Source organism: Ferruginibacter sp. (genome assembly GCF_028288465.1).
Classification (GTDB): Bacteria; Bacteroidota; Bacteroidia; order Chitinophagales; family Chitinophagaceae; genus Ferruginibacter.
The window spans coordinates 1-57671 of record NZ_JAQBNR010000039.1 but is presented as its reverse complement, the minus strand read 5'-3'; the positions used below and the strand labels follow the sequence as shown (position 1 = coordinate 57671).

Below are 57671 nucleotides of genomic sequence, written 5' to 3'. Positions count from 1 at the left end.
GCACTCGGTACATTTATTTGGTGTTATATAATAAGTGTCTACACTAACCGGGGAATTGCGTTTATCTGCATCTACCTGCGTACCATCTAACAAAGTAAATAATCCCTTTACAGTGGTACCGTCAGATATAGCCCATTCAACGCCACCTTCATAAATAGCGTTGTTAGGACACTCAGGTTCACAGGCACCACAATTAATACATTCGTCTGTAATTTTAATAGCCATTACTTTTGATTTAGAATTTTGAAATTGCGAATTTTGAATATTGACAATACAAAATAAGATTATCGGGATGAAACTACAAAATCGAATTGCATTATTATCAACGCTTAGGGAATATTTGGTTGATAATGGTGAAGAACTTCAGGCAATCAAACATTCCGCATCTCTATACAACGGCTGGTTTACGATTGAATTCATTGATACTGCAATTAAAAATATCACGGAGCAGTTTTTAAGCGTTGAAAAATTGCAGCCCTGGGCCAATCATTATTTTTTGGACGATGGCATTCATCCGAAAAACGTGGGCATTGTAATGGCTGGTAACATTCCCCTTGTTGGCTTTCATGATTTTTTATGCGTTTTCATCAGTGGCCATAAGCAAACCATTAAACTATCTTCCAAAGACGATGTTTTGATGAAGCATCTGATAGAAAAAATGGTGAGCTGGGATGAAGCTGTAAAAGACCTTGTTGTTTTAGCTCCTTTTTTAAAAGGTTGCGATGCCTACATAGCCACCGGAAGCAATAACAGCGCCCGTTACTTTGATTATTATTTTTCAAAGTATCCTTCCATCATCCGTAAGAACCGGACTTCGGTCGCCATTTTAAGAGGTGATGAAAGTATGGAGACACTTGAAAAATTGTCAGATGACATCCATATCTTTTTTGGATTGGGTTGCAGAAATGTCACAAAAATTTTTGTTCCTGAAGGATATGATTTTGTACCGTTGCTGCAGTCGTTTCACCGGTATAAATATTTTGCAGATCATCATAAATACAGAAATAATTACGATTATAATTTGTCTGTTCAGATTATGAACAACCGTTTTTATATGACCAATGAAACTACATTGCTTGTGGAAAGCGATGCTATTTTTTCACCCATAAGTCAGCTGAACTACGGCTTTTACAAGGATGCAGTGCCAGTAACGGAGGCATTAAAGCAAAACGAAGAAGTGCAATGCATTGCGGGAATAGATATTCCTTTTGGTGCGGTGCAAAGCCCCGGATTATTTGATTATGCAGATGGTGTGGATACAATACAATTTTTATTAACTTTATAGAGCATCTACGAAAGCCTTACTAATTAATTGTTAAAGGTGCCCTGCGGTAAATAACATTTTGTCAGAGCATCGTTACTTTGTACTGCAAGGCACAAAAATTGATTTTAGTAGCTGAGCTTGAAGGGTTTTAAAATAATTAAAATTAAAATTTATACAAATGAAAATTAAACAGGTATTTTTTACAATTGTAATCAGTGCTGTTACTGCATTTGGTGTAATGTGGGGATACAGCAGTTATGTAAAAGCAGGTAATACATTTGCAGGCCAGGAAAAAGGTATTATTCCTGCCAACTACAAATTAGCAAAATTGACCGAGGGCAATACAACACCTCCCGGCGCCGTGGATTTTACACAATCTGCTGCAGCAGCATTACCAACCGTAGTGCACATCAAAACAAAAACCAATGCCAAGCAGGTAAGCAACAATTTACCCAAGTCACAAAACAGAAATCCATTCAGCGATTTATTTGATGACGACATGTTGCAACAATTCTTTGGTAACAGAAATGGTGGTGGCTATGTTCCTGAGCAAAGAGCTTCGGGTTCTGGCGTTATCATCAGCCAGGATGGCTTTATTGTAACCAATAATCACGTGGTTGAAAATGCAGATGAATTAACGGTAACATTGAACAATAAAAGATCTTATACAGCTAAAGTAGTTGGCCGGGATCCTGCATACGACCTGGCAGTTATTAAAATAGATGCTACTGGCTTACCTTTTCTTTTGTATGGTAATTCAGATGATGTGAAAATTGGTCAGTGGGTGCTTGCACTGGGTTATCCTTTAAATTTAGAGACTACTGTTACAGCTGGTATTGTCAGTGCCAAATCAAGAAGCCTAGGTCTAAACAAAGGCACTAAGTTAAATTCTGCAGTAGAATCTTTTATACAAACTGATGCGGCTGTAAACCAGGGTAACAGTGGTGGTGCTTTGATTAATACCGGCGGCGAATTGATTGGTATTAACTCTGCTATAGCCTCTCCCACTGGTTATTACTCCGGTTACTCATACGCCATCCCGGTAAACATTGTAAAAAAAGTGGTAGATGATATCATTAAATATGGCAATGTACAAAGAGGATTTTTAGGTGTTGCCACTGCCAATACCTATGACCTTCCTGAAACTGAAAAGACAAGATTAAACCTTAAATATTCAGGTGATGGATTGGTGATTACAGATGTATCAGCCAACAGCGCCGCGGTTGAAGCAGGTTTAAAGAAAGGGGATATTATCAAAAGTGTAAACGGTATTTCAGTAACACTGCCGTCTGAATTGCAGGAGCTGGTAACCCGTTACAAACCCAGCGACAAAATCAATATCGTTGTATCACGAGATGGAAAAGACATTTCTACCTCTGCCACTTTAAAAAACAATATGGGCACTTTTGCCATCGTTAAAGCAGAAAATACTATGCTTTCAAAATTAGGTGCTGATTTTGTAAACCTTGATCCAAAGAAAGCGAAGGAATACGGTGTGCCAGGTGGTGTGATTGTTAAGAAAATCAATGAAGGTGCATTAAGTGATCAGTCCAGAATGAGAGATGGTTTTATCATTGTAAAAGTGAATGACAAAGAAGTTAAAAATATGGATGAGCTCAGCAAGGCTATCGGATCTTCCAAAAGCGTTACTATCAGCGGATTTTACCCTGGTTCAGATGGTTTATATGACTATCCCATTATGCTGGATAGCGAGTAAGATTTGAGAAGCTGAAATCAGTAAAAAATCCCCTTGCAAAAGGGGATTTTTTTTATGTAGTATATCTACCAGGAATATTTTGGTTGTAGCAATATGCTATGAAGTGATGATCACTTTTTCCATTACGTCACCTCCACGGATATCGTCGATGATATCCACGCCTTCAGTTATTTTACCAAAGCAGGTATGTACGCCATCCAGGTGCTTTACACCATTACGGTTGTGGCAAATGAAAAACTGGGAGCCACCGGTGTTACGTCCACGGTGTGCCATTGACATTACGCCACGGTCATGTATTTGTTTGCTGCCATTTAATTCGCAGTTAATAGAATAGCCGGGGCCACCTGCACCTGTACCATCCGGGCATCCGCCCTGTATCATAAAGTTTGGAATTACCCGGTGAAAAGTCAACCCGTTGTAGAAACCCTGGTTTACCAGTTTTTTAAAATTGGCTGCTGCAATCGGTGCATCATCATCGTAGAGTTCAAATTTTAAAACGCCTTTGGCAGTATGTATCTCGCCGGTTGTTAATTGTACGTCGCTCATTTTTTTTTGTTTTTATTATGCTGCGAAAGTACAAATTAAGGCGCAATCGGAAATATTTTTGAAACCAGGATAAAACTGTTTTGATGAACGTAAATCAAAACACGTCTTTTATAAGCATAGTTTTGCTGTTAAAAGAGCAACTTCCACCAGCAACCTGGCGCAGTAATAATTTTGCTACCGGTGCATTGGGTGATAACACCAATATGGTTTCGCCCTCAAACACTATTTTACCGAGCCCTGCTGCTATAAAAAATTTTACATCGTCACAAACAACCACGCTTCCGGCAGTCACGGTAACATGCAACCTGCTGCAATCAACCGATTTTAGTGCCGCCAGTTCATGCTGGTTGGCTACCAATTGCCGGGCATGCATATCTTTCTCTAAATGGCTCATGGCACGACCGGTTTCATATTTATCCCCTGCACTGCTTTTTTCCTCACTGTTGGCCGCCGCCTGGGCGTTATCCATTGCCATCAAAGCTGCATCAATCCGTTGCTGAATGGATTGCATACAATGCAGCAACATGCGTTTTTTGAAATTGAGTTTATCAGTCAAGAATTAAATTTTGTGTTTTATAAATTGAAATGGTTCTGCTTGCAGTCGGCCTGATGCGTGAGAACTTCCTTCAATTTTGCAGGCTTCTGTTAATTAAAAATTAGCCAGTGTGTTTAATAATAGAACCGCAATTACTTTACCATGAGTGATAATGCAGCTGAATTGTTTATTCCAACTATGATTTGTTCTTTATTGCCACTCTTTACCTTAGCGATACTACGTACATCCCCCTTTATATTTAACCCGCTTTTAAATTGCTGTACATAAGTAAAATTATTTTTTCCGTCACCGTATAACAGTACACCATGGTTGGCCTCATAGCGACCAAATTTTATTCTTGTCCAGGCATTATTACCGGCCAATAATAAATCCTTTTTACCATCATGATTGGCGTCTAACGAAGTGATACCATACACCGGAGCATATTGCGCTTCTATTGGCAGCTGATGTAAAGCAAACCCCTTCTGGCCCTGGTTTTCGAGATAAACAGTTTGCATGTTTTCTGCCGTCAGCTGTATTGCATCTTTCAGTTGTTCCGCAGTAAAAACATCTTTAATTGTAGCTGTTGAATAAGCTTTATATTCTAAAAACTTTTTCTTTAATCCTGGTAATTGGTCGGTAAGATCATCCCTTGAAGCGGCGGGATAAGAAACTCCACCAATATAATAACAAAGCAGCGGATCCACAGAACTATTGTTATCAAAATCTTTATAGTACAATGTCATGGGTTCTTTTTCAGTAACATGAAACTGTGTGTTGGTTCCACAGTTACCAACCACCAGGTCAGCATCGCCGTCTCCATCCATATCTTCAGCATCAATGCGGTTCCACCAGCCCGTGCTTGCAAAATGAATGTACTTAGCAGAGGCATCTGATAATACACCTTTTAAATTGGTAAAAACTTTTACCGGCATCCATTCGCCCACCACCACCAAGTCGGGTTGATGATCATTATTTAGATCCATCCACAACGCATCTGTAACCATACCGGTGTACTGCAACGCAGCGCAGACCTGCTGCGTTGCATCTGTAAAATTACCTTTACCATCATTGAGTAAAATGTAGCTTCTGGGCGAAGTGGGATATTTACCGGGCACAACTCTTCCGCCCACAAACAAATCCTGATCGCCGTCACCATCTATATCAGCCGCTTTCACACACCCTTTACTCGCCAATAGCGCAGGTAATGCATTTTCTTTTTTTGTAAAATTTCCTTTCCCATCATTCAGGTATAGCCTGTCCTGGTAAGCCGGATCGTTTTCATTGTATTCAAATCCACCACTGGCAACATACAAATCCATGTCGCCGTCGTTATCTGCATCAAAAAAGCTTGCAGCCACATCTTCACTGGCAGCGTCTTTAAGAAATGCTGGTGTAGCTTTCAAGGAAAACGTATTGTTTTTATTTTGAAGAAAAAGCTGTGCAGGTTCGTCTTTAGCGCCGCCCATAAAAAAATCGTCCAGTCCGTCGTTATTAACATCTGCAGATACAATGCACGGCCCCTGTCGGCTAAGATAATTTGGCAGCAGGGATTGCACGGTGAAATCGTTGAATGTATTTTCTTTATGATTCACTTCCGGCAATATATTTTGGGAAAGCAACTTTTTTGTGGCAACTGTATCATATGTCCATTTTTCATGCGCATCGGCCATTTTTATTGTTAGCAACTGATTGGTTTTAACAGCAGCCAGTTTTTGAAAATGATCATTGGGCCAGATCACAAGCAATGAATCGATCATTGTATTTTTACCCACACCAAAGTTTAACACCGGGTCGCCTGAAGACTGAAATCCTCTCACCGGCGATTGTTCCTGGTAAAACTCCTGTCCTTTGCAAAATAATTTCACCTTTGCGCCAATACCTCTTGCATTTGCAGCGCCACCATTTAACTGCACCCGCAGGTAATTATTTTTATTAAGTGTTTCGTTGTTGTTTTTGTAGATGCCGGCAAAATCGTTGGTGTTATTTATCACAAGGTCAAGGTCGCCGTCATTGTCCAGATCGGCGTAGGCGGCACCTGCTGAGACACCTTTCTGATCAAACCCCCACTCAGTAGTTTTTTTAAGAAAAGTACCATTGCCCTGGTTTTGAAAAATATAGTTGGGTGTTTCATTGGTTGGCATCTTACGGATATATTCCGGAATCGGATCTACCGAATCTTTATGCATGTTTCTAACAACCCGGTCTACTGAATATTTGAGAAAATCCATCTCAGTATAATCTTTAACATAGCCATTGGTAACAAACAAATCTTTATAGCCATCATTATCATAATCGCCAAAAAGGGCCGACCAGCTCCAGTCTGTATTGGATACACCTGCCAGTTGCCCCACTTCGCTGAACGTACCATCGCCATTGTTTTTCTGCAACATGTTGCGGCTGTACTGGTAATAGAAACCTTGTGTAAACAAATACTGGAACTTGTCAAAATTTTCTGCACCAGCGTGCATCTTGATTGTTTTATTATCTTCCGGAAGCATATCGAGTGTTACTAGGTCCGTCAGTCCATCGTTATTGTAATCAGCCGCATCTGAACCCATTGAATAAAGCGAAATATCATCCATTGCTTTTGTAAGCTGTTCCGAAAACGTTCCATTACGGTTATTCATAAACAAATAATCCGGCTCATTAAAATCGTTGGAAACTGCAATATCCGGCCAGCCATCATTATTAAAGTCTGATATGGCAACCCCTAATCCGAAGGTGAGCACGTTAGAGGTAATACCTGCGGAATCACTTACGTTGGTAAAATGATTGTTATCATTGCGGTATAATTTGCTGGCATAATCTGGATTCTTTTCTTTCCGCAATTCGGGGTTATCCTGTACGCCCGCAGTATATTTTTGAACAGAATGATTGATGATAAAACAATCCAGGTCGCCATCTTTATCATAGTCGAAAAACGAAGCCTGGGTGGAGTAGCCATTGTCCGCGAGGCCGTACTCAGCTGCTTTTTCTGTAAACGAGAGATCGCCGTTGTTGATGAACAACAAATTCTTCCGCAGATCAGGATTTATATCCGCACTCCTGCAAATATAAATATCCAGTTTGCCGTCACCATTTACATCCGCCATGGTAGCGCCTGTACACCATCCCTGCATTTTATCTACACCGCTTTGTTGTGTAATATCTTCAAATTTAAAATTGCCTTTGTTTAAAAACAACCGGTTCCTTACCATGTTACCTGTAAAAAGAATATCTTGGAGACCATCATTATTGATATCCCCGATGGCGACGCCCCCACCATTGTAGAAATAAATATAATTGGCAACATTCAGCGGGCCGTCTTCAAACAGCGTATTCCTGAAATTGATACCCGTAGTCTCTGCATCCAGCCGGGTAAACAAGTGATTTCCATCATCATTGTTGCACCCTGTGACTAACATACCTGAAATAAAAAGCAGTAGAAGTGTAAAGCGCCTTTGCATAAAATAGATTTAGAACATGGACCACATAACATAAAAAAGATTCCACCGAATGTAAAACCTTCGATGGAATCTTTGTATAAAAGTTTCAAATAAATTTAGTTCTTATCCCACCACAGTGGCGTGGTCAGTTTATCGCCGCCAGGGCCAAGTAAAGACGCAGCTGCTTCAACTGCTGTCTTGTTATTTTGCTTTTCTGAAAGCAGGAATGGAATTCTTCTTATCCATTGGGTATTGGGATCAGGAAGATCAGGATTTTCAGAATTAGCAACCGGATATAGAATAAACGTGCGGCTTCTCCGGTAATCTGCCCATGCTTCATTTCCATCAGGATAAATAGCCAGCCATTTCTGAATTGCAATCTGCTTTTTTTGAGTCGCTTGGTCAGCGGCAAATTTTACTGGTGCATCAGAAACTGCCGGCGAGTTAAGGTAATCGTTTGGCGCAATCGGTACATTTGTACTGCTTATGTATGCGCTGATGGCTGCATTGTCTGTAATACCCCATTGTTTCATGGAATTAGTAATACCCGCTTCATATAATTCCTTTGCATTACCATTCATGTTCCAGCCCATTAGTGCCCCTTCTGCACGCAGAAAATAGGCTTCTGCAACAGACATGATGTTTTGTGGTGTCTCTTTAAAGTTGTCGTTTCCTCCAAAATCAGGTGAAGACCATCGTTTGCCAGGCTTTGCATTGTTTGCATACGAATTTTGCGACTCTGTTAACTGCGTTGCTGTAAGCCCGTTTCTAAGACCATCATATTTGCCATTGCCATTTGGATTTGCTTTGCTGGCTCCATCCGGCAGAAAGTAAACAGGAAGGCGGGGATCTTTATATCCATTCAAAACAGATTCCATAGAAGCACTCATACGAAATTCATTCCAGTCAGACATGATGGAAAGACCATTATTATCATCCCCTTTCAAACTTTTTTGTATCAACGCATCATCTGAAGGACTATCCGTAAAAACACCCGAAGCAACAGCGGCTTCAGCTTCAGACTTTGCCCTCGCAGGATCTACTGAAGAAATACGCATTGCCAGCCTCAGTCTTAATGTATTCGCAAATTTTATCCATTTGTTTACATCACCGCCATAGATAAGGTCATAACTTCCATAATGGTTTTCACCAGCATGTGTTTTCAACACAGTCACAGCAGCATCCAGCTTCTTGAAAAAATCATCGTAAATCTTATCCTGAGCATCGTATGGTACTGAGTTGCCTGGCTTGCCGGCCTGGAAATAAGGGATTGGCCCCCAGTAATCGGTTACCCTATGAAACCCCAGCACCCACACAACATCTCCGATAGCAGCTTCGGCAGACCCCGGAGAAGCTAATGCAATGGCCTGTAACTGCGGCACCATATCTGTATAAATTGGGTTAAATGCAGCACCAACCCAATCCATCCTGATGTTAAGCCGATCTGAAGGAAAATAGGTGGCCGTGCAGGCAAAGTATTGCGCATACTGATCTGCAAAAAGGTTTTGTGCAACCTGGTAGTTCCAGATATTAGGCACCGCAGACGCTTCTGCTTTTGAAAAAAGGAAAGGTAGTTCAGCAGACCCCACTGTAGCAACTGTGTTTCTATCCGTGTTGATCTGGTCAAACTTTTTCGTACAGGCTCCCAGCAGAACTACACAACAAAAAAAAGGCGTGTAAATCCGGTTTAAAATTGTTATTCGATTCATATAATAAAATTATTTAGAAGGTTATATTAAAAGGTCAGCTGTAAATTAACACCTAAACTACGCGTAGCTGGTAAGGTACCATATTCAACACCCTGGTAGTTGCTGTTACCAAGACTCATATCAGGATCAAACCACATTTTGCGAGTTCCTATGCCCGGAATGTCCAGCAAAGACTTGCCCCTGTATAACCATAATAAATTTCTTCCTACCAGTGAAAGTTTAGCTGCCTTTATAACTGTTGTGTTTTTTAAAGGAATGCTGTAACCAATTGATAATTCTCTTACTCTTAAATTGGTTGCATCGTATGCAAAAAACTCACCAGCACCGTACCTTTTGCCGGAAGCTATCTGCCAAAAGTCCTGCGCAGTAATGGTCGTTGACACCGGTGAACCAGTTGCATCCACACCTCCAAGACTCCAGCCACCTTCACGTTTCAAGGCTGTGACTTCGGGAATTCCGCTAAATGCAAGGTTCATTTCTGTACCAGATACCATTGTTCCTCCAAAACGTCCATCAATTAAGAAACGCAGCGAGAACCCTTTGTATTCAAACGTATTGGTAAAGCCAACAGTTGCTTTGGGGTTGAAATTGCCTATGTATTCCTGTTCCTGTGTCAATACTGGTTTACCGGTAACTTTATCTACTACACGATTTCCTTTTGCATCTGTAGCCCATTTAAAAGCAAGTAGATCGCCATACGCTTTACCTTCCTGTACCACCGGTGTTGCAGAACGGCCAAAGCCGCCACCCAGGTAGAATATTTTCACCTCATCACTTAATGAAATTACTTTGCTGTGGTTCATCGCAACGTTAAGGGTTACATCCCATTTAAAGTTTTTTGATTGGATGGGAGAACCATTTAGCACCAGTTCAAATCCGGTATTCTGAATATTACCGGCATTGATATATTTGCTTGAGAAACCAGAAGCAACCGGTAATGCGACCTGTAGCAACTGGTTAAACGAATTACTCTTATAATAGGTAGCTGTAAATCCGATCCTGTTGTTCAAAAATCTCGCTTCCATACCAAACTCAAGGTTTTTAACAATCTCTGGTTTCAAACCTGGTAGAGGCAGCGTTGAGCTGATTTGTAAAAATCCGTTTCCCGCACCCTGACCATAATTGTAAACTGATTTTAGTAACCCAAAACGTCCACCATTTCCAACTTCAGCATAGTTTATTGAAGCTTTTAAAAATGACAGCGCCTGCGGTAATACCAGTAAATCTGATAATACTGTTGATACGCCCACAGAAGGATATAAGAATGAGTAAGGTTTTGGCAATCTTGAATCCCAGTCATTTCTCAAACTTAAGTCAAGAAATACGGCATCCTTATAAGACAGGTTAGCCTGGCCAAAAACAGACTGCGTTTGAACCTGTGTGTAGCTGGAATTAACAGCGGGGCTTTTGGCGAAATTGAGACTGTATTTATCAGTAACATTCAAGCCACCGGCTGAAGACACATTCGCATCATATTTACTATCCTGTATAATAGCCCCGACACGATAGTCTACTTTAAATTGATTTGCAATCTTGTTGTTTCCTTCAAGCATTACATCAAACCATTTTTCAGTGGCAACGATGTTATTCTTCTGATAATCGCCACCCGATTTTGCCCATAATATGGTTCCTTCTGCAACGGAATTTTCGCCACGGTCAAACGTTTTGTCCATGTTGGCACGCCCTGCAAGTGTAAGCCAATTGGTAAGCTTAAACCGTGCTGTCAAAAATCCAATTACTCTGTCCCTTGCTTCATTAATAGAAGTATTATTAACGGTCCAGTAAGGGTTCTGATAAATTGAACTCAGTGTTGAAGGAAATGTTGTAGGAGCATAAATGCCGACGTTATTCAGTGTTTGATAATTCATGGCATCTGCGGTAGAAATATTTCTCGCCATGTTATAAATATCAATTACCGGTGCATTTTCTTCACCAGTGCGAGGCCTGTTTTTAATATCCTGGTTTACATAAGTAATTTTTGCATCGGTAGAAAAGCGGCTGCTCACCTGGTTGGTGATGCGTAAATTAACTGTATGACGGATAAGGTCATTTTTTGGGACAATACCTTCAATCTTATTATTTGTATAAGAGAAGTAAGTCTGCATTTTATCTGTACCTCCGGTAACGCCAATGGAATTATTCAGGCTTATACCATTCCTGAAAAAATCACTTACGTTATTTGGCTGGGCAGAATAAGTTCCTGGTACTCCAAGATGATTTACAATTGACTGACCAGTCATTTTTGCACCCCAGCTTTCACCAGAAGTAAGCGTGTCTTTTAAAACGCCACCATTGCCCTGGCCATAAGTATTTTGAAACTTAGGTAAAGCAAATACAGATTCAACCGCAATGCCCGAATTAACCGTTACAGAAATCTTGTCTTTTTTTCCTTTTTTTGTAGTGATAACAATTACGCCATTACCAGCCTGACTGCCGTAAAGTGCAGCTGCAGAAGCTCCCCGCAAAACGGTTACTGATTCTATATCGTCCGGGTTAATACTGGAAGCACCATCAGAACCCTGAATAGAACCGAAATCGCTGGTGGATGTTCCATTGGTATTGTTGCTGATTGGTACACCATCCACAACAATCAGCGCATTATTTGAACCCTGGATGGACCTGTTACCTCTTAACACAATGCGTGCACCGCTGCCTGGTCCGCCAGAACCTTGCGTGATAACTGCGTTGGCGACTTTACCAGAAAGAGAGTTGATAACATTATTGGCATCTCTGGCTTCCGTAAGTTCCGACGCCTTTACAGATTGCGTTGCATACACCAGTGTTTTTTTCTGGCGGGTAATTCCAAGGGCGGTAACTACCACACCTTCCAGTTCCGTCTTGGATTCTGTCAGCACAATGTTTATTTCAGATACATTGGCCGATACGGCTTTTTCAGCTGTAGCAAACCCCACGTTGGATACAACAATGGATACATTTCCGGAGGGAGCAGTGATAGAAAAGTTACCATTGATATCCGTTATAGTACCTTTCTTTTGCCCTTTGACTATAACGGTAGCACCTGGCTGAACCTCGTTTGCCGCTGATGTGACTTTGCCCGAAATGGTTCTTGTCTGAGCTTGCATTGAAGCAGTAAAACCTAACAGTGCAGTAAAAAATAGAAGGAAACCTTTGAATAGTTTAGTCGTCATGCAATATTAGTTTTGGTAATTGAAAAAATATCTGTCCAACTAAAGATGAGAACAATTCTTGGAAAAGCAATAATTTTCGCTTGACGAAAAAAGATATTGTTACTACGCAAACGTTTGCGACAGTAAAACAAACGGTTGCGCAAAATTATTACCTACATTTCAGTAATACTAATATTAAATCCAGGCAGAATTGATACTTTTTAAATGTTAAGTGCTGGCAGGGTAAATATGACAGCACTTTTACGGGGAAACAGACTTTTTAACTGAAAGGTCTGATTAATCAAGCAACAGGCTGTTTTAGCTTTACAAGAGTATGTAAAGCCGGTGTTTGTATGCGAGTTCATCCACCGATGGGTTTTAGATGAATACTCATCTTTTCCACTATCCATTTGCCCAACGCCTTCCCTTGCCTTTGTCCATTTTCAATAGCATCCCTAAAATGAATTCCGCCATACAACCTTGATATGGCAGCCTCCGCAGCTGCTTCGCGGAAAGAAGGGAATGTTCTTGCAGGTATTTCAAATAACTCTTCTGAATTATCGGTGTAGCTGAAATGATCTCCCAAAAAATAACTAAGGATTTCTGCAGCCGCAGTAGAGATTACACTGTGGCCGCTGGTATATTCCGGAAAAGGGGGCGTTTGCAACAACGGTTGCCAGTGCAGATCAATGTATTTATTGATGTAGCTTTCGGGACGTATCCGATTGCTGCGGTATTTTTCATCCCAGCAAATTATAAATGCGTCCACCAGGGCGAGGGAAACCATAGTATGCAGAAGCACTGCATTGTCAAAAGACAATCCCGCTTTTTTTGCCGCAATGCCTGTAATATTCATCCAGTGCCCTCCCGGACTGATTTTTTTAAAGCCGATGGCCATATGGCCTGACGTATTTACTATAAAAGGATTGCAATCCCAAAAAGATGCTACCTGTATTTGCGCAGGTGTTGCCCGGTTAGAAATATCGTATACCTCTTTTGCCAGTTTAAAAAAATTACTGCTGCTGTCTTTGCTAAAAGTAACTGGCGGAGCACATATAAACTGGTTGCACGAATCTATCAGCATTGGACGAATCGTTTTCCAATTGGGTTCTACTGCTTCGATATAGGCAGGCGGCGTAGGATACCAGTAGGCATCACCTTTTACCGGCGTATACCTAAGCCTGGCGCTGAGCTTGCTATAGCCATCGGCCCTCGCATAGGCTACCATGCTGCCGGCTACGAGATTGGCCACAGCAACAGATGCCGTGATGGTGCTTGCTGCAATGTTATTTTTACTAAGGGTTTTCAAATAAGCATCTTCCTGCTCCTGCAGCATAAAGCCCGACGGAAGCATTCTTTTACCTGTTTCCAATACTGCGTAAACTGCTGCGATACGATAGTTATAGGTCTTGTTATTTTCAGTTATTTTTACCGGCGTGTAATCTTTCAGCAAGGTGGAGAGTGACTGGAGCGTTGAATTGTTTTGGCTGACTATTTCGTATGCACTCAATACTGCGTAACTATAAAAACGGCTGGCAGCGGGCGGGTTCACCACATCATGCATCATTACCATAGACATGGAAAATACAACAGGCTGTAAATCCAGGTAAGCAGGTAATGTTTTTTTTATTTGTCCGTTTACCGGGCCATATAATAGTGCCAATCCTAAAAAGATATTTTTCATCATCAGTTCTGTTTATAAAAAATTAGTTCGCTGCCTGCAATTCCCATTACAATATATTGCTCTTTGCCAACCGTTATCGCTTCGGCTGATTTTACATCACCCTTTACAGAAAATCCAGAGACTGGTTGAGGGATATATTCAAAATTCCCTTTACCATCACCTTTTAATAAGCAACCGTAATTGGCATCAATGCTTCCTATTTTTAACCGGTTATCTGCGTGATTGCCCAGTAACAACAAATCAATTTTCCCGTCGTGTGTAAAATCCTTCGCCAATATTTTTGTTACAACCGAAAACTGTGCCTGCAATGGTAACAACGATTTCACGAATTTGCCGCCCCGGTTTAAAAAACACACTGTCCTTTCCTCACTGGCTGTAAGCACGGATGCTTTGGAAAGTTCGTCAGGGGTAAAAATTTCTTTCATACCGGCATCTGCATAACTTTTATAAGATGAAAATTTTCGGCGCATCGGGTAGATCTGTTCATTCAATTCATCCCTGCTTACAAAAGGATAACTTTTGCCCTGCACATAGCAATTGAAAAACGGATCGATGGAACCGTTGCCATCAAAGTCTGCATAATACATTTCGGCAGGTTCTTTTTCAGATATTTTGAAAGGAGAATTTAAACCCAGGTTACCGGCAATAATATCTTCATTGCCGTCGCCATCTACGTCAGCTATATTTAAAGTAAACCAAAAACCATTGGTCGGTTCAGAAAAATATTCACCGGTTTTATCAGCGAAGCCAGAAGTGGTATTGATAAATATTTTTATTGGCACCAGCTCACCACAAAGTACCATATCTTTTCTTCCATCCTTATTAATATCAATCCATTGCGCATCTGTGACCATGCCGATATTTGAAAATGGCATATCTGCAACTGTAAATTTTCCTTTGCCATCATTGATTAACAGGTAACTTTTTGGAGCCAGCGGATATTTGCCCGGTATAATGCGTCCGCCAACAAACAAATCCAGATCACCATCTCCATCGATATCACAAGGCCGTACGCAGGATTTGCTGCTGGCACTTACATCCGGCAAAGCCTCTTCCGATAAACTGTAATTTCCTTTACCATCATTGAGGTACAATTCATCCTGCAGCGAATGCGTATTGGCTTCCCACAGACTATAGCCACCTTTGGCAATATATAAATCAGGAAACCCATCCCCGTTGGCATCAAAAAACACGGCTGCCGCAACAGTACATTCATTTTCATTGCCGCCCGAAAATCCTTCCTGCGCAACAAAATGGCCGTCCCGCTGCTGGATATATATTTTTGCAGCCTGGGTATTATCTCCACTGATAAACATATCTTCAAGCCCATCTTTATTTACATCTGCCCTGGCAATTACAGGCCCCGTTTTTGAATACATAAACAGCATTAACAATTGCCGTTTAAAATCATTTTGATTGCTTAGTTCACTTTTATAATCCAGCAAAGCAGGCATCCTTGTAAAGAGGGGTATAACGGCATTTTCCGGTAACATTTTCGCTGGCTTTGACACAACATTTTGTTGAATAATTATTTTTTGATTAACGGTGAGGTTTGCCGTTAGCTGTGTACTGCCATCCGGCCATATAATTTTTAATGAGTCAATATTTTTTTGTGTACCCAAACCAAAATTAAGTACGGTAGATACGCAGGATAAGTATCCCCTGTTTGGATTGACTTCCTGGTATTGCATGTTGCCATTGGTATATAAATAAACCTTGGCGCCAATTGCATTTGTATTGCCTGCCTTGCCGGATAATTTTACTGCCACATAATTACCGGCATCCTGTTCCCTGCTTTGATTTTTATAGACAGATGCTACTTCATTGATATTGTTTATCACCAAATCAAGATCGCCATCGTTATCAAGGTCGGCGTATACAGCACCACTTGATATGCCAGGTGTACTCAGCCCCCAGTCAATTTGCTTATTACTAAAAGTGAGGTCGTGGTTATTTTTAAAAATGTAATTCGGTAAAGTAGTAGATGGCATTGCTTTTACCAAATCCATCAATAAAGCAGGTTCCCTGTCAACAGCTTTTTTTACTTTATAATCTCCCCAATACCTTAAAAAATCTTTGTTGGTATAATCCCGCAGGTACCCATTGCTTATAAATAAATCTTTGAATCCATCATTGTCAAAATCAGCAAACAGAGGACACCAACTCCAGTCGGTAGCAGATACGCCGGCCAGGCGGCCAATCTCACTGAATGTACCATCGCCATTATTCAACTGCAGCATATTGCGCATATACTGCTTGTATAAATCCTGGCTCTGCATCAATGCGAACGATTCATAATTTTCCTGTAACTGTAGTAATTTCTGGCGCCTGTTATCTTCCGGTAACATATCAAGCGACATAATATCCGGCAGGCCATCGTTGTTAAAATCCGCGATATCCACTCCCATTGAAAATTGAGATAAATGCCGTAACCTCTGCTGCGACTGATCCGTAAAGGTTCCGTCATGGTTATTGATGTATAAATAATCAGGCTCGTTGTAATCGTTGCTAACATAAATATCCTGCCAGCCATCTTTATTTACATCTGCGATGGCAATGCCCAATCCAAACGTCATCGGGTTTTGCCGAATACCGGCTCTTACAGAAACATCTGTAAAATGGTTACCGTTATTCTCATATAATTTATCACCTGCCAGTTCATCAATATCATTTCTGAATTTGGCAAATTCCATATTATCAATTTTTTTAGTGCTGTGGTTCAGCAAAAACATATCCAGGTCGCCATCATTATCATAGTCAAAAAAAGCAGCCTGCGTACTATAACTTTTGTCATCTAATCCATAAGCTTTCGCCTCTTCTGTAAATTTTAAATTTCCTTTATTGATGAAGAGTTGGTTTCTTCTCAGTTCCTCCCCCACTTTGCCAGAATAACATACATAAATATCCATTAACCCGTCTCCGTTTACATCAGCCATCGTAACGCCTGTTTTCCATCCCCCGGCCCGGCCGGGTAATTCGCTACAGGCATCTTTGGTGATGTCTTTAAATTGCATATTACCCAGGTTAAGGTATAATTTATTGGGCTTCATATTGCCTGTAAAAAAAAGATCGGGCAGCCCGTCGTTGTTAATATCACCAACGGCCACACCCCCGCCATTATAAAAATATTCGTATGATAATACATTCAGGCTTTCCGATTCGCTGATATCGTTGCTGAAGTGTATATTGGTTTGGCCGGGAGGCAACAGTTGAAAAAGCTTTTGCTGTGCAATAGCCGGTATAGCAAATAATAATAATAATAAGGTTGCAGTAGTAATATAAAATCTCATACCTAAAGTTATTCTAAAGAAAGATTTATTGCCGGGATGCGCTTAAATTAGTTGATAAAGTTTGCTTAATTTTTATGGCTGCTGTATCGGGGGCTTCAATTGTACAACCACCGGAAAGTCATTTAAATTTTAAGGGCAGAGCTTCCATAAAAAATTAAACCACAAGACCATCAAAATGATGGCCCTGTGGCGTTAATTTGACCTACTAAAACTGTCTTTATTTTGATTAATAAAATACTTATTTATCCCACCAAACACGTCCGGCATAAGTATCACCACCTGACAATCCGGTTACGGCTGACTTGTAGTTTGCAGGATTATTAGAAGCTTCGCTTGTTGGATAAGCTTGTCTTCTTGGAATAGTACCTCCTGTAAAATTACCGGCGTAATTTACCGGTGTTAAAACGGGATAACCAGATCTTCTCCAGTTGCTCCATGCTTCGTCAAAATCAAAGATGGTGCCTGCAAGTACCCAGTATTGGGTGTTGATTTGCTTTAAGGAATTTTCAACAGAAGAAACGTCCAGCGGATTTGCAGCAGCATAAGCTGTTGCAGTGCCGGCAGCGATAGCGCCTTTTGCGTTAATCTGACCGTAAGTCTGGATAGCAGCAGCTAAACCGTTTGCATAGTGAGCAGCAGCTGTTGCGCCTACATTCCATCCCCTTACAGCAGCTTCAGCTAATAAAAATTCTGTCTGTGCATAGGTTAAAACGAAAGTAGGTGCATTCAAATCCAGGTATACAGCAGTGGTGGGACGTGAATACCCGCCAGTAACATTGATATCATCTCCGGTTCCGGTAGCTCCGGGAAAACCAGGTGCATGTGTAATGTCAGTTGCGCCACCATTTTGATCGTAGCCATTAGGCATACCTTGCTGTAAAGCTGGAGTTGAAACGCCTGCAAGACTCTCATTGGCAGCATTGGCTTTACCTGGCATTGGTACCTCTGAAATCACTCCCAATCTTGGATCAGCAGTTGATTTTAAATAATCAACCAGCACTTTACCCCACTTAACTTCAGAATAATCTTCTGCAGTTGTCAGGGAACGCGAGTTGGCGTTGCTAAAACCATGAGAGTTGTCGAATACAACATAAGCATTATCTGCATTGCTTGCAAAAACGCCGCCGGCATACGCTTTTTCAGCATACTTCTGTGCCGTAGCTGGATCCACTTTGGTTAAGCGCATAGCCATGCGCAGCATCAAAGAATAACCAAATTTTTTCCATTGCGCAATGTTGCCTTTGTAGGGAAATACGTCATTTGTTGGAATAGCTTTGGCTGCGTCCAGTGTAGGTAAAACACTGTCCAGTTTAGCAAACATCAGGTTGTAAACATCCTGTTGCTTGTCGTACACTGGTTGAGAAATACCAGACTTTGCGCTAAGTGCCTGTGAGTATGGCACGTCACCGTAAACATCCGTTACAGCTTCAATATTAAGTACTTCGCAGATAACGGAAATGCCACTTACATTACTTAATTCAGGTTTATCTTTGGTTAAGTTCTGTATCTCACGCAGATAGCTGGCAGATCTGTAGCCGGCATCCCAGGTACGTCCCTGGTAGTTTAAGAAACTGCCTCCCTGCACGTATTTATCACCACCGCTATAATAGCCCGGGTAAATGGCCGAAGCAAAAGTTTGTGTCCACATACTTTGAAAAAGTATCGGCCCGTTGTAGCCGGAAATTGCGTCTACATATCCTAACTGCCCTGATGGCAATAAAAGGTTAGCATCGAAATTAGCTGCCGAAGCCTTGGTAGGATCGGTATTGACATCATCGAAGTTTTTTGTACAGCTCGTTATAAAAACGGCTGCAAAAAGACCCATATTTAAAATAGTTTTTTTCATGTCTGGTTATTTTTTGAATTTGAAATTAGCATTGATACCAAAAGACCTGGTTGAAGGAAGACTGGTGCCTTCAATACCTGCATAGCGGATAGTTGAAGAGAAGCCCGCTTCCGGATCAATGTTATCTGTATTCTTAAGGAAAGTGAAAAGATTACGTGCAACAAAAGAAATCTGGATAGAGCTAAATAAAGGTAATCCTGCCAATGCTTTTTCAGAAATAGTATAACCAAGTGTAACCTGGCGTAGTTTAATATAATCACCATTTAATACGTTGCCTCTTGAAATTTGCGCTAACCTTTGATAGTACGATTCTGCAGTTGCCGTAACACCGTTAGCTGTTCCGTCGGCCAATACACCGTTAACCTTAATACCTGTTTCTCTTCCAACCAAAGTTGCTTTATCCAAGCCTCTTACCAGGGCATAGTTCTTAGTCGCAGACAGTACTTTATTACCATAATTGTAGTCAATTAAAAATGATAAATCAAAGTTTTTGTAATTGAAATCATTTTTAAAACCACCGTACAAATTAGGTAAAACTGATCCCATTGCTATAAGGCCTCCCTGTACCGGTAAGCCACTTCCGTCAACAACAATTTGTCCTTTGTCGTTATAAGTGTAATCATGAGCCATAACCTGTGGTCCGCTCAAACCTATCACATAAGCTGTATTTGCATTCAAAGGTCTGTATGTGCCCAAGCCAAGCTGGTTGCCCGCTGCATCTGTTTTCAGCACCTTATTGCTAACAGAGGTAAGGTTAAGGCTTGCATTCCAGTTAAAATTCTTTTGCTTAACAATATTGCCAGTCACCATCACTTCAAGCCCTTTAGTTTGGATGCTACCATTTGAAATTACTGAACCAGAATATCCGGTTGCCCAGCTAAGGTTGGCATTCATAATTTCATTAGATGATTTACGGTTAAAATAAGCAATATCAAATCCTAAGCGGTTGCTAAGGAACTTCAATTCTGTACCAACTTCAAATTCTGTAAGGGTATATGGTTTCAGGAACAGGTTAGGAAGTGTTCCGTCGAAACTTCCTGTAGAAGTGCCATTGATTGCTCCACCAACATTATAATAAACAGCAGTTTGGTAAGGCGTAGCTGGTTCTCCACTGGTTTTTGCATAAGAAGCACGAAGTTTACCAAAGCTAAGTTTAGGTACATCTATTAACTGTGAGAATATTAAGCTGGCAGACACAGACGGTGTAAATATATTGCGGTCGCCTTTTGGAATACCTGAGTTATATAGTGTAGAGAAGGCATCATATCTGCCTGTAGTACCAATGCTAAAGAATGTTTTATAGCTAAAGTCCATAGAATAAAATCCTGAATGTACTTTTCTTTCATTGTAGCTATATCCTCTTCCGTAGTTTAATACGTTACCCGGAGTATACAATCCTGGTAATACAAATGGTCCGCCATTGATATTTAAACCTTCGCTTTTATTGGTTCTTGCATTGGCACCCAATGTAGCGTCCAGGTTGATATCACTTGTAATTTTGTGGGTAACTCCTATCAATGCATCCAGGTTTAATTCAGATGTTTGCGAGGTGGAAAGACCAATGCCTCCTGACTGACCTGCGGAGTTATAAGAATAGTCAGTACCTGATGGAGTAACACCCAACACGCGGTCGTCTTCATTATCATATCCGATGCGGCCCATAGCATACAACCAGCTTGTAAAATTGTACTTTGCAGAAACTGCAGTAATCAGTCTTTTACGGCTTACGTCGTTGATCCATTTGTTCACCGCAAAATAAGGATTGGTTACATAGTTATCATCACTGAATACTATTTCCCTTCCATTGGCATCATAACCGGGAGACAAAATTGATTCTTTAATATTGGGAGCCAGGAACAAACCGTTGTTTGGGTTACCCGGACCGTCACTTAATTGCGGAGGATTTTTTGCAAGCTGATCGATGTAATTAGCCATTACTGTGACAGACAATTTATCAGTTACTTTCTGATCCATACTGAAGTTTAATGTCTTCCTGTCAAGCCCACTGCCTCTTACAATTGCAGTATTACTAAGGTTAGATGCAGACAAACGATAAGTACCTTTATCACCACCACCGTTTACAGACACTGTGTTGGTAAAAGATGGTCCCCATCTGTAGAAATCAGCAATGTTATTTTTGTAAGGAGAGTATGCGTAGTTTTTACCGTCAAGGCCAATCACCTGCGATCCGTCCATTTTAGCACCCCATGCAAAACGTGCTGTAGATTGTGCAGAACTGGCGCTGGATGGTTTTAAACCACCTGTTCCCTGTCCGTATACATATTGATAATCGGTGCTGTTGATTGCTTTTTCTGCAACGTAGTTGGCATTGTATTCAATGTTGGCCGTTCCTTTTTTACCAGTTTTGGTAGTAATTAGAATTACACCATTAGCGGCCCTTGATCCATATAAGGCAGAAGCAGCAAGACCTTTCAACACGGTCATGCTTTCTATATCATCCGGGTTTATATTTCCGATACCGTCACCGTTATCAGAACCACCCCATTCACCTGCGCTACCACGCTGGCTATTATCCATCGGTACTCCGTTGATCACAAACAAGGGAGCGCCGCCACCTGTGATACTTGAAATACCTCTCAATAGAATACGGGCAGAACCTCCAGGACCACCATTGGTGCCATGAACATTTAAACCGGCAACCTGTCCTGCTAACCCCAGTGCTACGTTGTTTTCCCTTGCTTTGGACATCTGGTCGCCACCAACTGTCGATACAGCATACCCTACTTTCCTTGTTTGTTTGCTGATACCCAAGGCAGTTACCACTACTTCGGACATGTCTGCAGAAGCCTGGTCCAATACAACTGTAATATTGCTTTTGTCACCTTCCACCAAAATGGTTTTAGTAACATAGCCAACAGAAGTAACCTCCAGGGAAATATTACCGGCAGGAACAGTGAGTGAAAAAGAGCCATCAGGACCAGCAGCGGTCTTGGCAGTTTTGCCTTTTACACCAATTGTGGCAGCCGGTAAGCCGCTGCCAGATTTAGAATCTGTAACAGTACCGGTTAGTTGCCGGCTTTGTGCCATCACTACTGAACTTAGCAGTAGCAAGGCGGTTAAAATGCGTAATTTTCTCATTACAATTTTAGTTTTTGGTTAATAAAAAAATCCCTTCATCAAACGGGAACTATACAAAAGAAGTTGAACTATCCAGTTTAAGTTGCTATTAATACATGATGCTTTTTAACGTTAGAAGGCTGCTTGCGCTGGCAAATGTTTTATGTGATTGGTTTGTTAAAAATGCCATCGCACAAATGCCTCCATTGCCGCATATTCTGCAAGGCCTAATTTGTTATACAGGTCAGCTGTTGCCTTGTTTCTTTCTTCTGCTCTTTGCCAGAACTCCCGGGAGTCAGTGCCCTGGTAAACCACTCCATCTTTCTGGGATTGATGTTTAAAAATTCCCAGCCTTTTTTTAAGCACCTGGTCCGGACTCATAGGAACTGCCATTTCTATCATATCGATATCCCATTCGGCCCATGCCCCTTTATACAACCATACCCAGCAATCTTTCATAAAGGCTTCGTTCTTCAATAAATGTACCGCTTCAAAAATGGCATCCAGGCAAACCTTGTGTGTACCATGCGGATCTGCCAGATCGCCGGCTGCATACAACTGGTGCGGCTGCACCTGTTGAATTACCTGTTGTACGATGGCATAATCTTTTTGCGACAAGGGGCTTTTTTCAACCAGCCCGGTTTCATAAAAAGGAAGATCAAGAAAATGAATGCAGTCGGCCGGAATACCAACAAAGCGGCAGGTATTTCTTGCTTCGCCACGCCGGATCAACCCTTTTACATACCGTACTTCTTCAATATCTTTTTCGCCACTTTCTTTCACCTTTAAAAAAGCCAGTGCCTTTTTGTAAATAGCATTGGTACCCTCATTTTCAATTGAAAATTTTTCATTAAAGTCGATAACAAATTCTGTAAACCGCAATGCTTCATCATCAGCGACTGCGATATTCCCGGAAGTTTGATACGCCACATGTACTTCATGCCCCTGATCAACAAGCCGCTGAAAAGTGCCACCCATCGAAATGATATCATCATCCGGGTGAGGACTAAAAATCAGCACTCGTTTTTTTGCAGGATTGGCTCTTTCGGGTCTGTTGGTATCATCAGCATTGGGTTTACCGCCCGGCCATCCTGTAATGGTATACTGCAACCAGTTGAAAACTTTTATGTTGATATCGTACGCCTGTCCGTACATAGCCAGCAGGTCACTCAGGCCGTTTTCATTATAGTCATTGTCTGTTAACTTAAGAATGGGCTTCTTTACCATTAGGGCCAAACTGGTAACCGCTTTTTTAATCATCGCCGTATCCCAAACAACATTTTCAGTTAACCAGGGGGATCTGCGGCGTGTTAAAGCTGCAGCCGCCGATTGTTCCGTAACAAAAAGTGTATTCGGATGACCCTGCAGGTAAGAGGCCGGCACAAATTCTGTAACGGGCCCTTCAACCGCCTTCTTTAAAATATCTGCTTTGCGTTCACCCCATACAAGCAGTATAATTCTTCTGGCTTTTAAGATGGTACCAACGCCCATGGTGATGGCTTTTTTGGGAACATTGGCGATGCCTCCAAAGTCAGATGCGGCATCTGCTCTTGTACTCAGGTCGAGTGTAATGAGCCTTGTAGGTGAACTTACATGTGAGCCGGGTTCATTAAACCCAATATGTCCATTGCTGCCAATACCCAGCAGCTGGATATCGATACCACCTGCCTCCGCAATTTTATTTTCATATTCGGTACAGTAGGTCTTTAACAGTTCCTGTGGTACCGTGCCGTCGGGTATATAACAATTTTCAGGCAGGATATCGATATGATCAAACAGGTTTTCATTCATAAACCGGCGGTAGCTTTGGATCGCATCAGGAGGCAGCGTGTAGTACTCATCCAGGTTAAAACTGATCACATTTTTAAAACTCAGTCCTTCTATGCGATGCAGTGTTACTAATTCAGCATATACTGTTTTGGGGGTTGAGCCGGTTGCCAAACCAAGCACCGCACGTTTGCCATTTTGCTGACATGCGATGATAAAATCCGCAATTTCCCGCGCCACTATTTTGGAAGCCTCACGGGAGTTTTTATAAATTACGACTGGCACTTTTTCGTGCGACAACATCTTTGGTTGTATGAGTGTTTCTGATTCCATCAATTAAAAAACTTTAGAATGATCTTTTTGAATGCTGTTGCAAATAACAGCCTGTTTTTTCACTGGCATAGCATTGTCAAAATCACTTCTTTTTACTGATGACTTTTTTGGGCGCAACTTTAACTTCTGCGATTATAGCTTTACTAAAATTGCTTTTCCATAAATCATATCTTTTATATTGTTGCTGTAAACGTGGCAAAAACAACTTCCAGTTCCGCTGATTTTTGGGACTCCAAAGCACTTCACTCAACGCACTCATGCGAGGGAAAATCATGTATTCAATTTTTGGCAGATTGGTAATATATTCTGTCCATAAATTGGCCTGGCCGCCCAGAACGTGTTTGGCCTGCTCCGCATTTAATTCTTTTGGAATCGGCTCATATCCGTATACTTTTCCCAGTGGCAAAAAACCTCCGATGGTAAGTGAATCATCTTTTTCAACCTGTGCATGATCAAAGTAAACCCATCCGCCCGGCGTCATAATAACATCATGATTTTGTTTGGCCGCATCAATGCCTCCCTCCTCTCCACGCCAGCTCATTACAGTTGCATTGGGAGCTAATCCTCCTTCCAGAATTTCATCCCAACCAATAATTTTACGTCCTTTGCCGTTGATATATTTCTCCATTCTCTGTACAAAATAACTCTGCAATCCATGCTCATCTTTTAAACCCTCTGCTTTTATTCTTGCCTGGCAAAGCGGGCATTTTTTCCAGTTGGTTTTCGGGCACTCATCGCCACCTACATGTATGTAAGGTGAAGGAAACAATTGCAGCACTTCATCTATTATATCCTGCAAAAATTGAAAAGTCGAATCTTTGCCGGCACAAAAAACATTGTCAAACACACCCCAGGTACCCTCCACTTTGTAGGGGCCAGTGCCAGGGCACCCCAGCCAGTTGTAGGACGTTAGCGCAGCTTCTGCATGGCCGGGCATTTCAATTTCAGGCACAACAGTTATAAACCTGTCTGCGGCATATTTAACTACTTCTCTTATTTCATCCTGGGTGTAAAATCCTCCATGTGGTGTATTATCATTTCCTGTACCCGGGAAATGGCCAATGATGGTGTTGTTGCGGGTGCTGCCCACTTGTGTTAACAACGGGTATTTTTTTATTTCAATTCTCCAGCCCTGGTCATCCGTAAGATGCCAGTGGAAATAATTCATTTTATGCAGGGCGATATAATCAATATATTTTTTTACAACTGGTAAAGGAAAAAAGTGACGACCCACATCCAGCATCATTCCCCTGTAATTGAATCGCGGCGCATCAGCAATGGTAACAGCCGGAATAGTTAATGCGTTACTCTTTGCGACAGGCAGTAATTGAATGAGGCTCTGAATACCGTAAAAAGTGCCGGGATAAGTATCACCTGTAATGGTTACACCGGAAGATGTAACCATTAGAGTATAAGCATCAGATGACGGTTTTTGGATAAATTTCCTGGTATTAAGCCTTATGTAATTATGTTGCGCACTGTTGCTTTTTCCTAAGGTAAATCCATACACACTCTGCAAATAAGTAGTAAAGAAATCAGCTGCCTTTTCTTCTTCAGCGTCTTTAGCTACAATAACAGTTTTTGCATTTATGATAAACTTGCCCCCCGTTTGTTTAACACTTACTGGTTGTGGAATAATGCTTACCGGCTGTGCAAAACCTACCAGGCCTGCAATGATCCAAATTGTGAGAAAAAGAAATGATTTCATAATTCTAAAATGTCTTGTTTTTTTTATTAGTTCAATCTTTAAATTCATACAAACCAGGATACAACTCCTGCGATTGTGATGATAATTATACAGCATAGCTACTAAACCCCTTTTGTTACCTGCATGATTTATCACACAAAAACTGCTTATCACCAGGCCAACTGTTGTAAATGGTAAAGATGACAATTGGTGTTAATAATCGTCGCTTCAATATTATCGCTAGCTGACAAAATATTAACATTGAACGCCACCTGTTGCACTACCAGCAACACTTTAATCAAGTTCGCCTGGTAGCGCGTTACTTCTTGTGCCCCATCAATAATAAACAGCTTACTTATACGCAAGCACAACATGCTTAATATTTTTCCTATCGTATGTGTAAGTAATGTGCACCTTTCCATCAGTTGTTTCTATAATAGCTGGATAACTAAACTCTTCGCTTGTGCCATTTTCAAGCACAATAATATCTTTCCAATTCAGCCCATCTTTTGATATAGCTACATGCAGTTTTTGACGACCATTTGACCACTCTTTTCCTTTGGTTGCAGGATTGTATACAAGCATCTGCACGCCGCCTTTTAAGGTAACAGCATCAATACCTGAATTAGGATTTGGCAGCTGCGTAAGCGAAAATTTACTCCATGTTTGTCCGTTATTATTTGACCAGGACTGTACTATTTTATCCTGGTTACTTCTGCAAAGCATCTGCAGGCGTTGATGCGGATACAATAAAATAGTTGGCTGAATTACCCTGAATGCATTACCCGTGTCCACAGGAATCAACTGCCAGCTATTGCCTTTGTCAGTTGACTTTTCGATGTACACTTTCCATACATCATTTTCTTCTTTGCTTGATGGTGAGAATATCGTGCCATCCACCATCTGCACCGGTTTATTTTTTATTGGCCCCAATATTCCGGTTGCAAGCCGCTCCGGCAAACTCCATGTTACGCCGTTATCATCCGATGTTTTTACCATGCCCCACCAATTGAACGGCCTGGGGCCTTCCTTATAAAATAAAAAAAGTTTGCCGTCTTTGCTTTTGAATAAAACCGGGTTCCAGCAGGGGTAACGCAGGGTATCATTGATAATGCCATCAGCTATGACTGCAGGCGTAGTCCATTTACCATGATCGCAAGTGGCGAGCCAGATGGCAACATCTTTTTCTCCTTCGCCGGTTCCCGCAAAAAATGAAGCCATCAATTTGCCGGGAGCTACTTCCGCGATTGTCGAAGCGTGGCACTCCTGAAAGACCGGATTTTGAACAATCATTTCACTTAACAGGACCCGCCACCTGGCTTGGCCAAAAATGCTACAAAAGGCAGTAAAACAAAACGCAGTGGTTAAGAAGTACTTTGTCATTTTAAAGGATAACAATTTTTGATGAGAGGTCAAAATTTTGAGCAACAAGTACTATATTAACAAGTGGCCTTATTTCTTGAATGCCCCATTTTTATAATATATAGTTTATTTCAAAATTCTTTAATTCCCTTGATAAAGATATCGACTTTCACAAATTTTTTAAAATGTTTTTGTAACTTAGTTAACAATTTTAAAACTTTAGATGTATTTTTAGCTAAAAAAATATTTATTTGGCATAAATAATATCATCACTGGAATTCTTAACGATATTGGTATTTTTCTACCAACTAAATAGTAATAATCTGGGCAGCAAATAACTTTTCCAGCATACCAAAATTTTTTTCAATGCGGGCTTTTAAATCAGAAATATCCAATGCGCTCGACAGGCAGATTGCCATCATGGAAAGGAAATTTCCATATTTTGATTCCAAATTTCACTACCATCCAGAGCTTGAACTTATCTACATTAAAAATGGAAAAGGTAAAAGAATTATTGGCGATAAGCTGGATACGTTCTACAGCGGTGATATTTTTTTTATAGGCTCAGATTTACCGCATGAAATCATCAACGATGAAGAGTTTTCGAAACATTCAACAGAGGGGTTATCGCATGCTGTGGTAGCTTATTTTAATAAAGACGTTTTTTCCAATGGTTTTTACAATTTAAGAGAATGCAGCAAAATTAATACGCTGATAAAAAAAGCCAGCCGCGGAATTAAAGTGATGGGTAAAACCAACAAGTTTGTGGCAAAAAAAATCAATGCGCTTCTAAACAAAAAAGACTTTGAACGTATTATTGGATTGATCGAAATTCTTCACATCCTCTCTATGTCTGATGAACTGGACTATTTTGTTTGTGAAGGGTATGATAGCAAATTAAGTGATAATACCGCTGACAGGTTAACGAAGGTTTTTAACTATGTAAGTGCAAATTTTAGCGAAGACATTACTCTTGAAGCTATCGCCAAAGTAGCTAACCTTACACCGCCCGCCTTTTGCAGAATGTTTAAACAAAAAACAAAACTCTGTTTCTTCTCTTACCTTAACGAAATAAGGATTTCAAATGCCTGCAAAATACTTACTGAATCCAGTTACAATGTGTCAGAAGTAGCCTTCAATTGTGGCTACAGAACGCTGTCCAATTTCAACAAATTTTTTAAAAAATCAACCGGGTTGTCACCAAAGGCTTACCGGGAAAAGGCCTTAGCATAACAATAGGGCATTGTATTAATTACCAATAAATATTTATTTAACCGTAAAGCTTTTCTTTAAAATAAAGTCGCTGGAATTTTTGCCGATACAGATGGTATACGTGCCTTTATTGAGCTTCCATTTATGTTCCTTTAAATCCCATTTTTGTAAATCTGAAACCGGGATTTTTATGTCTGCTGTTGCTGAACTTCCCCTGGCAACCGTAACCCTTTTAAACGCTTTCAATTCTTTTACCGGCATTCTTTCCAGGTTTGGATATTCCATGTACACCTGCACCACATCATCCCCATCAAAACTGCCTGTGTTGTTGACATCAACGGCTACCCGAATGCTGTCCGTTACTTTATAAGCAGCCATTGGCCCCTGCTTCCATTTGTAGTCGAAACTGGTGTAACTTAATCCATATCCGAAAGGATATTGAACAGGGCCGTTAAAGTAGCGATAAGTGCGCCCTTTCATGGCATAATCTTTATAGTTGGGCAGATCGTTCAGCGATTGATAAAAGGTAAGTGGCAATCTTCCGGATGGATTTACATTCCCGAACAATACATCCGCCAAAGCAGCGCCACCCTGCTCACCCGGATACCAGGCGAGTATGATCGCATCAGCGTAATCATTGATGGCAGTGATGTCCACAGCGCTTCCTGCATTCACCACAACAACAATTGGCTTTTTGGAAGCTGTTCTTAGTTTTTTTAAAAAAGCTAAGTGTGCTGCAGGCAAACTCATGCTGGCCCTGTCGCCGCCTGAAGCAGATAAAAATGCATCGCCTTCTTCGCCCTCCAGCAGCGGCGTTAAGCCTACCACCGCAATCGTAATATCGCTGTTTTGCGAAACCCAAATACCGCCAAAATGCGTGGTGTCAGTGTAATCACTTCCCTGGTCGTATTGCACTACCGTGGCTGGTCCTGCGGCTTTTGTTATACCCTCTGCGACAGTTACAATGTTACCCGACATGCCGTGGTAATTGCCTACCATTGCTTCAAGCGAAGCCGAGTTGGCGCCCGTTACCAAAATGGATTCATACTTATCTTTTGACAATGGCAATACGCCATTGTTTTTAAGCAACACCAAACTTTGTTGGGCCGCTTTGCGGGATAAGGCCACGTGGTAATCATTGTGCACACTGTCTTCTGCGAACTTGCTATAAGGATTGCCCGAGGCATCATTATCAAACATTCCCAGTTTCATCTGCGTGCGCAGGATGCCGCTGAGGGCTGTGTCTACATTGGCTTCTGTTAAAAGGCCTTTGTTAATGGCGCCCATCACATCCTGCTGCAAAATGCCGCCGCACTCCAGGTTAATACCCGCTTTGATTGCTGCAGCGGCCAGTTCTTCTTTGGTAGTTTTTACCCCGGGGATATTGATGATATCTGACAAAGCACCACAATCGGTCACCATGTGTCCTTTGAAGCGCCACTCATTTTTTACAATATCCGTGATCAATGTTTTACCCGTGCAGCAAGGCTCACCGTTAACACGGTTATAAGCGCACATCACGGCTTCCACATTGGCATCTACCAGTTTTTTAAAAGAATATAAATAGGTTTCCCGAAGGTCTTTTTCATCAACAATGGCGTCAAAATTATGACGATCCACTTCCGGGCCGCTGTGTACTGCAAGGTGCTTGGCGCAAGCCGCAACTTTCAAATAATTCGCATCATTTCCCTGCAGGCCGGTTACATAAGCAGTACCCATTTTTGACGTCAGCAATGGATCTTCTCCGTAAGTTTCCTGCCCCCTGCCCCAGCGTGGATCACGAAAAATATTGATGTTGGGCGACCAGAAGGTAAGGCCCATGTACCAAAGATGACGGTTCATTTTTGCAGCCAGGTTATACTTGGCCCTGGCTTCTGTTGAAATCACGCCTGCTTCTTCTTTTAATAACTCATCATTGAAGGTGGCTGCCATACCAATGGCCTGAGGAAATACCGTGGCTTCGCCCGCTCTTGCAAGACCATGCAACGATTCGTTCCACCAGTTGTAGGCGGGTATTTTCAACCTGTCGACAGCAGGGCTTGTATTGCCAAGCATGGCAATTTTTTCCGGCAACGTGAGTGCATGCAACAAGTCTTTTACCCTTGCTTCCTTCGGTGCTTTTTCATTCCTGAATAAAGGAGTTTGCGCATTGGAGCTGTTACAAAAAACAAGTGCTATCGCAATGCCTGCTAACGGTTTTATGAGCTTCATGAATACATTTTATACTATTTTAGAATTGCCTTGTCTATTTCACATCAACCAGCTGTTCCGCTGTATTCCAACCCTGCAATGAAACCTGTGGATTGGCATTTGATGCACTGGACGTGTATTCCAGCGTAATGGTTTTTGTTTCGCCGGGCAAAACAGATATATAATTATCGCTGTAAAATACTGGGAGTATTCTTTTTTTAGTGGCAGGATTTACCAGTGAAATACGGTTAAAGAATGAGACTGGCCCGTTAGCCGGATTGCTGATGGTGACTGCGATTTTATCAGCTCCCTGTTGCTTTGCGTCGATGGTTGCTGCTGCGGGTTTTATCTGCTGCAATCCTGAATATTTTTCTTCATTGTTGGGCAGCCAGTAAAAATTATCGCTGACAATTTGCTGGTTTTTATCCAGCAATCGCAGTGATAAAAACATGCCTTTCTCTTTACGCAAACCGTCAATGGTTTCTTTGATTGGAATATAATTTTTAACCGATGTTGGCTGTGCTTCAGCAAATACCTGCGTTAGCAAATTGCCTTTTCCTTCCATGTTGTAGGTCTTAATTTCCAGCATCAGGTCGCGGACTATTTTAAAGCCATTGTTCTCAATCATCACCATACCGGTGACAGGATTGTACATCACATGTACCTGTTCCCCAGCCGTTTTTAATCCATACAAACAGGCGTTGGGGTCAAGGTAATAATCGTACATCTGCCCACGTAAAGCTGTCCAGGGATTTTGCGTTTTCCAGATGATAACACCCGTGTACCAATCCCACATGTGCGCTGAAAATCCTTCTATTAAACCACGGTACTGATCGTAATTAACCAACTGTGCTTTTAAGCCAAAATCACGCACATCTTTCACTGCTCCGTATGGAGCAATAAACTGATCGTAGCCAATGTATTTATGGTAGTCCCAAACGGAATCAGGCTTGCCCGGGTATTGCGGCGCTACCATGTTTTCTTTTGGCAGAAATCTTTCAAGGGATTCGTAATCACCTACCCCAACAGACCCAACTTCGCTGTTAAACGGAAAGGTTTTAAAACCCCAGAATGTATTGATGTTCTGAACGCCGTATGGTCCGTCGCCATTACCTCCAAGCGTATTGGCCGACATGCTGTCGCTGTTGGAATAATCATAAAAATAACGGATGCGGTCGAGCTTTGGCAAGATGGAATCTTTCAACGCTTTGAAAATATCTTCCGGTGGCGTGATCTCGTTTCCCCCGCAATAAAATGCCAGTGAAGGATGACTGCGGATCATCTTTATCTGATCTGCAAGTGATTCAAGAACGAGCGCATGATCATCCGGGTACTGGCGGCGTGTCCATTGATCTTCCTTCTTCATCGGGTCAAGCCACCTGCCATTGCAGTCGCCCGAAAACCAGAAATCCTGAAACACAAGCATGCCGTATTTATCACAGGCTTCGTAAAACTCGGGACGCTCCGTTAATGAACCTCCCCAAATGCGGATGAGGTTTAAATTCATATCGCGGTGAAAATGTATCTCCGCATCATAGCGCTCTTTTGTAAAACGCATCATGGCATCAGATACTATCCAGTTGCCCCCTCTAATAAATATCTTTTGACCATTCACGGTTGTTTCCCTGCTACCGGTATGTGCATTCCATCCTGTCTGAATTTCACGTACACCAAAGCTGATGTCTTCCTTATCCAGCAAGGCTTTTGACTTGCTGGTAAATTGTACCTGAATCTTATAAAGGGGCTGATCGCCGTAGCCGTTGGGCCACCATAATTTAGGATTCTTTAAAGTGTAATCCGGCAGTTGAAATTCAGCAGTTGCTTTTGGCTGAAGCGTGATATCCTTTTTAATGATGTTGCCATCGAGCGTGTATTGAAGTGTGCCCGCAAGCAATGTGCTGCCCGGGTTTTCAATTTCGGAACTTACTTTAATAACGGCTGGTTGCTGCGAAGATCCGGGTAAACGAACACCGGGCACCAACGTTACAACGTTTGAATTTTTGAGATTTACGCTGATGGTTTTTTTGATGGTTACTTTATCCCAGATGCCGGTGTTACGGTCCCGGATGGGTTGTATCCAGTCCCAGCCCGCTGTGTACTGGTTGGTTGCGTTCCTGGCGATTTCGCCATCACCGCCCTGGCCGCCGTTGGGATTGCCTACAACATCCGGCGGATATACGATCACAGCCAAACGGTTATTACCATCTTTTGAAAGGTAGGCTGTAATGTTATAGGTCTGCCGCAGGTACATGCCCTTGTGCATTTTTTCATTCACTTTGTGGCCGTTTACAAACACATCACAACCATAATTTACACCCCTGAAGTTTAACCATACCTGCTCATTTGCTGAGGTTACTTTTTCTTTAAAATTGTTTACAAACCAGTAGGTATAGTAGTCGCGGCCAGTTTGATAAATATCCGGAATGTACTGGTTGTTCATTCCATAAAAGGGATCGGGCACCTGCTTATTATTCAGCATGGTAGTGAGCACAGTGCCAGGCACTGTAGCGGGCAACCAGCCATTTACGGCAAAGGAAGGCTTTGAAATTTCTGTACCTGCCTGTTTGGTTGCGGCGATAGGCGAACAGAACCAGCCGGTGTTTAATTCATACTTATCCTGCGCTGTTAGCTGAACAACAAAAAACAATATGCAACATGCAGCGACGATTGATTTATTCATTAAAAAATTATTTTGGTTTTTATAATTGCTGAAGCATTTTGATTTATTGAGCCACTGCATTTGTTGTTGCTCATGGCTTTATTTGTACAAGTGAGTGACACAAGGATGCTGCTATGAAAAACAACTGCTGGTAAAAAAACATTTACTTAAACAAACAAAATTAGAGCTCTTCCAGTCCTGGAAATTATACAATCAATTATCACCCGATGCTGATGCAGGCCATGTTTCAGGGGCACTGCCAAACTGTTTATTGGGTGCCGACCCCATGGTGAAAACCAGCGTACCTCCCTTTAATAAAGTAGCATGATCTATATACGTTTTGTTGTAAGCTTTGCCGTTTAACTGCACGCTTTGAATGTAAAAATTATTGGCCGACCTGTTCTTTGCCTGCAGCAACATGGTTTTACCTGACGGCAACTGCATCTTCACTTCGTCCATCATGAGCGTACCAAAAACATACTGTCCGCTGCTGGGGTTGCCGGGATAAATGCCCATCATACTCCACACGCCCCAGGCACTCATCTGGCCGCAATCTTCATTGCCTGCATAACCGTCCGGCTGATCGCGGTACATAGAATCTACAATCATCTTCACCCGCTCCTGCGTTTTCCAGGCATCGCCGACAAAACTGTACATGTAAGCAATGTGGTGACTTGGCTCGTTGCCATGGGCGTACTGGCCAATCAATCCGCTCACGTCGGGTGATTTATTTTCGCCTTTTATTTCTGAACTAACGGTGAATAAAGAATCGAGTTTAAGGATAAATTTTTCTGTGCTGCCATGGGCTTTTGCAAGACCTGTTACATCGTGCGGCACAAAGAAAGAGTGCTGCCAGGCATTGCCTTCGGTGTACATGGCTTTCTTTTCATCATGCTCTGAAAGGTAAGGATCAAAAGGCGTTACCCACGTTCCGTCTGCATTTTTTGCACGAATAAAACCGGTGGCCGGATCAAACAAATTTTTCCAGGAGGCCGACCTTTTCATAAAGGTTTCATAGTCGGCTATTTTGCCTAATTTCTTTGCCACCTGTGCAATACACCAGTCATCATAACTGTACTCAACCGTTACCGTTACGCTGCTGCCGTATTTATCCTGCGGCACATAACCATACTGGCGGTACAAATCTGTACCCCGTATATTTTGCATGGCCGATTTTTTCATGGCCTCAAATATTTCAGCGGCGTTGATGCCTTTGATGTCTTTTAAGATGGCATCAGCCAATACGGGTATGGCATGGTAGCCGGTCATGGTATTGGTTTCCCAGGTGCTTAAATCCCAGATAGGCAACAGGCCGTTTTCTTTATAAAAAACCATCATTGTATTAATGAAATCAGGGATGCGTTTGGGTTGCGTAAGGGAGAACAAGGGATCTTCTGCACGGAAGGTATCCCACAACGAAAACTCTGTATACCGTTGCCCCTGCTGCATTTTAAGCACTTCTCCTTTTACATTCTGGTAAGTTCCATCTGCATCTGAATACAATACCGGAGCCATACAGGTGTGATATAACGCAGTATAAAAAACCTTCTTCAGTTTTTCATCTGTTGTCTTAACCTGTAATTTTTTAAGCTCGCTCTCCCACTTTGTTTCGGCTGTCGTTTTTACACTGTTGAAATTCCATCCCTTAATTTCTGACAAAGCACCAAGGGCTTTATCTGTGCTCACAGAAGAAAGCGCCACTTTCAATAAAACCGGCTTGCCCTTTAAAGATTGAAAAACCAGTTGCGCAATGCTCATGGTTCCTTTTGTTTCTTTGCCTTTTACAGATTCGGTTGCTTCGCTCAACAGCAATTCTTTTACTGGAACAGAAGTGCGTGCGGCAAAATAAATGCGCTGCACATTGGCCCAGCCTTTTGAAAAACGGTAGCCAACAATGGTTGAATCATTGAGTTGTTTGATGTAAGTTCCGGTGGGTGTATCCCAGTTGATATGAAAGCCAAGATCGAAACGCAGTACCGGTGTTGCTGTGGCAGGAAAACTATATTGATGCAGGCCGCATCTTTCGGTTGCAGTAAAAGCGGCCTGTATGCCATTGTCGAATTTTACCTGGTAAAAACCGGGGCTTGCCTTTTCATTTGCATGACTGTATTTTGCTTTATAATATTCGCCGGGCTGTAAGATGCTGGCGGCGGGCATTACAGAAATATCGCACCAGTCACCTATGCCTGTGCCGCTTAAATGCGTGTGGCTGAATCCTTGGATGCTGTCGCTGCTGTAATGATAACCGCTGCACCAGTCCCAGCCGTTTTCGCCGTTATCCGGACTTAACTGTACCATACCAAATGGCACCGATGCTCCCGGATAAGTATGGCCGTGGCCGCCGGTGCCAATAAAAGGATCAACGTATTTGGTAAGTTGTTGTGCGTTGCTGGTGACAACAAAAAAACAGGTTGCCAAAAGCAGGGGTAAATATTTTTTTTGTTTAACAGGGTTGAACCGGGATAGATACAACATATGGATATTTTGAAAAAAAGAATTGTACAAAATTATACAACAGGTATATTATTTTCTGATTTTGCTGCCGATGGCTGCATAATATAAAATAAACAGGTAAATAGGTATTAAGATGACGTAGGCATGCTGCGGACTTAGTACATCTGCCAGCCGACCATAGATTAATGGAAGTACCGCGCCCCCTGCAATGGCCATAATCAGCAACGAGGAACCTACTTTTGTAAAACGGCCTAAATCTGCAATTGCCAGCGGCCATATTGCCGGCCACATTAGGGAGTTAGCCAACCCCAGCAATGCTATAAATAATACTGAAGTATATCCCGTTGTGAGTATCGCAATGATAGAAAATACAACCCCAATGATGGCAGAGAATTTTAATGCGATGCCTTGCTTTAAATACTTTGGAATAGCGATGATACCGACAATGTATCCAACTATCATTGCGATTAAAGTGCAGGTGGTAAAGAACTTAGCTGTTGATAAGGCTATGCCCTGCGAAGCCCCGTAACTGATGATGGTATCACCGGCCAGCACTTCTGCGCCTACATATAAAAACAACGTCAGCACACCCAGCATAAGGTGCGGAAACTGGAACACACTTGTTTTGCCGCTGTTGGCTTTGGCCACCGCTTCATCTTCGTGTTCTGTATCAATTTCAGGAAGGTGAGAAAAGTTAATTGCTACGGCTAGAATTACCAGCACTACGATAATGCAGATGTATGGCATGATAACCCTTCCTGCCAGTTCATTTAATTGCACCGCTTTTTCAGCAGCCGACATGGTTAGCAAACGTTCTTTTAAAACATCCGCATTTTTTAATGTGATGGCACCTAACACAATGGGTGCGATAGAACCTGCCACTTTGTTACAGATACCCATAATGCTGATTCTTTTGGCAGCACTTTCCCTTGGACCAATGATGGTGATGTACGGATTGGAGGCAGTTTGTAAAACAGCGAGCCCGGTACCCTGAACAAATAAACCAAGCAAAAATAAACTGTATGTCCTGGTCATTGCGGCCGGAATAAAAATCAAAGCGCCTACAGCCATAACACCCAACCCCACTGCCATTCCTCTTTTAAAACCTGTTGCCTTTAACACCCGTGCAGATGGAATGGCCATTACGAAATAAGAAATGTAAAATGCGAATGCAACCAGGTAAGACTCAAAATTATTGAGCTCGCAGGCAATTTTCAGGTAAGGTATCAGCACGGAATTCAGCCAGGTGATGAACCCGAAAATAAAAAACAGGGAGCCGATAATAATAATCGGACCGTTATTTTTTGCGGGTGTAGCAAGGTTGGTTGAAGGCGTGTTCAAGGTTGCTGTATCAGCCATTTTTTTTGTTTTAGTATGCAGTTATAAAATAGTTGTAAAACATTTTCAGATGGAAGGGAATTGATCTTTAAAGATAAGGATGCTTACACTGTTTTATTATGCAAACGCTTGTCTTGTTTATTGCGGTTAATTCTCTATGGTCTACATTCTGCTGCCGGTGAATGAAAAAGCCAGTGCAGGATAGTTTTTTTTACTTTTATATACCGATTTTGGCACCAGCACATTTACTACGCCTTTTGCTATTACCCATTTCACGCTCTCACCGGTTTGCAGCCATTTCATCTTGCTTCCTTTTGCCGGCAGGTTGGTTGTCCATTGTATAGTGGCCGGAATGGGGGTTCCTTTTTGCAGGCAAACAAGGGCATATTGAGTATTGCCTGTTTTACTTTTCGTGAACCAAATATTTTTCTCGTTGTAGTAAGGAGTTGTGCGGGTGGCATAAATAGCGCTGCCATTCACTTTCATCCACTTCCCTATTTCTTCCAGTCGCTCCGTAGCGCTGTCTGGAAATGTACCGTCAGGTTTTGGTCCAACCCCTAATAATAAGCTTCCGCCCTTGGCTACCACTTCAATCAGCGTATGAATAATTTTTTCAGAAGATTTAAACTGGTCGTTCGGAACATAGCCCCAGTTATTGGCGAGCGTCAAACAACTTTCCCACGGATGATCCAATTGCTTTTCGGGAATTTTTTGTTCAGGTGTCTGGTAATTTTCGTATGGTCCATGAACTGTCCGGTCAACAATCAGTAAGCCCGGCTGTGCCGTTCTTGCCATGGCAGCAATGCGTGGCATGTCGATGTCCTGGCTCCATGCCGGTATGGCTGCACCCCAACTGCGTACTTCTTCGTTCACCGTTTCCAGCGGACGAACCCAGCCTCCATCGAGCCATAAAATATCCATAGAACCATAGTCGTGCATGAGCTCGCCGATCTGGTTATAAGTAAAGTCTTTAAATTTATTCCACCGCCAGGGGAACTTACGGATATCATAATTCGTGTTTCTATCGGGCGTTGCATATTTCGGCCACCAGAAATTCTCAGAGTGCCAGTCGGGCTTGGAAAAATAAGCGCCGATCATAAAATCATTTCTGCGAAAAGCATCAAAAACAAATTTAGCTACGTTGGCTTTGGGATTGTCTTTAAACGGACCAGCGGATATTTTGAAATCTGTTTGTTTTGTATCAAACATGTTGAAGCCATCATGGTGTTTGGTGGTAAATACCACATATTTCATCCCGGCGTCTTTACCTGCTTTTGCCCATTGATCAGGATCAAATTTTACCGGGTTAAAATCTTTTTGCAAGCCCCAGTACCAACTTTTATACTCTTCGTAATGCGACGTACTATCCCGCTCAATCCAGTCCTCGTTGCAGATAGACCATGATTCAATGATACCGGGCACGGCATACAATCCCCAGTGGATGAGCATTCCAAATTTCTGGTCCTGCCACTTGTCTAATTTTGCTTTTACTAGCGCATCTGTTGGCCACTCGTACGTTGCTGATTGAGGATGTACGTTTGGTTGCGCCTTGGCCAATAATACAACAGATAAAAAAACAGTCACAAAAAACAGCCGGTGTATTCTTCCTTTCATTGTAAAACAGGTTTTATTATTTATGGAAACAACCGCTGTAAATTGCAGACCAGAAGAAACCCCCTGATTGATCCCTTTGAGTTTTGCCTGCCTGCAATCTACACCATACAAAGGCATTAATTATAGCGGCGTCAATTTAGTCACAGGATTCATTAAAATACTGTAATAGTTAGTTGATGATAGATTTTTCCCAAATAAAAAGACTGTCCGCTGCTGTTACCTGTTTGTGGAGTTATACGTGTATACGGCGTATCCCCAGGGTTCTATCTTCCAATCTTTACCACTCAGCGGCTCCTTTATACCCATGAATACATTGTAAGGTTTTCCAAACAAGCGTTTATCTGTCACCCTTACCGTTTGCTCTGTTGATGAAAGGTTTAAAATCACCAGCACTTTGTTACTGCCCTTTTCCCGTACATAAGCATAAAGCGCTTTATCATCTCCTGCATTGATCTTTCTAAAAGCTGCATTGGCGGATAAAGCCGGATTATTTTTGCGGAGGTTCAATAAGGTTTTATAAAAAGGTGCCCGCAGATACTTGTCAAAAACGATTGGATCTTTTTCAAAGAATTCCAACGGTCGCAATACAGGCTCTTCCTGCCCGCTGTAAATTTCCGGAACACCGTTGTACATCGTTTGCGTGAACACAGCAAACGGAGCATGTACAGCACCGGGAAATACACCATAATCTGCCTTGTTCCAGCTGTTCTCATCATGATTACTGGTAAAGTACATTTGTATTTCATTTTTGGCAAAGGCAGTGTCAGCATAGTTTTTTACGCTATCCAGTGCAAAGGCCGGCCGTTCGCCGGCGGCCACTTTAATCATCATGTGAAACATATCCCATGGATACACGGCATCAAAACCACTGCGGCTCAGATAGGGTTTATCTCCTTCTGCCAGCATAAAAATATTATTGTTAATCTTCTTTAACTGGCTGATGCATTTGCTCCAGAAAGCACCAGGCACATTCCAGGCTACATCACAACGAAATCCATCAATACCTGTTTTGGCAAGCCAATATTTCATACATGCAATCATACTATCCTGCATTACCGGGTTGTTATAATCCAGTTGCCTGGTATCTGCCCAATCCACCGCTATGGCCGCATTACCATTGGCATCCTTTACAAAAAAATCGGGTTGCTCCTTTAACCAGTGATGATCGCCGCCTGTATGATTGGGCACCCAGTCGATGATTACTTTCATCCCCTTTACGTGTATTGCATTAACCAATTGCTTCCAATCGGTGATGGTGCCAAATTCAGGATTAATGGATGTATAATCGGACACGGCGTAATAACTGCCAAGAGTGCCTTTACGGTCTACCTTACTGATGGGATTGAGCGGCATAAACCAGAGTGTTTGCACACCCATTTTCTTTAACCTGTCAAGATGTTTTGCAAATGCCTTAAAAGTTCCTTCGGGCGTGTACTGGCGAATGTTGACCTCATAAATATTTCCCTGCATAATCCAGGCAGGATGTCCATTTATTTTAGCAGAAACCGCCGCAATATTGGCTGGTTGCTGAGCTTCCGCTACAGTAAAGAGCATACCACTTAGCACAAAAAGGCAAAAATATTTTTTCATTTTGAAGTACATTTTATTAAAAAGCTAAGGTAGATATTTTGAGGCTGTCAACCACCAACTAAACACCCCCATGAACCGACCCTTACAAGTAAACCCGTAGTCATCAAGGCCGGGAATTATCCGGAGCTGACTGCAACAGTCTTAAAATAGTATTGCTTTCTGGCATAGAATTTACAGCAATAGGTGAAATGTTTATTATGAAACAAGACAACAAGGACAAGACTATACAACCGGCTGAGCTTCCGCAAAGCGAAGTTTTTATTAAGAAGGAAATTTATCAGCAAAAGCAACCGGCAGATACCGGCTTGCCGTTGGATGAAGACCTGAAGGAAGAGGACAGCACTGCAAAAAATAAAAAGGAAAATGAAAAAGTTAGTAAAGAGGAAGGACTAAATGAAGCCGCATCTGATGCCACGGCCGGTGCTTTTGAAGGCTTTGAAAATCATTCCAAATAAAGCCAGGTATTCAGTGACCGTTTATTTTACCAGTTAAAATTTCTTACAGCTGATCTGCGGGTGCTTTCCGCACCTATTGCCTCCTATAAATCAAAATGAGGGGGTATGGTTTAACTTTATATCTTTATTGCACAAAGCAACCTGCTGGCAACATTGGTACCCTGTCCACAAGACCGGGCAACGTGATAAAAGATTTAGACCATTATGATTTTCAAACGCTTTTCTTTGGGACTTCTCTGGCGCATTGTGCTGATTATTCTTTTGTCCGCCGGACTTGCATACTGTTTGACACAATTGCTCCAGGCAAAAACAGAAGTGATATACTGGCTTAGTTGTGCATTGCTGTTTGGCGTTATCGTCTACCGCGGTTTTGATCTGTATTATTATTCCAATGCTACCAACCGAAAACTCGCCCGCTTTTTCGATTCTATTCAATATGATGATTTCAGCATCAAATTTTCCTCGGATAATACTTTTGGCAAAAGTTTCCAGGGCCTGAACAAGCAGTTTAATAAAGTACTGGAGGCCTTTAGAAAAATAAGGGCGGAGAACGAAGCGAGCCTTCACCTGGTTAATACGATTATTCAAAATGTACAAACAGGTTTGATGTTGTATGATCAATACGGGCGCATAGAACTCAGCAATGGCGCGGCCTGCAAGCTGCTGGGCTTTTACCGCCTTAAAAATATTGCTGAGTTAAAAACCAATCATGCGGAACTGGCAGAAAAGCTGCATGACACAACCGATAAACATTTTTTATATCAGGGCGCCAACGGCTTACAGGTATCTGTTAACATTGTTTCTATCCGGCTGGGCGGCCAGATAAAAAACCTTGTTTCGCTGCAAAACATACAGCCGGAATTGCAACAAAAAGAAGTGGAAGCCTGGCAAAATTTAACGCGGGTGCTGCGCCATGAAATTATGAATTCACTTACACCTATCTTATCCCTGATTGGAACTATGAAACATATCGTGGATACAGAATTACCCGCCACGGCCGACGACAATGGCGCCAAAGGCGATTTGCAGGAAGCGCTGCAAACCCTGGAAAGCCGTGGCATCGGTATGATCAATTTTGTAGATGGTTACCGGAGTTTTACCAGCATTCCTTCGCCTTCTTTTGCAGAGGTACAAGTAGCCCCGCTGATATTGCAGATCATGAATCTGTTACAGCCTGAAATGGTTGCGGCCCATATATCTTTTTCTGTTGAGAGCAAGGCCGGCGATGAATTGGTGCAAGCTGACCCGGAGCAACTTTCCATGGTACTTATTAATTTAATAAAAAATGCAAAAGAAGCACTGGAACATACGAAAGATGCCTTGATACACATTACTACCTATACACAAAATCAATGGGTTTTTATTGACGTTACAGATAATGGCCCCGGCATAGAACCGGAAGCCCTGGAAGATATTTTTATTCCATTCTTTACCACTAAAGAAAATGGTTCAGGCATCGGCCTTAGTTTATCCAGGCAAATTATACAGCAGCACGGTGGTACTATTAAAGTAGATTCGCAGGCAGGAAAGGGAAGCCGGTTTACAGTACAGTTAAAAATAAAAATGCCTGCTGGCAGCACATAGCTTCCGTAAAGCAAATAAGATATTGGACGTTAAGTCTATCCTGAAACTAAGCGCCTTGTACGAAAGTTGGCCTCGTTTTCACGAAGCCAACTGCGCTATTTTTTATTAATTACAGCAAAATTATTTTACCGTTCCATTATTGATGTACTTTACCTGGATAGATTTAGTAGTATCCGTTGCGCCACGTAAGCCTGTTAATAAAACCGTATAAACTTTAGACTCATCTACTGCGATTGTGCGGGTTGCGGCAACACTATCACCGTTGCTGATTTTAACATCTATATTTCCTGCACGTATTTTTGTGAAAGGAGATATAGTGCCAAAACGTGCATTGGCATTAACGATGTTGCTATCGCCGGAAGAAATAGTAACCATCGGCATATAGGCTGAATCTGCTATAGCATTAATAAACCTCACATATGCCTGGCCGGTTGAAACGGTAAGACTGTTTAAAGAATCGTTAACCAATATGTTGCGGTAATTTCCATCTTTACCCACTGTAAAAACGGAATAATACATACTGTCAACAAAATTTCCAGTGCTGGTGGCCAGGGTTGAATCATTTCCCGGATTTACAGATTTCACTTCCTGCGATCCAACGCCAACAGCCAGGTATCCCCCGGTGAATCCATTGTAATTCAGGGGTGCATTGGTGAGCCTGTTACCAGAAACAACAAAATTTACCGCATCTTTATCAGGTGCCAGGTTAAACGCCATCAGTCCCGCAGAAGGCCTCCGTATATTGTTATTGTTATCGCTTTTTTTACAGGCCGAAAACGCAACTACCATTAACAGCAAAGCTGCTGCATAACTCATTATTTTTTTCATACACAATTTAAATTTGTTGAATTAATGCATGAGAAAAAACAATGCCAGCAGTAGTAATTTTACGATTGTTTGCGTTCTGTTAACAGTTCCTTTTTATCAAGAATATAAAAAAAAATTGATTGGAATTTTGACTGCATAAGTAGGTCAGATCGCCTCGTCCACGAGGTATAAAATGGATTCATAATTTTGGTCTACTGCAGCCGACATCGCCATTTCACAGGTTTTGGTAGTTGAATAATATCCGTCAAATTTCAGCGCCCGTATTTCACTGGCTTCATGGTTGGTCGCGGAGGCTGTTAAAGCTGGAAATAAAAATCCGCGATCGCCTGCCATGCCACAACAACCGGTATTTTCAGGCACTGTTACTGTTGCAGCAAAGTGTTTGGCTACTTGTATAAATTTAGCGGTGGTTTTCATTTTTTCTAAAGAACAAACCGGGTGTAACAATATGTTCGCTTTCTTATGCTGCACTAACGCCACGGGTAAAATAATACCGTGTAAAAAATCAACACTGTCAAGAATGGTGAGCTGATCGAATTTTTGTTTGTTTTCTTCTGAAAGCAACGGGCGAATGTGGTGCAATGTGTAAGCGCAGGAACTAACATCAATAACTATTGAAAAACGACCACCTTCGCTGCTTTTATATAAGTTTTCAGCAATGGCATTCGCCGTAAATGCTGCTGCTGCGCTAAAACCTTTGGAAGAAAAAATCTGGCTGCAGCAACTGCCGCTTACGTTATCCAACATCTTCACTGCAACACCTGATTTAGAACAAACGCTGATAAAGGTTTGCAAAATATTTTTTTCCTTTCCCTGGTAAGTCCCCAGCATCCTGGATATGCAACTTGGAAAATATATAATAGTAGTTGCTGCGCCTGTAACAGGAACATTCATTTTCAATACCTTCAAATCTGGCGCAGCATTTATCTGCGCTGACCACAATGGCATTGCAGGAAAAATTTTTTTTACTCCTCCCGTTAGCTTTGTGAGCGTATTTTTTCCCAGCAGATGATTTATGCCTGTGCCTGATTTTAAAGCCATACGCAGCAACCTTTCTGTAAACTTAAAATGCTTTGCAACAAACAAGGCCACCCTGTTTGCTTTAGCGCTGTGATTCTCTCTCCGTAAACGTTTCACCAGGTCACCTGTATTGATATCAACCGGGCACGCTGTGGCACATAACCCGTCTACTGCACAGGTGTCTATCACATCATATTCCGATTGTTTTAGCAACAGGTTATAATTGACTGTGTCACAAGCTGACTGTAGTTTTTTTAAGGCTCTCCTTATTACGATTCTGCGCCTTGGTGTAGCCGTTATATCGCGGCTCGGGCACTTATGTTCGCAGTAACCGCATTCAATACATTTGTCTACTTCTTCTTCCACCGCGGGTAACTCTTTCAGGTTTTTTATGTGCGCATTTTTATCGTCATTAATAATTACGCCGGGATTTAAAAGCAGGAATGGGTCAACGGCCAGCTTTATTTTTTTCATGATTTCATACGCTTCATGCCCCCACTCTGTTTCTACAAACGGCGCCATATTGCGGCCCGTGCCGTGTTCCGCTTTTAATGTGCCGTCGTATTTTTTTACCACCAGTTCTATCACCTCCCGCATAAACAAATCATAGCGGGTAACTTCTGCTTTTGTATTAAAGGACTGAGTAACCACAAAATGAATATTCCCATCTTTGGCATGGCCAAAAATGATGGCATTGTTATACTCATACAGTTCAAACAATTTTTGCAGATCTGTAATGGCTTCGCCCAACTGCTTCACCGGAAAAGCAATGTCTTCCAGTATCACCGTTGTGCCGCTCGCCCTCACTGCACCCACTGCAGGAAAAAGCCCTTTTCTTACCTTCCACAAAAATTCCCTTTCTGCATCATCACTTGTAAATACGGGCGCATTGTACAACTCAAGCGAAGGCGTTGAAAGCAAAAATGCGCTGACCCGTTCTTCCAGCACCCTCCAGCTGCTCTCCTGGAATTCGATCAGCAAAGCAGCCGCAGATTCAGGCAGAGTCTTTACAATGGCAGGCATACCGGGTAAATTTTCTACCGAACGCAATGAAGCCCTGTCCATCAGTTCTACCATCGCAGCACCTGCATCCGCCAGCGGAACAATTGCTTCGCAGGCGGCTTTGATTGTTGGAAAATACAGTAGTGCTGTCGATTTAAATTGCTCGTCAGGCACAGTTTGTAAAACGGCTTCTGCAATAAACGCAAGAGTTCCTTCTGCACCAATTAACAGGTGTGCTATAATATCCAGCGGATGTGTATGATCAATAAACGCATTCAATGAATACCCTACTGTATTTTTTGTCTGGTACTTTACCCGTATCTTTTTATACAATGACTCGTTTTGACAAATTTCATTTTTTATTGCTGTCAGGGAATCGGATAAACGTGAGCACTCTGTTTCAAAGCGGCTATAGTCCGCCTTGTTTTCGGTGCTAAAGGTATTGCCATCAGGTAAAACAAAACGTATAAATCTGGTGGTGTGATAAGAATTTAATGTTACGCCACAACACATGCCACTGGCATTATTCGACAGGATGCCGCCCATCATTGCAGCGCTGATGCTGGAAGGATCGGGGCCTATTTTTTGATTGTATTTTTTTAAATGGGCGTTAACCATGGCACCCGTAATGCCGGGCTGTACACGAACTAATTTACCATTATCTTCTACTTTTATATTTCGCCAGTGCTGACTTAAATCCACCAGGATACCATCAGTTATAGATTGACCGGAGAGACTGGTACCACCTGTGCGAAATACAAGAGGGATTTTATTTTTTTGTGAGAACTGAAACAATGAAATGATCTCTGCTTCGCTGATTGGTTGTACTACAGCCTTTGGTAAAAGGTGATAAAATCCCGCGTCTGCTGCAAATGATACAAGATCGATGTACCTGGTTTTTACGCGGTTCTCAGGGATGATAGTCTTTAATAATTCAATCATATTTGCTTATCCACTATTTAAAAAAGCAAGATAGGCGTGTTTTATTATCCGCCGGATTTTTTGTAAAGAAATATTTTAAAAACCATCTCCCGTAAATCTTTATCTGATTAAACCCTTTCAAGAGAATAATGATGTATCGGGAAGCGGTAATTCTTTGCCTGTTCTGTTTACTGATCATTATTAAGTAATTTTCCGGCTCTTATCATTTTAAAAATGGCCAAGCCAATAAACCATGCAATCAAAAATGACCTGTCACTCTGATACCGGAAAAATAAAATCGCTGTTTATAAAAAAAGTTCAGCAGGCCTTCATTAACGATGCCCACATTGAACAGCATTGGAAAGAATTGAATTTTATCAGCAAACCTTTATTGGATGAAGCGGTAGCGGAATATGCCGGTTTTGAAGCGGTTTTAAAAAATCTTGGAGCAGATATTTTTTATTTTCCTGAAGATGGCACAGTGAATATGGATTCGGTTTATTGCCGCGATGCGGCTGTTGCAACCGACGGCGGGATGATTCTTTGCAATATGGGTAAGAAGGCAAGAAAGCAGGAACCGCTGGCACAGCAAAAAGTATTTGAAGCCAATGGCATAAAAATATTGGGCAGCATTTCAGCCCCCGGTACTTTAGAAGGCGGCGATGTTGCCTGGCTGAATGAACACACCATGGCCGTCGGCCATGGTTACCGAACCAACGCTGAAGGTATCCGCCAACTTACCGCCTTGCTGAAACCTTTGAATGTGGAAGTAATTACAGTGCCATTGCCACACTATAAAGGCCCATTGGATGTATTTCACCTGATGTCAATTTTAAGCCCGGTTGATACCAATCTTGCAGTAGTATATTCACCACTGATGCCGGTAGTGTTTCGTGAGTTGCTGATACAACGCGGTTACGAATTGGTTGAAGTGCCCGACGAAGAATTTGACAGCATGGGCTGCAATGTGCTGGCATTGGCGCCCAGGGATTGCGTGATGGTTGATGGTAACCCAAAGACAAAAGCTGCCCTTGAAAAAGCCGGTTGTAAAGTAACTGTGTACAAAGGCGAGGAAATAAGTGTGAAAGGTGGTGGCGGCCCTACCTGTTTAACAAGACCCATGTACAGAGTTCAATAAATATTAATCACAAATATAGCCGGGCAGTTTACCCGGCTATTGAAAATAATTTGTTTTAAAATCAATGGTCATATATTAAACCGGTATTGATGTGGCTAGAATCCTTTACCCAATTGGTATTGAGCGTTCCGCCGGATTTAGCCCAGCTAACAAAATTGGTATAGGCCCGGCTGATGATTTTCTGCTCGGCAGGATACTGAAATGACTCGGTAAAGGCAAGTCCCCATGGCAGATTGGTAGTCGTTCTATAATATTTGTTTTGTCCCGGAATGGTATTATCTGCGCCTGTTTTAAAATATCTTGTATCCACTTTGTTGGTAGGTGTAGCCTGCCAAATGGGCCTCTCTTCCCCTTACACCGTTGATTATAATAAACGGGTTAAAAGGCGCAGTACCGAGCTCCGTTTGTGTCAGTGCTCTGGTAAAACCAATATTCATACTGATGGTATCCCTTGTAAAATATTGGCCGCCAGTATAAGTATTGAACAGCCCGGTGGTATTCATTGCAGCTGCCGCATCATCAAAAGGAATAATCACCGCTTTGCTTTGCCCGGTTTCACAACCGTTGCTTCCCAATGTAACCACGTGGTTACTGCTAACCAAGCTTCCTGTGACTGAACTCACCAGTGAAGGCGCAAAAGGAAACTCAATTCCAAAGCCATTTTTATAACTGGCTCCTGCCGCTTTTAAACCATATTTGGCTTTCATTTCAACTACTTTATTTATAGCATTTGATACAACTGCATAACGGTAATCCACTACCAGGTCGTTCATATCATAATCACCTGAAAAAGGCCAGTAATCTTCAAAAGCAACAGTGCCCATGGTGGCGGCGCTGGGGTAATAGTTTAAATAGGCACGTGTTGGATCAGTTGGAAAATCGTCATATACATCATTTACGCCATCATGATCTGTATCTACCGGAACATCAATTGGATTTACCTCTACTCTTGAAATGGCAATTTTTAAAGTACCACTAATTTTTCCATTTTCATCTGTAAGGCTTTTATACAGAACCGTGCCACCCATTTCCTTCGACTTATTTAAAAAACTAACTGGCACATTTGCAATCGGCGTGTTATCGGGTGCAAGTAACGTAACATCCAACGCAACCTCCCTGAAAGTTTCATAGTTAAAGGAGGCAGGGGCATCCATACTCACCAATGAATCAATGCCGGGATGGTCGCTGCCTTGCGTACTGGAAACACTGTCTGATTTGTTACATGAACTGAATAAAACCAATATACATGCGGTAAGACGGACTAGCCGGAATAATTTTGATAGGGGGTATTTCATAGTGTGTAGAGACTATTGTCCGAAAAATGAATGTTTAAATGTTTGTGTAGCCTTTATATAAATGACTGACTACAGCGGCGTAGTATTTAAACGGGACAAAAAAACTATTATTTTTCCCCTGAATTTTTATAGAATTAATTTTAAAAACCCATCACAAAATGTCGACATAGTTTTTAGTCAACTTCTACCGGGAGGATTATTCAATGTGTTCGTTAGTCGATCAACGATCTCACAATAAACTCCTCTTGAAAAATCTTTTTCAAGTTGATAAGGAAAATTTATACCCTTTGCAGTTAAATTAAAAAATGATACAAGCTGTCTTTAAGATGTACCCTTTTCATTCGTAATTCATTCAGGTGTTCATCTGTTGTAGCTTCAGCACCGGTTTCAATGCGGTGAATCTGGCTGTCTGCAGCATTGTATTCTTCCTGGAGTTTTCTAAAACGGTTGCTTCCTTTTTGGAGCGCTAAAATTTTTTCCCTGTGTCCGGGAAATTCATGTAACAGATCGTGACTTTCCATGATGGTTATTTTTTACGAATCTATCTTTTTGCTGACGCAGGCAAATGAGGAATAACAGTTTAACACATGATATTTATCAGACAGGTTATTACAAAAGATACATAAAAACAAGAAGTACCCTGCATATTGTTACACACACCGGTACCACTTGTTTGTTGAATACATTTTCAAAAGCTCTATTAGCCTTCCGCCTTCTCCTCTCCTTTTTTGCCCATTTCAACAATGTCGCCATCGGTAAAAAGAATGGCTTTCAGCGTTGTACGCCAGACTTCTTTTTTGCGCAATAAAAATTCCAGGTCCATGCCAAAATGCTTCATTTCTTCCTTTTGTGCATTTTCCATAATTGCTTTTGCCTGCCTGTCTTTCTCAAGTGAAATCCGTTGCTCGTACCAGCCAATTGCTTCGGCTTCTTCTGTTAATGAAGTAATCATCCTTGCAAAAGTTCTCGTATCATCGGATAATTCTTCCGGTGGCTCGTGATACTGATCAAATCCCATAGTTATAAATTTTAAGCGTGATAAAATATTTTTTTTTCGATCAGAACTGCAGCCAGATCAAAGCCACCGCAGCAGCTGTCATCACAATCAACGTAGCAAATCCCAGCCCGTTCGACAGCCTGCTATTGGTATGGGTTTTCATTATTTTTTTGTTATTGGCTATATGCAGTACAATGCCAATCAAAAGAGGAGATGTTAATCCATACAGGATAGCTGTATAAAACAAGGCTTTAATGGGGCTTAGTCCCCAATAATTAATCATCAGCCCAAGCAACAAAGAAATAATTATGACGATGTAAAAAGATTTGGCCTGGAAAAATTTTTTATCCAGGTCACCCTTCCATCCAAAAGTTTCAGAAACGATGTAGGATAACGAGCCGCTCAAAACTGGTATAGCCAATAAGCCCGTGCCAATAACTCCTACGGTAAATACCAGGTAAGAGGCGTCGCCGGCCACCGGCTGCAAAGCTTTCGCCGCCTGCTCTACTGTATCAATCTGGGAAATGCCATGACCGAACAAAGCCGTCCCTGTTGCAAGAATAATAAAAAACATTACCAGGTTGCTAAGCAACATACCCAGATTTACATCCAGTTGCATTTTTTTAATCAGTAATGACATAAAGTTTTTCTCTTTTGCATGCGCAACCGTATGATCCTCTTCATTTTTTAAAATTCGCCGCCGGGCAAGAAACAATTGCCGGGATGATTGTACATCTTTAGCCTCCATGGTTACCTGCCAGAAAAATAAATAGGGAGAAATAGTAGTTCCCAATAGTGCTACCAGTATTTCAATAAAATCTTTATTGAAATGAATTGTCGGAATAAATGTGCGGCGTGCCACCTGCCACCAGTCGGGGTGCGTGAAAAAAGGGACGGCAATATACAATAGCAGCGACAGGCATAAATATTTTAGCACGGCTACCATTTTTTGATAAGGCAAATAAATAATCATAACGAGCAGCAGCAACGTAAATGCAACGCTAAAAATAATGGGTGAAACAGAAGGAAGGAGCAGGTTGGCAACCGCACCCATGCCGGCAATATCTGCTCCGATATTGAGTACAATGGCTGGTACGCTGAATATGAGCATCAGGTAAAGCAGAAACCTGGAGTAATGCTTTTTTAGGGTAGTGGTAAGGCCAACAGAAGTCACGATGCCTATTCTGGCGCACATTTCCTGTATTGCAGCCATCAATGGAAATGTTATCAGGGCTACCCACAAAGTGGTTAAGCCAAATTTAGCCCCTGCCTGAGAATAGGTAGCAATACCGCTGGGATCATCATCGCTGGCACCTGTTACCAGGCCAGGGCCCAGCACCTTAAAAAATTTTGTCAGTTTGGAAGAAGTCCCTTTGCTATTCATGAAAAATGCTGGTTTATGACAGTGGAATAACTATAAGCGTACCAGCAATTGCAAATCCGCGGTTAATACAGGTGTGGGTTAACACGCCCCTTGCTTCTGTTCATTTAGACTATAATGATAAATAAGGGGGCAAAACATTAATGAGCAATACGGGTATAATTTTCTACAAAAGCAGGGTTACAAAACAACCGCAAACTACATTTCGCTTCATATCTAATATGGTATAACTTCGTACCATCAAAGCATATAATTTTTGTTCAACCTGCAACCGCCATTTTCATTGTGAGCAGTTTTACGGGTAAACCGGCCATGAAACCAGTAAAAACATATTTTAAGCACCACCTGCAAATCGTTTCGGCGCTTTTACAAAATACGTCCGCTCCTCATAACCCCGAAAGCTTTCACCAACTGCGCATAGAAATTAAAAAGCTGGCGGCCTTTTTTAAATTGCTCAAATTCTGCTCAAAAGATTTTCCCCGAAAAAAAACTTTGCGGCCTTATAAAATTATTTTCAAACAGGCCGGCATTGTGCGGGAACTTGATATAGCCAAAACGGTGGTGGAAAGAAGTTTACCTGACAGTTCCCTACCGCAATACTCTAATTATCTTGAAAAAATTACGGCAAAACAGTGTGCCCTTTTTTTTAGCCTCGTGCACAAACACAAGGTAAAATCATTCAAAACAACGCATAAGAAAACCGCTCCTTTTCTTTCCGGTATTACCGAAAAAAAAAGCAATCGTTACCTGCACAAACTGTATGAGCTGATGTACGAAAGGAGCGGCAAAAAAAATGTGGCATCAGCGAAGCAACAACACAACGTTCGCAAGCTGCTAAAAACAATTTCCTTTACAAAAAAATGTCTTGGGCTGGAAAAGGAGGAACAAAGCAATAAGCCGGAATATGCGCTATCACATTTACTTGGCGCATGGCATGACGACTATGTTACCATGCGGTATTTACATAAAGCGATGCGTTCTGAAGCGATTCCGCCAAATGAAAAACATCAGCTCAAAATAATTGCAAGCACCCTGGCAGAGGAAAATAAACTGTTGCTGAAAAAGATAAATGCCAGTAAAGCAAAATTGCACGCTTCCAATGAACAACCTGTGTTTCATTCCATTTACAAACATCAATAAGCGTTATTCAAACCCATCATAAGTAGTGTTTTCCGGGTAAAAACTGCCGCCCATTTAGCCATCACAAATTATACAGAACTGTCTTCATCCAACCTTTTTCTATACACCAAAAAAATAGTTGGTAATTAAAAAAGTATTCCTATTTTTACAGTGTACTACTTAACTAATACACTAATGATACAGATAGAGAATCTCTCCTTTGGTTATAACCAGAAAAAGCTGTTGTATAAAAACCTAACCCTAAACCTCGAAGAAGGCAGCATCTACGGCCTGTTGGGCAAAAATGGTGCTGGCAAATCTACCTTGTTAAAAAATCTTGTAGGGCTGCTGTTTCCTACTATTGGCAATATTACAATCAATGGCTACTCCCCTAAAAAGAGATTGCCCGCTTTTTTGCAAACCATTTATTTCATTCCCGAAGAAGTGAATATACCAGCATTAACCATTCACAAATACATGCACCTGTTTGCTCCCTATCCTGCTTTTAACAAAGAACAGTTTTTTAGCTATCTCGGGCAGCTGGATGTAAAAGACCAGGGCAAGCTAAATACCCTGTCGTTCGGCCAGCAAAAAAAATTCATCATTGCATTTGCGCTGGCCTGCAACACAAAAATTTTATTATTGGATGAGCCAACAAACGGGCTGGACATTCCTTCCAAGATCCGCTTCCGTAAATTGATATCGTCGGTATTTGACAATGAAAGAATAATTTTTATTTCGACTCACCAGATACGGGATCTGGATAATCTGATTGACAGAGTTGTGATTGTTGACAATGGTTCGCTGCTGCTGAATGCATCCATAACTGAAATAGCACAAAAACTTTGTTTTAAAACGATTAGCGAAATAGACGATAAAAGCAAAGTGCTGTATGCCGAGGAGTCGTTAAAAGGCTACTCCGTAGTGATGGAAAATACAAATCAGGAAGATTCTAAAATAGACCTGGAACAATTATTTAACGGCGTTACCGAAAATCCGGCAAAAGCGAAAGCCATTTTTCAATAAAAAAAATTTAAAAAAATGAATAACACCTTCAGCCCGCAACGCTTCGGTTTGCTGTTTAAGAAAACACTCCTTGAAAGACCAATACAGATGTTCGGCTTTACCGGGTTGTTACTGGCGCTCATATTGATAACTTACGCCATCACAAAGACTATCTCCGGGTTTACTATGGCTCAAAACCTTACATTTTTATGGGGACTTATTGGCGGTAGTTATTTTATGGCGTCTTTTGTTTTTAGTCATTTTACCTCGAATGCTATTGGTTCATCTTACCTTACGTTACCGGCATCACATTTGGAAAAATGGCTTTGCGGTATACTGATTGCAGCAGTTTTATACCCAACTGTATTTATGCTTTTTTACCGGTTGATGGATGCATCTTTTGTTTCAATCTATCACAACAGCCTTGACCCGGCTGCACCGTTTTACAAAGAACAGTACCGATCAGTCGGCACACTTTCTTTTAATGGCTTTTTTGCATGGAAAGTCTATCCCATGTTTCTTTTTGCAGTAAGTGCTATGTTAACAGGCTCTCTATATTTTAATAAAGCGGGTTTAATAAAAGTTTCGCTGGTTATATGCGGGCTATTAATTAGCCTGTACTTACTAAACCATCTTTTTGCGAAAATAGTTTTTGGAGGAGTAATCGAAGATGCCTGGCCTTTTCATTATGTTATGATACCGGTTGGTAAGGCTGAAGGCTCCATTCTGCTGCCTGAAAAAATCTCCGATTTCGCATTTAATATGGTTAGCTATGTTTTTCCTGCAATCTTGTTTATTACATCTTTTATACGTTTGCGTGAGAAGGAATTTTAATTTAACGCTATGGACTTTAAAGAAAACCCGGCAATTTATATACAGATAGCAGAATACGTGTGTGAACAGATTTTATTAAAAAAATGGAACCTGGGCGAAAAAATTATCAGCATCCGTGAGTTGGCAATTTTAATGGAAGTCAACCCCAATACGGTTCAGCGGGCATACGATTTTTTGCAACAGCGGGAAATTATCACCAATAAAAGAGGTGTGGGCTATTTCACCGAAGATGATGCGATGGAGCGCATACTAAGTTTCAGGCGGGAACAATTTATGGAAAATGAACTGCCTGTTTTTATGCGCAATATCTACCTGCTTAAAATAGATTTTAAAGAAATAAAAATATTGTTTGATCAGTTTGTAAAGGACAATTTTAAAAACCAATGATGATGAAAATAAGTACAACTATTTTATTTACCCTGCTGATATTGCTGATCGCCGGCATGCTTTGCAGCAATATCGTTATAAAAAAAGAATACGACAAGATAGATAAAAGCGACCTCTACTGGACCTACAAGAAAGTGCTACAAGCCCCTTTTAAATACCTTAAAATTACCGGCGGTAACAATACCCATATTGCATTTGAACAGAGTGCAACCAGCTCTGTGCGGATTTTTGAAGACTGGAGCAGGTATCACAAAGGCGATATCGATGCCTTTGTAAAAAATGACACCCTGTTTGTAAACTTTAGTTTTGTACCGCAAAACGAAAATGAAAGAATATGGCTTAGAAATATCACACCTGTACGAATCTTTGCTCCACAACTTTTGTATGTCGACGGGTTTAACACCAACCTGGAGATGTTTAAAATGAAACAAAAACAATACACGGTTCGTATGACAGGAAAATCCTTGTTTGAAGTGGAGAGCATGACGCCAAACCTTGACTCACTCAACATTACCCAGCAAGATTCATCACAAGTTATATTTGAAATGTCGCCAGAATTCAACGTTAACCGGACAGACGAAAAAAAAGAAAAAATAATTACGGTCAATACTGAAACACATGAAATTATAACGTCCGCAACCAATGGATATATCAGAAGCAAAGAAGCCATGTCACTTCGATCATTGACTGCTTCAGTAGCAGGAGTTTCACTGCTGGATGTTGGCCATGCTCAAATAGGCACACTGCGATTGAATGTTGCGGACAGCTCGGGTATTCTTCTTTCGGGGGGTGGCTTAAAAAAAGCGCAGAAATAAATAGTAATAATTACAAAACAGGCTCGTTAGCTGACAGGCTGAATCAGGGTTTGTAAGTAATTCTACATTTAGAAATAAGAGTTAATTGTTGGAGTATAATAAAAAAGGAAAAAGTATGAACGGGGCACATTTACATATGGGTGTAAACCATATCCCAATAATGGGGACAGTATTTGGACTAGGAGTTTTGATTACAGGATTAGTTACAAATAATCATACTGTAAAAAACATCGCGTATGTTTTATTCATAATTGCCGCTGTTTTTGCCGCAATAAGTTCTTCAACAGGTGAGATGGCTGAAGACCTGATAAAAGATATCCCTTCAGTTGAAAAAAAGATCATTGATCAACATGCACATTTTGCTGCTTTATTGGCCCTTACATTATACGTGCTTGGAGCAATCTCAGCTGCTGGTATTTTTTTTAATTTTAGAAAGAACGGTGGAACAAAGACTATAGCTTCTTTGGCAATTTTGTTAGGAATCATAGGAGTTTTTTTTATTTTTCAAGCTGGCAAATCAGGTGGCGACATTCGTCATACAGAGTTTAGAACTAAAAGGCAATCAACATTTTTCATTTATTAGTTTTATTACAAAATAATAAACACAAACAGCTAATCTAGGATTGGGTTTTGTACTGTTTGAGTATGACCTGTAAAGATTAGCTAAAGCAAGGCATGTATTCAGTCAGGCTCAAGCAGCAACGTTGATCTTTTGTACACAATAAGTTTTAATTATAAACCTAACATCGGAGGTGGGCAGTGGTGAGTTAGCATCCTGACAACATAAAGCCCCGGTAGTTATTGAAGACTTTTTACCTCGCCCGGATACAACAGTAGATAAAAAATTTCAAAAGATATTCACAATGAAATGGATAACAGCTTGATTATTTTTAAGAAAAAAAACTTTTTTTACTTTTTTAAAAAGGAATTTATATCTTGTGCAAAGTTTTCATAGGGTACGGATTAAATCGGGGCACTGTTTTTACAGTTGGCCCTTTTTTTATGCCCAAGCTTTCGCTTTTTACCGGCTTTACCTTGCTTTTTTTGCATACCAGAAATCCGCAAGCACTACAAATTCCTGTACTTTTAATGGTACTTAAAATAATGATTATGCCACTGCTAAACATTTTCACAAAGGAAATTTCAGATTCCATTATAAAACGAATTGAATCGCTTACTCCGGCTACACAGCCAAAATGGGGAAAGATGAATGTAGCGCAAATGCTTGCCCATTGCAATGTTACTTATGAAATGATTTACGATAATATCCATCCGGCGCCCAATGCAGTTATGAAATTTATTTTAAAGGCGTTTGTTAAAAGTAAGGTCACAGGCGAAACACCTTATGCTCATAACAGTAAAACCGCTCCACAGTTTATTATAAAAGACACAAAGGATTTTAATGCTGAAAAGCAGCGGCTGATCAATTATATTACCAAAACACAACAGCGGGGAGAAAGTTATTTTGACGGCAAACGCTCCTACTCCTTTGGTAAGCTTACAAAAACAGAATGGAACAATATGCTGTATAAGCATCTGGATCATCACTTAACTCAATTTGGAGTATAGTTTTAATGACAAACGTTTTTCAGTTATCCAATTTAAATTATTCAGGTTTTGTTTATTAGGTAAGCAATTCGTTCCATTCAAAAATTTGAGCATCCGGAAAATGGCTAAAACGTTGCCCGCATTGGCTTAATATTGATAATAAACTCTGTATGAAAAAAGAATCAATTCTGATAATTGGTGGTGGGGCAACAGGCCTGATGGCGGCTAATTTGCTGGCAGGGCAAATGGAAGTGACTGTACTGGAAGCAAAAGCCGAAACCGGCGGCCGGATAAATTCTCTTATTAAGGAGGACAAAACAATTGAAACCGGCGCAGAATTTATTCATGGTAAATTGCCGCTAACATTCAATTTATTAGCGAAAGCCGGTATTAAAACTGTTCCCGTAAAAGGAAAGATGTACCACTTCAGGGAAGGGCGGTTCGTGAACGACAATAAAATGGCGGCAGGCTGGGATAAATTATTGGATGACATAAAAGAGGCCCCGGAAGACATGACCCTGGAAACATTTCTTGAAACCTATTATTCAGCGCAAGTTCATGGGGCGCTGCGCAAAGAAGTAGCAGGCTATGCCGAAGGTTTTGATTTGGCAGATATAACAAAAGCAAGTATTAAAAGCCTGTATGCGGAATGGAATGCAGAAGACGGAGAAAATTTCAGGATCCCATCCGGATATAGCTCGCTTACTCAATACATGGAACAACAGGCAATTCAATTGGGCGCTAAAATTATGACCGGTAAAATTGTGAGGCAGATCGACTGGCAGCCAAATGATGTAAGCGTATATACGGCAGAAGGTGAGGAATTTAAAGCCAGCAAATTATTGGTAACTATTCCCGTTAGTGTTCTTGCAAAAATCAATAGTCCAGGCTCCATCAACTTTACACCTGAA

At 41.4% G+C, this 57671-nt stretch carries 38 protein-coding genes and 1 pseudogene (1 of these 39 running past the window's edge); 14 read left to right on the top strand and 25 right to left on the bottom strand.

Features of this window, described 5'->3' with window-relative positions; all coding sequences use genetic code 11:
• Nucleotides 1–225: the 5' portion of a 4Fe-4S dicluster domain-containing protein gene (locus JWR61_RS15775; RefSeq protein WP_290338652.1), read on the bottom strand. 123 nt of this gene lie to the left of the window's left edge; 225 of the gene's 348 nt are visible here — the first part of the coding sequence; the start codon lies at nucleotides 223–225; its stop codon lies beyond the left edge, outside the window.
• 67 nt (nucleotides 226–292) lie between these two features.
• On the opposite strand from JWR61_RS15775, the gene JWR61_RS15770 reads away from it, so the two are divergent.
• Nucleotides 293–1285: an acyl-CoA reductase gene (locus JWR61_RS15770; RefSeq protein WP_301928712.1), complete on the top strand. Its 993-nt coding sequence runs from the start codon at nucleotides 293–295 to the stop codon at nucleotides 1283–1285.
• 157 nt (nucleotides 1286–1442) lie between these two features.
• Nucleotides 1443–2981 carry a trypsin-like peptidase domain-containing protein gene (locus tag JWR61_RS15765; RefSeq protein WP_301928711.1) on the top strand — a complete coding sequence of 513 codons (1539 nt, stop codon included), beginning with the start codon at nucleotides 1443–1445 and terminating at the stop codon, nucleotides 2979–2981.
• A 96-nt stretch (nucleotides 2982–3077) separates the two neighbouring features.
• On the opposite strand, the gene JWR61_RS15760 is transcribed toward JWR61_RS15765, so the two are convergent.
• From JWR61_RS15760 to JWR61_RS15705, 12 genes are all read right to left on the bottom strand, one after another.
• Nucleotides 3078–3527 carry a peptidylprolyl isomerase gene (locus JWR61_RS15760; RefSeq protein ID WP_290338655.1) on the bottom strand — a complete coding sequence of 150 codons (450 nt, stop codon included), beginning with the start codon at nucleotides 3525–3527 and terminating at the stop codon, nucleotides 3078–3080.
• Between the two features lie 94 nt (nucleotides 3528–3621).
• The gene (locus JWR61_RS15755) at nucleotides 3622–4083 is read right to left on the bottom strand and encodes a hypothetical protein (protein ID WP_301928710.1); all 462 of its coding nucleotides are present in this window, start codon (nucleotides 4081–4083) and stop codon (nucleotides 3622–3624) included.
• A 131-nt stretch (nucleotides 4084–4214) separates the two neighbouring features.
• Nucleotides 4215–7511, bottom strand: a complete 3297-nt coding sequence (locus JWR61_RS15750; protein ID WP_301928709.1) for a VCBS repeat-containing protein — start codon at nucleotides 7509–7511, stop codon at nucleotides 4215–4217.
• Nucleotides 7512–7606: 95 nt separating this feature from the next.
• Nucleotides 7607–9199: a SusD/RagB family nutrient-binding outer membrane lipoprotein gene (locus JWR61_RS15745; protein WP_301928708.1), complete on the bottom strand. Its 1593-nt coding sequence runs from the start codon at nucleotides 9197–9199 to the stop codon at nucleotides 7607–7609.
• A 26-nt stretch (nucleotides 9200–9225) separates the two neighbouring features.
• Nucleotides 9226–12348 carry a SusC/RagA family TonB-linked outer membrane protein gene (locus JWR61_RS15740; RefSeq protein ID WP_301928707.1) on the bottom strand — a complete coding sequence of 1041 codons (3123 nt, stop codon included), beginning with the start codon at nucleotides 12346–12348 and terminating at the stop codon, nucleotides 9226–9228.
• Between the two features lie 340 nt (nucleotides 12349–12688).
• Nucleotides 12689–14014, bottom strand: coding sequence for a vanadium-dependent haloperoxidase (locus JWR61_RS15735; protein ID WP_301928706.1), 1326 nt, complete (start codon nucleotides 14012–14014; stop codon nucleotides 12689–12691).
• On the bottom strand, nucleotides 14014–17301 hold the full coding sequence (locus JWR61_RS15730) for a VCBS repeat-containing protein (protein ID WP_301928705.1): 3288 nt from the start codon (nucleotides 17299–17301) through the stop codon (nucleotides 14014–14016). The genes JWR61_RS15735 and JWR61_RS15730 overlap by 1 nt, the downstream gene beginning before the upstream one ends.
• A gap of 238 nt (nucleotides 17302–17539) precedes the next feature.
• Nucleotides 17540–19147, bottom strand: a complete 1608-nt coding sequence (locus JWR61_RS15725; RefSeq protein ID WP_301928704.1) for a SusD/RagB family nutrient-binding outer membrane lipoprotein — start codon at nucleotides 19145–19147, stop codon at nucleotides 17540–17542.
• A gap of 6 nt (nucleotides 19148–19153) precedes the next feature.
• Nucleotides 19154–22246, bottom strand: a complete 3093-nt coding sequence (locus JWR61_RS15720; protein WP_301928703.1) for a SusC/RagA family TonB-linked outer membrane protein — start codon at nucleotides 22244–22246, stop codon at nucleotides 19154–19156.
• A 156-nt stretch (nucleotides 22247–22402) separates the two neighbouring features.
• Nucleotides 22403–24325, bottom strand: a complete 1923-nt coding sequence (nagB, locus tag JWR61_RS15715) for a glucosamine-6-phosphate deaminase (RefSeq protein ID WP_301928702.1) — start codon at nucleotides 24323–24325, stop codon at nucleotides 22403–22405.
• 82 nt (nucleotides 24326–24407) lie between these two features.
• Nucleotides 24408–26033: a beta-N-acetylhexosaminidase gene (locus JWR61_RS15710; protein WP_301928701.1), complete on the bottom strand. Its 1626-nt coding sequence runs from the start codon at nucleotides 26031–26033 to the stop codon at nucleotides 24408–24410.
• Nucleotides 26034–26363: 330 nt separating this feature from the next.
• Complete coding sequence (locus tag JWR61_RS15705; protein WP_301928700.1) at nucleotides 26364–27395, bottom strand: exo-alpha-sialidase; 1032 nt, start codon at nucleotides 27393–27395, stop codon at nucleotides 26364–26366.
• A gap of 345 nt (nucleotides 27396–27740) precedes the next feature.
• Here JWR61_RS15705 and JWR61_RS15700 point away from each other — a divergent pair, with 345 nt between their 5' ends.
• On the top strand, nucleotides 27741–28607 hold the full coding sequence (locus JWR61_RS15700; RefSeq protein WP_301928699.1) for an AraC family transcriptional regulator: 867 nt from the start codon (nucleotides 27741–27743) through the stop codon (nucleotides 28605–28607).
• Nucleotides 28608–28640: 33 nt separating this feature from the next.
• On the opposite strand, the gene JWR61_RS15695 is transcribed toward JWR61_RS15700, so the two are convergent.
• The 6 genes from JWR61_RS15695 to JWR61_RS15670 all read right to left on the bottom strand — a co-directional run bounded on the left by JWR61_RS15695 (nucleotide 28641) and on the right by JWR61_RS15670 (nucleotide 40431).
• The gene (locus JWR61_RS15695) at nucleotides 28641–30797 is read right to left on the bottom strand and encodes a glycoside hydrolase family 3 C-terminal domain-containing protein (protein ID WP_301928698.1); all 2157 of its coding nucleotides are present in this window, start codon (nucleotides 30795–30797) and stop codon (nucleotides 28641–28643) included.
• A 34-nt stretch (nucleotides 30798–30831) separates the two neighbouring features.
• A complete protein-coding gene (locus tag JWR61_RS15690) occupies nucleotides 30832–33456 on the bottom strand; it encodes a sugar-binding domain-containing protein (protein WP_301928697.1) in 2625 nt (874 codons plus the stop codon).
• Nucleotides 33457–33648: 192 nt separating this feature from the next.
• Nucleotides 33649–35910 (bottom strand): GH92 family glycosyl hydrolase, encoded by a 2262-nt coding sequence (locus tag JWR61_RS15685; RefSeq protein ID WP_301928696.1) that lies wholly within the window; start codon nucleotides 35908–35910, stop codon nucleotides 33649–33651.
• A 48-nt stretch (nucleotides 35911–35958) separates the two neighbouring features.
• Nucleotides 35959–37248, bottom strand: a complete 1290-nt coding sequence (locus tag JWR61_RS15680; RefSeq protein WP_301928695.1) for a sugar MFS transporter — start codon at nucleotides 37246–37248, stop codon at nucleotides 35959–35961.
• A gap of 141 nt (nucleotides 37249–37389) precedes the next feature.
• Nucleotides 37390–38841, bottom strand: a complete 1452-nt coding sequence (locus tag JWR61_RS15675; protein WP_301928694.1) for an alpha-L-fucosidase — start codon at nucleotides 38839–38841, stop codon at nucleotides 37390–37392.
• A 216-nt stretch (nucleotides 38842–39057) separates the two neighbouring features.
• The gene (locus tag JWR61_RS15670; RefSeq protein ID WP_301928693.1) at nucleotides 39058–40431 is read right to left on the bottom strand and encodes an alpha-amylase family glycosyl hydrolase; all 1374 of its coding nucleotides are present in this window, start codon (nucleotides 40429–40431) and stop codon (nucleotides 39058–39060) included.
• Nucleotides 40432–40628: 197 nt separating this feature from the next.
• Here JWR61_RS15670 and JWR61_RS15665 point away from each other — a divergent pair, with 197 nt between their 5' ends.
• Nucleotides 40629–40886, top strand: a complete 258-nt coding sequence (locus JWR61_RS15665; RefSeq protein ID WP_301928692.1) for a hypothetical protein — start codon at nucleotides 40629–40631, stop codon at nucleotides 40884–40886.
• 204 nt (nucleotides 40887–41090) lie between these two features.
• A complete protein-coding gene (locus tag JWR61_RS15660; protein WP_301928691.1) occupies nucleotides 41091–42470 on the top strand; it encodes a PAS domain-containing sensor histidine kinase in 1380 nt (459 codons plus the stop codon).
• 120 nt (nucleotides 42471–42590) lie between these two features.
• On the opposite strand, the gene JWR61_RS15655 is transcribed toward JWR61_RS15660, so the two are convergent.
• Together JWR61_RS15655 and JWR61_RS15650 are read right to left on the bottom strand one after the other, a co-directional pair.
• Complete coding sequence (locus JWR61_RS15655; protein WP_301928690.1) at nucleotides 42591–43298, bottom strand: DUF4397 domain-containing protein; 708 nt, start codon at nucleotides 43296–43298, stop codon at nucleotides 42591–42593.
• A 144-nt stretch (nucleotides 43299–43442) separates the two neighbouring features.
• A complete protein-coding gene (locus JWR61_RS15650; RefSeq protein WP_301928689.1) occupies nucleotides 43443–46262 on the bottom strand; it encodes an FAD-binding and (Fe-S)-binding domain-containing protein in 2820 nt (939 codons plus the stop codon).
• Nucleotides 46263–46494: 232 nt separating this feature from the next.
• On the opposite strand from JWR61_RS15650, the gene JWR61_RS15645 reads away from it, so the two are divergent.
• On the top strand, nucleotides 46495–47379 hold the full coding sequence (locus tag JWR61_RS15645) for a dimethylarginine dimethylaminohydrolase family protein (RefSeq protein ID WP_301928688.1): 885 nt from the start codon (nucleotides 46495–46497) through the stop codon (nucleotides 47377–47379).
• A gap of 61 nt (nucleotides 47380–47440) precedes the next feature.
• Here the strand turns inward: JWR61_RS15645 and JWR61_RS15640 are convergent.
• From JWR61_RS15640 to JWR61_RS15625, 4 genes and pseudogenes are all read right to left on the bottom strand, one after another.
• Nucleotides 47441–48152 (bottom strand): annotated as a pseudogene (locus JWR61_RS15640) (LruC domain-containing protein).
• An 815-nt stretch (nucleotides 48153–48967) separates the two neighbouring features.
• Nucleotides 48968–49195 (bottom strand): YdcH family protein, encoded by a 228-nt coding sequence (locus JWR61_RS15635; protein ID WP_290338679.1) that lies wholly within the window; start codon nucleotides 49193–49195, stop codon nucleotides 48968–48970.
• 179 nt (nucleotides 49196–49374) lie between these two features.
• Complete coding sequence (locus JWR61_RS15630; protein ID WP_301928687.1) at nucleotides 49375–49692, bottom strand: hypothetical protein; 318 nt, start codon at nucleotides 49690–49692, stop codon at nucleotides 49375–49377.
• Between the two features lie 40 nt (nucleotides 49693–49732).
• Entirely contained in the window at nucleotides 49733–51055 is a 1323-nt protein-coding gene (locus JWR61_RS15625) for an Nramp family divalent metal transporter (RefSeq protein WP_301928686.1), read from the bottom strand.
• Between the two features lie 309 nt (nucleotides 51056–51364).
• On the opposite strand from JWR61_RS15625, the gene JWR61_RS15620 reads away from it, so the two are divergent.
• The 8 genes from JWR61_RS15620 to JWR61_RS15585 form a co-directional block, all read left to right on the top strand.
• Nucleotides 51365–52192, top strand: a complete 828-nt coding sequence (locus tag JWR61_RS15620; RefSeq protein ID WP_301928685.1) for a CHAD domain-containing protein — start codon at nucleotides 51365–51367, stop codon at nucleotides 52190–52192.
• 174 nt (nucleotides 52193–52366) lie between these two features.
• Nucleotides 52367–53197: an ATP-binding cassette domain-containing protein gene (locus tag JWR61_RS15615; protein WP_301928684.1), complete on the top strand. Its 831-nt coding sequence runs from the start codon at nucleotides 52367–52369 to the stop codon at nucleotides 53195–53197.
• Between the two features lie 15 nt (nucleotides 53198–53212).
• Complete coding sequence (locus tag JWR61_RS15610; protein ID WP_301928683.1) at nucleotides 53213–54010, top strand: hypothetical protein; 798 nt, start codon at nucleotides 53213–53215, stop codon at nucleotides 54008–54010.
• Nucleotides 54011–54019: 9 nt separating this feature from the next.
• Complete coding sequence (locus JWR61_RS15605) at nucleotides 54020–54397, top strand: GntR family transcriptional regulator (protein WP_301928682.1); 378 nt, start codon at nucleotides 54020–54022, stop codon at nucleotides 54395–54397.
• Nucleotides 54394–55212: a hypothetical protein gene (locus JWR61_RS15600; RefSeq protein ID WP_301928681.1), complete on the top strand. Its 819-nt coding sequence runs from the start codon at nucleotides 54394–54396 to the stop codon at nucleotides 55210–55212. The genes JWR61_RS15605 and JWR61_RS15600 overlap by 4 nt, the downstream gene beginning before the upstream one ends.
• 115 nt (nucleotides 55213–55327) lie before the next feature.
• Nucleotides 55328–55795, top strand: a complete 468-nt coding sequence (locus tag JWR61_RS15595; RefSeq protein ID WP_301928680.1) for a hypothetical protein — start codon at nucleotides 55328–55330, stop codon at nucleotides 55793–55795.
• Between the two features lie 527 nt (nucleotides 55796–56322).
• Nucleotides 56323–56781 carry a DUF1569 domain-containing protein gene (locus JWR61_RS15590; protein WP_301928679.1) on the top strand — a complete coding sequence of 153 codons (459 nt, stop codon included), beginning with the start codon at nucleotides 56323–56325 and terminating at the stop codon, nucleotides 56779–56781.
• A gap of 149 nt (nucleotides 56782–56930) precedes the next feature.
• Nucleotides 56931–57671: FAD-dependent oxidoreductase (locus JWR61_RS15585; protein WP_301928678.1), on the top strand; the 741-nt coding region annotated here is incomplete at its 3' end.

What these genes read in the sequence shown, in the direction of transcription:
- JWR61_RS15675 (WP_301928694.1), bottom strand. Translation starts at nt 38,841, where the DNA reads ATGAAAGGAAGAATACACCGGCTGTTTTTTGTGACTGTTTTTTTATCT.
- JWR61_RS15590 (WP_301928679.1), top strand. Translation starts at nt 56,323, where the DNA reads ATGCCACTGCTAAACATTTTCACAAAGGAAATTTCAGATTCCATTATA.
- JWR61_RS15735 (WP_301928706.1), bottom strand. Translation starts at nt 14,014, where the DNA reads ATGATGAAAAATATCTTTTTAGGATTGGCACTATTATATGGCCCGGTA.
- JWR61_RS15685 (WP_301928696.1), bottom strand. Translation starts at nt 35,910, where the DNA reads ATGTTGTATCTATCCCGGTTCAACCCTGTTAAACAAAAAAAATATTTA.
- JWR61_RS15720 (WP_301928703.1), bottom strand. Translation starts at nt 22,246, where the DNA reads ATGAGAAAATTACGCATTTTAACCGCCTTGCTACTGCTAAGTTCAGTA.
- JWR61_RS15730 (WP_301928705.1), bottom strand. Translation starts at nt 17,301, where the DNA reads ATGAGATTTTATATTACTACTGCAACCTTATTATTATTATTATTTGCT.
- JWR61_RS15635 (WP_290338679.1), bottom strand. Translation starts at nt 49,195, where the DNA reads ATGGAAAGTCACGATCTGTTACATGAATTTCCCGGACACAGGGAAAAA.
- JWR61_RS15650 (WP_301928689.1), bottom strand. Translation starts at nt 46,262, where the DNA reads ATGATTGAATTATTAAAGACTATCATCCCTGAGAACCGCGTAAAAACC.
- JWR61_RS15680 (WP_301928695.1), bottom strand. Translation starts at nt 37,248, where the DNA reads ATGGCTGATACAGCAACCTTGAACACGCCTTCAACCAACCTTGCTACA.
- JWR61_RS15705 (WP_301928700.1), bottom strand. Translation starts at nt 27,395, where the DNA reads ATGACAAAGTACTTCTTAACCACTGCGTTTTGTTTTACTGCCTTTTGT.
- JWR61_RS15620 (WP_301928685.1), top strand. Translation starts at nt 51,365, where the DNA reads ATGAAACCAGTAAAAACATATTTTAAGCACCACCTGCAAATCGTTTCG.
- JWR61_RS15625 (WP_301928686.1), bottom strand. Translation starts at nt 51,055, where the DNA reads ATGAATAGCAAAGGGACTTCTTCCAAACTGACAAAATTTTTTAAGGTG.
- JWR61_RS15750 (WP_301928709.1), bottom strand. Translation starts at nt 7,511, where the DNA reads ATGCAAAGGCGCTTTACACTTCTACTGCTTTTTATTTCAGGTATGTTA.
- JWR61_RS15645 (WP_301928688.1), top strand. Translation starts at nt 46,495, where the DNA reads ATGCAATCAAAAATGACCTGTCACTCTGATACCGGAAAAATAAAATCG.
- JWR61_RS15600 (WP_301928681.1), top strand. Translation starts at nt 54,394, where the DNA reads ATGATGATGAAAATAAGTACAACTATTTTATTTACCCTGCTGATATTG.
- JWR61_RS15700 (WP_301928699.1), top strand. Translation starts at nt 27,741, where the DNA reads ATGCGGGCTTTTAAATCAGAAATATCCAATGCGCTCGACAGGCAGATT.
- JWR61_RS15690 (WP_301928697.1), bottom strand. Translation starts at nt 33,456, where the DNA reads ATGAATAAATCAATCGTCGCTGCATGTTGCATATTGTTTTTTGTTGTT.
- JWR61_RS15610 (WP_301928683.1), top strand. Translation starts at nt 53,213, where the DNA reads ATGAATAACACCTTCAGCCCGCAACGCTTCGGTTTGCTGTTTAAGAAA.
- JWR61_RS15655 (WP_301928690.1), bottom strand. Translation starts at nt 43,298, where the DNA reads ATGAAAAAAATAATGAGTTATGCAGCAGCTTTGCTGTTAATGGTAGTT.
- JWR61_RS15695 (WP_301928698.1), bottom strand. Translation starts at nt 30,797, where the DNA reads ATGAAGCTCATAAAACCGTTAGCAGGCATTGCGATAGCACTTGTTTTT.
- JWR61_RS15660 (WP_301928691.1), top strand. Translation starts at nt 41,091, where the DNA reads ATGATTTTCAAACGCTTTTCTTTGGGACTTCTCTGGCGCATTGTGCTG.
- JWR61_RS15760 (WP_290338655.1), bottom strand. Translation starts at nt 3,527, where the DNA reads ATGAGCGACGTACAATTAACAACCGGCGAGATACATACTGCCAAAGGC.
- JWR61_RS15725 (WP_301928704.1), bottom strand. Translation starts at nt 19,147, where the DNA reads ATGAAAAAAACTATTTTAAATATGGGTCTTTTTGCAGCCGTTTTTATA.
- JWR61_RS15630 (WP_301928687.1), bottom strand. Translation starts at nt 49,692, where the DNA reads ATGGGATTTGATCAGTATCACGAGCCACCGGAAGAATTATCCGATGAT.
- JWR61_RS15740 (WP_301928707.1), bottom strand. Translation starts at nt 12,348, where the DNA reads ATGACGACTAAACTATTCAAAGGTTTCCTTCTATTTTTTACTGCACTG.
- JWR61_RS15710 (WP_301928701.1), bottom strand. Translation starts at nt 26,033, where the DNA reads ATGAAATCATTTCTTTTTCTCACAATTTGGATCATTGCAGGCCTGGTA.
- JWR61_RS15595 (WP_301928680.1), top strand. Translation starts at nt 55,328, where the DNA reads ATGAACGGGGCACATTTACATATGGGTGTAAACCATATCCCAATAATG.
- JWR61_RS15745 (WP_301928708.1), bottom strand. Translation starts at nt 9,199, where the DNA reads ATGAATCGAATAACAATTTTAAACCGGATTTACACGCCTTTTTTTTGT.
- JWR61_RS15670 (WP_301928693.1), bottom strand. Translation starts at nt 40,431, where the DNA reads ATGAAAAAATATTTTTGCCTTTTTGTGCTAAGTGGTATGCTCTTTACT.
- JWR61_RS15765 (WP_301928711.1), top strand. Translation starts at nt 1,443, where the DNA reads ATGAAAATTAAACAGGTATTTTTTACAATTGTAATCAGTGCTGTTACT.
- nagB (WP_301928702.1), bottom strand. Translation starts at nt 24,325, where the DNA reads ATGGAATCAGAAACACTCATACAACCAAAGATGTTGTCGCACGAAAAA.
- JWR61_RS15615 (WP_301928684.1), top strand. Translation starts at nt 52,367, where the DNA reads ATGATACAGATAGAGAATCTCTCCTTTGGTTATAACCAGAAAAAGCTG.
- JWR61_RS15770 (WP_301928712.1), top strand. Translation starts at nt 293, where the DNA reads ATGAAACTACAAAATCGAATTGCATTATTATCAACGCTTAGGGAATAT.
- JWR61_RS15605 (WP_301928682.1), top strand. Translation starts at nt 54,020, where the DNA reads ATGGACTTTAAAGAAAACCCGGCAATTTATATACAGATAGCAGAATAC.
- JWR61_RS15665 (WP_301928692.1), top strand. Translation starts at nt 40,629, where the DNA reads ATGAAACAAGACAACAAGGACAAGACTATACAACCGGCTGAGCTTCCG.